Here is a 57,671-nt window from a genome sequence, read left to right on the forward strand (position 1 = left end):
ATTCAAAATAGTAATTAGTTCAAAAGGGAAGTAGCGCTGTGCTAGAAATTTTAATTGTGAAGAAGATTGATCAAACTTCTTATTCTACTAGTATTTACAACTTCATTCTTTATTAATTCTTTGTTTTATAATAACTTTAAAATTAATTGTTTTCGCTTTTCTTAGTCTTTTTTAGTGTGTTAATTAAAACTAATGTTGTTACTAACGCTATAACATTATGTGAGATATTATTTCCTAAAAATACGTTAAGCCAGATAAGTAAGATGAAATTATGTAAATAGCCTTCATAACATATGAGTATTAGAAGTTAGATATAAAAAGCAATGGAGAGATAATTTAATTATTGCCTCCGTTTTTCCTATAGCGACTATTAAACCTTTATAAAATTATAGTTTTACTTTATTAACTATATCTTCTAATACTCTCCCTCCTATTAGATATTGTTCCTTCAATTATATCATTAATTGAAATACTATAATAATTTTAATCAGAATTTTCAAATAATTATAGGTGAAATAATTTTAATTGCCGGGCTAATAATGAACCTTCACCGTCAAGTTGTTACTCATACTAGGCGAACTAAAAATAACCCGCTTTTTCTTTATCTATACAGAAAGAATGCTTTAATTAGAAGATTTTGTTTTAATTTCACTTGATTCTTTTTTAGCATTTTCTTTTAAATCCTTAATCATTTCATTGATTGAACAACTACCATCAAGTTGATACGTGTACACCTATCTCACCTCACTATGTATTTAATCATATTCATATTATAAATTTGCTTTTGTAATTTTTTTAATGTGATCTTCATTATATACACTAAGATTAGAAAGATATTTAGCACATAACTTTCTAACCCCTACATCATTAATATTATCTCTTTTAGTTATAAATTTAATTTGTTCTCTTATAGTTTGGCGACTGCGTTTCCATACTTGCTTTTATAACGTCATCAGCACGTTTTGGACAATAAAAAATAACCTTCACGTTGCAAGGTTAAAAAAGTGTATAAAAATAGCACCGCTTTCTCTTTATTTGTGTAGAAAGGATGCTATTTATCTTGTGATTTTGACTGTTCTTTTTCTAATTGCTTCGTTTTTTTGTATGTTCTTTCTTCTTCAAGACTTTTTTCAATATCTTTAATTAATTCTTTTATGTTACATTCTCCATCTAACTGATATATAGTCATAAAAATTCACTACCTTCTACTAATTATACCAAAATTATATATTTCCTTTAAAAATTTATCAACTATTTTTTTATCTACTTGATTTCCTACATCTATTAGCAATTCTTTATACAAACTTAATGCTGCTTCTTTTGAATAGTTTTCACCTTTTGTCAGATATTTAGTTTTTCCATAATTTGTAACTATTGTCATACTTTTGATAGAATTCAACCTTATAAATAAAGAAATATCATTCAATGAAAAACCTGATTGTCCTGGATGATTATGTAACATAATGATTGAATTAGGTTTACTGTTAAATAATAATTCTGATCCCTTTTCTCCAGGATTAAATTTAACAGTATCTTGATTTCCATATACTTTTGTAACTTTACCATCTTTTAATAAGTATGCTACTTCATTACTATCATTATTTTCTTTGGCATCTTTAAGTAATTTTTTATGTTGTTCTTGTATAAATTGATTTTCTTCTTTGGTATGTGTTGGAATATCAACATATCTGACTTTATCAATTGCTTGATCAGTAATATATATTTTCTTTCCTAATACTTTAGCTTGTTGTAATTCATCTTTGGTTGTGTCATCTTCTACCTGATATTTACCTTCACGCTCTTTAAAGAACTTGTCTCTCCAGTTACCTAGTTTTGGTATAGTAGTACTTCTACACCAAGGATGCATAGGTGGCGCATTCACACCTGGAACCATATCTTTAACTTTAAATGTTTTTCCGTTGAGTGAGTGACATATTTTAGATGTTTTCTTGTCTATTTTAGTCACATATTTATATTCGCCATCTTCACCTAATTCTTTTAGATAAGTTAACTTCTGCGATTCAGCCTGAATACGTGCTGATTCAGTAACTAACAATCTACTAGCATTATAAGTAGTGGAATTTGTCTACTTTTTAAACTCAGGTACGTACTCATTAGGATGTCTCCCTCTAAGTAACACATTGCTTGTTGTTTTCTCCACTTCTTTTTGAACTACAGCCATATCTTGCCATAATCTAGTTGACCAGTTCACACCTTTGAAGTTACTATTCACAACTGCTTTTACTTCAGTATCATCTATTTTTATATGTTCACCAAGTATGTGTGCTTGTCTTTCAACTTCTCTATCAACCGCATCAACTAACTTATTTTCTAGCTTATCTTGAATATCCAAAGTAGAATCTTTGATTATCAAATCTAACTGCTGCTTTAATAGCTTTTCTCTAGATACTTTCATAGACAAGTTGTACAATTTAAGTGCTTTGTTTGCTGCATCGCTAAAATCTCTGCGTTTTACATATTTTTTAGCTTTGTTTCGAAACGCATATACATCGAAATCATCTGCTTTTTTCATAACTTCTTGAATAGTTAATCCAGTATCTGTTGCGTATTTCGCATAAAAGGCGAGTAGCTCTCTCATGATTTCTGCATACATTAACATAATAATTCGTTCTATTTCTGATGTAGCTTGCGCATCAGTTAATGTTTCCGCTTCTATAACATTTTGAGCTCTCTCTAACCAATAATCTTGACTATCTGTCATAACTATCAGTCATTTCTTTTTTGACAATACTAGGTAATTCAAATGATGAACGGTCATTTTCTTCTCTTAATTTATTTCTTTCATCCTCCATTTTTTTAATTTCATCATTAGGATTATCAATAATAGGTAAGAGTTTCAATCTAGTTTGTTCTGAAACTCCACCATTAAGTGCATTAAATGCTTCAATAGATTCAGATAAAGATTTAGGCAAATTAGGTGTAAAAGTAATTTCAATTTTTGTATAGTCATAGTTATAAACGCCTGTTAGATTGAGATTATTAAATAGAATTTTATAACGTTTCATTAAGCCTTTTTTTAAATAATCTTTCCTTTATTGATCGCACTTGTTCTAAACCAAAAAGTTTATATTTCATTGATTCACCAGATTGTACACCGCTAAAATTTTCATCAGTTAAATCAGGTGTATTTGTATATTTGTGAATGTCTCGTTGCAATCTCGTTTTATATGCTTCTGCACCATTAACATCATATTGTTTATAAATATACTTTACTTCAGCATTGCTATCAGAACCATTTGAATTAACATTCGGTTTAATATGTACCATGTTAGCTTGTCTAAATTTATGAGCGTCGTCTCCATCTATCTCAACATTCCCTACAATTGCTAACATTGCATCATTAATATCTGTCATATAATTAGCAGTATCAGATTGTGCGCTATCGTATAAGTCAATTAAAGAAATTACATTTTCAAAATCGCCTTGCTTAAATTGGTCATTTAAATACTCTATGATAGGAACATCATTATAATAATGATTTATAGAATCAATAGATGAAATCTTTCCACTTTTAGTGGTAATATAAAAGACCCTATCAGTTGTGTATACTTCTATCTTCTGTACTGGTAAGTTGTCATTATCTTTAACTATATAATATCTAATACCTGCAATAATCTTTTTTTCCAACGTGTTATCATACACTACAAATGTGTTTTTAGAATCAAGTACTTTAAATTTATCTATATCGTTTTTGTCTCTATAAACAATTTCATATGCTCTACCATATATTGATAAATTAAGTGCTAAATCACTATTAGTTGCATCTGCATCATTAGTGACATTTAAATTTGCAATAGCTTCATTTGTCTTTTCATCTTTATGAGTAACACTAATAGGGTTTCCAGTTAAATATCCTACAATAAAACGCGTTACATATTTAGCAAAGTTGTGTATTGCTCTATGGTCTGATTTTTCACTTAAATCTGTAACTCTTCGTTTATCGGTTAATATATCTGTATTTCTATTAAGATAATAATCTTCTAACATACTCAATCTAGGTAACTGTTCAGTTTTATGTTTATTTATTAAACCGAGTAATACCTCTTCTTTGAATAGCTGCTCTACATTTGATATTAAAAAGTCATCATTAGCTACTTTAGAGAACTTTATGCTGTTAATATCTTGGTTGTATATTGTCATTAGTTCACTTCCTTAAAACATTTTTCTCATTTGTCTTAAACTTTTAATATCTGATTTATCTCCTTTACTTTTGAATATTAATTTACTCGCTGCATACCTTAATGCGTCTATACAATGATTGTATGAATCAACTGGCTCATTATAATACTCGCCCGTCTTTTTATCTTTTTTCCAAGTATAATTATCTAGCTCTTCTACAGTAATGTACCTATGAAAGTAATTCAAGAACGTTTAGGCCATAAATCCGAAGCTATCACTAGTGAAGTATATAGTCATGTAACTAAGAAAATGAATGATGATGCTAAAGAAAACTTTGAGAAGTATATTAAGAATGTATTTTAAATTTAGTTGCCCAAAAGTTGCCCATTTTAATGAAATCAGTTTAATTTTAATAACTTAGTTGCCCAATTTTATGAAAAAAAGAAGCTAAGGCGATAAGCCTTAACTCCTTGTATCTCTAAGCTTTAACTCACTTGTCTTAAAGATTAATATTGTTTCATATATTGATCGCGTTCCCATTCAGACACTTGGGTACGATAATAATCCCATTCAATTGATTTAGAGTTAATAAATTGATTGTAAATGTGATTACCTAACGCTTTTTTGACTGTAGGGTTTTCACGCATAGCTTTTAATGCAGTGTAAAGTGTAGATGGTAAATCTTGGATACCTACTGCTTCACGTTCTTCACGGTTCATTTCATAAATATTTTGGTTAACTGGTTCTGGTACTTTGTCTTTATTTTTAATTCCGTCTAAACCAGCTTGTAAGATAGTAGCTAAAGCCATGTAAGGGTTAGCTGCTGGGTCAACTGAACGAACTTCAATACGAGTTGATAATCCTCTTGATGAAGGCACACGTACTAACGGTGAACGGTTTTTACCACTCCATGCGATGTAACATGGTGCTTCGTAACCAGGTACTAAACGTTTGTATGAGTTAACAAGTGGGTTACATACTGCAGTAAATCCACGTGCGTTGTTTAAGATACCTGCTGTGAAGTGGAATGCATCTTCTGTTAATTGCATTTCACCATTTGGATCGAAGAATGCATTTTCTTTACCTTTGAATAATGATACGTTAAAGTGCATTCCGCTTCCGTTTACACCAAATAATGGTTTTGGCATAAATGTAGCATGTAAGTTATGTTTACGTGCGATTGTTTTTACAACTAATTTAAATGTTTGGATATTATCACAAGCTGAAATTGCATCTGCATATTTGAAGTCAATTTCGTGTTGACCAGGTGCAACTTCATGGTGACTTGCTTCGATATCGAAGCCCATATCTTCAAGTTCTAATACGATGTCACGACGACAATTTTCACCTAAATCTGTTGGTGCTAAGTCGAAGTAACCGCCGTCATCATTTAATTCTAACGTTGGTTCGCCTTTTTCATCTAATTTGAATAAGAAGAATTCAGGTTCAGGCCCTAAGTTGAAGTCTGTATAGCCCATATCTTCCATTTCTTTTAATACGCGTTTTAAGTTGGCACGTGGGTCACCAGCAAATGGTTCGCCGTCAGTTGTGTAGACGTCACAGATTAAACGTGCTACTTTACCTTGACCAGCAGTCCATGGGAAGATTACCCAAGTATCTAAATCTGGGTGTAAGTACATATCTGATTCTTCAATACGTACGAATCCTTCGATTGAAGAGCCATCAAACATCATTTCGTTATCTAATACTTTTTCTAATTGGCTAACTGGCACTTCAACGTTTTTGATGATACCTAAGATATCAGTGAATTGTAATCTTAAATATCTTACGTTTTCTTCTTTTGCAAATTTACGAATGTCATCTTTACTAAATGTACGTTTAGGCATGTAGAGATCCTCCAAATATTTATTTAATAAACCGTGATAAATCGCCACGATTTATTGGCAAAGCTTCATCAGTTGGTTTTTGCGTTGCTTCTACAATCATTCTTTTTCTAATCTCTTGTTCATCTTCTGTTAAATGCCCTTGGTCACCTGTGATGATTTGTTTAATACCTTTTAAGTTAAATCCTTTTTCAATTAAAGATTTAATTTCTAAAAGTCTTTCCAAATCATTCATTGAAAATAATCGCTTATTTCCTTCAGTACGCTCGGGCTTTATAAGTTCATGTGTTTCGTAATAGCGGATTTGTCTTGCTGTCAGTTCTGTTAATTTACATACAACACTCATAGAGAATACGGCCATATTACGTCTGAGCTTATCGTTAGACACCTATAACCTCACTCCTATTTTTGAACTTGATTATAATTTAGCACAGTTTATTTAAGATTACAAAAATATGTTAGGTTTTCTGACATGTAATTCTGATACTATTTATTAGATTAAATTCTGTTCTTTTAAATTAACTACTGCACGAGTCACTGCAAGTTTTACATGTTCATATGTTAAACCGCCTTGGACATAAGCTTCATAAGGTGGTCGTATTGGACCATCGGCTGATAATTCGATTGAAGACCCTTGTACAAACGTGCCGGCAGCCATAATGACGTCATCTTCATAACCTGGCATATAACTTGGTTCAGGACTAAAATGTGCATTTATTGGAGAAGCGTGTTGAATGCTTTGGCAGAATGCAATCATTTGCTCTTTCGTCTCAAATTGAACGGTTTGAATTAAATCTGTACGTTTCGAATTGTATTTAGGTACTGTTTTCATGTTCATCTTTTCAAGAAATAAACTTGTAAATAATGCACCTTTTAAACTTTGGCTAACTACATGTGGCGCAAGGAAAAATCCCTGATACATTTCTTGTAAAGCATAGAGTGACGCGCCTGCTTCTTTACCAATACCTGGAGCCGTTAATCGATAACCACAACGCTCTATTAAATCTTTCTTACCAGCAATATAGCCTCCGATTTTAGCGAGGCCTCCACCTGGATTTTTAATAAGAGAGCCTGCAATTAAGTCAGCTCCAATTTCAATAGGTTCACGTCGTTCTACAAATTCGCCATAACAATTATCTACGAAAATAATGATATCAGGGTATTGTTGTTTGATTTTAGTAATAGCCTGTTCCATTTCATCAAGGGTAATAGAAGGACGTTGATCATACCCTTTAGAACGTTGTATCGCAACGACTTTTGTTTGACTAGATATCGTTGTTAGAACTTTTCCTATATCGATTTGTCCATTCTTCAAAGCAACTTCATTATAAGTCACACCATGTTCTTTTAAGCTTTCAATACCGTTGCCATTCACACCTATTACTTCAAGTAAAGTATCATAAGGACTGCCAGTAATATAAAGCAATTCATCACCATATTTAAGCATACTTTGAAGCGCTAACGTAATTGCATGCGTACCTGAAATAATCTGAGGTCTCACTATAGCATCTTCAGCTTTAAACGTATGGGCATATATCTCTTCTAAATGGTCCCGTCCAAAGTCATCATAACCATAGCCTGTTGTCCCCGTTAAATCACTTTCAGTCGCCTTTACGTGATGAAAAGCGTCTAACACTTTTTCTTGATTAACATATGCTGTTTCTTCAATTTCTTTAAAATATGGAATTAACGTTTCTTCCACCTGAGCAATGACATTCTTAATTTCTGACATTCTATTTTACTTCCTTTTATTGTTTTTTAAATCCTTTAATCATGTAGCTTTCATTATCTTCATCAAAGTCCATACGCTCAATCAATGTATGTTGTTTTAAGAAATATAATCTATCCGCGTTAGTACTTGGCACCGCTTCTTCATAATATGTTAATGCCTCTTTAATCTGATTAATCATTAAATCTTTCACTTTAGATTTGTCATTATCATCGCGACTTGATACAAAGACTGAAGGTACTTCTGACACTGGTTCATCATCGTTATCGTCACACTGATCTTTTTTATTGAAAATGACTGCCTGAGGTATTTGATCCATATCTAAATCTTTAACTAGGCGATTAACCGTATCATATTGTGAACGGTACTCAGGATGACTAGCATCAACCACATGTAACAATAGGTCCGCACCTTTTGCTTCTTCTAATGTAGATTTAAATGCCGCGATTAATGTTGTAGGTAATTTCTGAATAAATCCAACTGTATCAGAAATAATTAAGTTAAACCCTTCATTAATTTGAATTTGACGTGTCTTCGGATCAAGCGTAGCGAAGAGCAAGTCCTTTTCAAACGTTGTTTCATCAGATAAAACGTTAAACCATGAAGATTTACCTGCATTGGTATAACCGATAAGCGCAATTTGAAAGACTTGATTCTTTTCACGTTGATTGCGATAACGTTCACGATGTTCAACGACCGTTTGCAATTGATGTTTAATTTCATTCATTCGCGTTCTTATATGACGACGATCCATTTCTAGTTTCGTTTCACCAGGACCACGTGTTCCTATACCACCGCCAAGACGTGATAAGCTCTTACCATGTCCTTGTAGGCGCGGTAGTAAATAATCTAATTGTGCAAGTTCGACTTGTAATTTACCTTCTCTACTTTTGGCGCGTAAGGCAAATATTTCTAAGATTAATTGTGTTCTATCAATAATTTTTATGCCCAAGTTATCATTTAATGTTTTTGATTGCGCGGTAGTTAATTCATCATTGGTAACCGCCACGTCGATATCGTGAAACTCTATAAAAGCTTTTATTTCGTCGATTTTACCTTTACCTACGTAATATTTATGATCGATTTGTTCTCTGTTTTGAGTCACTTGTCCTTTGACGTTTAGTTGACAAGTAAGAGATAAAGCTTCTAGTTCTTCCATTGTTGAATCAAAATTAAATTGATTATCATTTTGAGCATGTACACCGATTAAAACAGCAGTTTCTAATCTTTTCTTCGTATCATGTGTAGTTTGCTGAGCCACGTTATACATCTCCTCTTTTTTATGTTTCTCAAACATTTTATCATAGAGCATTTTCAAAGACTAACATAGTAATTTGTGTTAAGTTAAAATTAAATTGAAAGGGTGATAATATGGAAAATATTTATGATTTCGTAGTCCAAAAATCTAATGGTGAAGATTATAAATTAGAAGAATATAAAGGCGATGTTATGTTAATCGTCAACACTGCCAGTGAATGTGGCTTTACACCACAATTTGATGGTTTACAAAAATTATATGATAAATACAAAGATCAAGGATTTGTTGTGTTAGGTTTCCCTTGTAACCAGTTTGGTAATCAAGAACCTGGTTCTGGAGCTGAAGCAAACCAAAATTGTAAAATCAATTATGGTGTTACATTCCCTATTCATGAAAAAATAGATGTAAAAGGCGAAAACCAACATCCATTATTCCGTTATTTAACAGATGCTGCTAAAGGCATGTTAAATGAAAAAATTAAATGGAACTTCACTAAATTCTTAGTAGACCGTGAAGGTAACGTAGTAAGTCGTTTCTCACCTCAGAAAAAACCAGCTCAAATCGAAAAAGATATCGAAAAATTATTATAACTTTTCAATCACATAAAATTAAAAGCTTCATGCTAGAGATGAAAATCTATACAGATTTCTCTCTAGCATGAAGCTTCTTTATTACAAACATTTCCTTCATTTGTCTAAAAGTGCTAAAAAATTGGATGAGTGTATTGTAAGAGATATAAACTTGAAGACCGTTGTCTACGCTCTCAAGAACTTACAATAGTGCACTTTAATTACAACTTATTCTTCACTCGCTACTGTTTCTTCTGCATCCGCAGATTCAGTATCAACAGTAAACGTGCTGATCGCATGTTTGTAAATCAAATGTTGTTTGCCTTGAGATACTAAGCTAATAACGTATTTATCAAAGTCTTCAATAACACCTTTCATTTGAAAACCGTTTAAAAAGAATACTGTGATTTCTACTTTTTCAGCTTTAAAATTCTCAAGTGCTTGGTCTTGGATGTTGTGGTTTGCAATCATGTCTAGAACTCCTTTTATTTATTTGGGTTGTAATCTCATCTAACATCATTTGAAGTGTCATTCTCTCTCTATCAAACCATTGAACATTTAATTTATTCTTGAACCATGTCAATTGTCGCTTAGCATATTGCCTAGAATGTTGTTTTAAAGTTTCAACTGCTTGGTCTAAAGTTAACTCACCCTTTACAACGGGAACAAGCTCTTTATAACCTATCGCTTGCATACTCTGAGTCGATTCAAAACCTTGTTCAATCAGCAACTTCACTTCATCAAATAACCCGTGGCTCAACATAATATCTACACGTTTATTTATTCTTGAATATAATGTTTTGCGCGACATTTCAATCCCTATTAATAATGTATCATAATTTTCTGTAAATTGTTGAACTTTCTTTCGAGAACTTAAAAGTTTTTTTGTTTTTAAGAAATATTCAATAGCTCTAAGCACTCTTTTTCTATTATTTGGATGAATATCATGCGCTGATTCTTTATCAAACGTCGCTAAATAATTATGTAATGCCTCATTATCAAGAGCTTCAAGTTCCGACATTTTCTGTTGTGTAAGTTCTTCAGTTTCTTTTGAAACAGTTTCATCGTCAAAGGGATAATCATAAATTAATGATTGAATATATAATCCAGTACCTCCAGCAATGATAGGAATCTTCCCTCTTGATGTTATATCGTCTATTAATACTTCAGCTCTTTTTTTAAAATCATATGCTGAAAAGTTAGCATCAGGATTTAAAATATCTATCATATAATGAGGTATTCCATCCATTTCACGTTGTGTTACTTTAGCAGTACCAATATCCATTTGTTTATATACTTGCATGGAATCGCCACTTATAATTTCACCATTTATCCGCTTCGCTAATTCGATACTTAATTCTGTTTTTCCTGAAGCGGTGGGCCCTACTATCACCACTAAAAATGGTTTTACTGCTTCATTCAACATTTATCCCTCACCTTGATTGTTTTTTAAAACTTGTTTCTGAATCCAATCGAACATATGATTCCAAATCATTTGTTCATCTTCTTCAAATAAAATTTCATGTCTTCTATGTGCATATAATTGAACAGTAATATGTTTAATACCAGCGTGTTTAAATTTTTTACCTAGGTTTTTAATCCCTTTACCATAATCTCCAAACGGATCATCTTTACCAGATATTAGGAGTATAGGTAATAATGGGTTCATTTTTTTAAGTTGTCTTAAGCTTGCCGTTTTAGTCATATATTTTACAGTCTGGTAGATTAACTGATTTGAAACTAAAAATCCTGAATATTCATCCTTAACATATTTATCTACTTCATCGTGTTTGGAAGAAAGCCAATCACTTGATGTTCCCGGTTGTTTAATTTTCTTGTTGAATGATTTATATACAAGTTGATTAACCCATTTTAATCTACTACGTTTTCCAGCAAATAAAGTGATTAATTTTAGTCCAACCATTGCGGGTATTCCTTTCCATCTATGATATTGCCCCGTGCCAGTTAGAATAAGACCTTGTGCGATATTCGGATACTTTTCAACAAATAAACGAGCAATGATTGACCCCATTGAGTGCCCTAATACAATATAAGGTACATCTTTATTAACGTCGTGTAATGTCTGTGCTATTTCATATGCATCTTGCGCAATCGTATTCATATCATCATAGTGGCCGCGCTCATTTTCATCAATGTCTCTCCCATGGCCTCTATGATTATGTCTAATAACATCATACCCTTGTTGCGTTAAAGATTGAACGAGTGCTTCGTAACGATCCATATGCTCAGCCATTCCGTGAAATATGTGAACGACACCAAATGTAGCTATTTTGGCCTTATCAATTTTAACTTCTATCATCGTGCCGTCTTCAACGGTTATTTTATAAGAATTTTGACTCACGCATATGCCTCCTATCGAAAATTAGTGCTAATACTTCATTTAAAATTTATATTCATCTTAATATACCTGTACTTTTTAATGTTATCAAATTGTAAGTAATTATGTAACATCAATAAACTGTTTTCCGCTATTTATAAATAACTATGTTCTCTAACTTAAAGCATTATGTATACTAAAAAAACTACTAACAATATTAGCATAATTGCTAACTTGTTAGTAGTTTTACTAGGCTTTTCTATAAACTTATCTATATTATTATTTTTTTACTGCTAATTGGTCATTGCCGTGTGTAGCTTCTTGAATAGCTAAGTTAAGTTCTTTTGTGAATTCATTTTTTTGGCTTTGAGTATAGTTTAATAATTTTCCTAACTCATCAATAACTAAATCTTTATATTGTTTAACTTCATTAATATTGAAATATAATTTACCAGTTCTGCGTACTAAGAAGTCAGTAGGTTTATAAACCATTTCATGTTGAACACTGTAAACTAATTGTACATAAAGTTCTAATGGTAATTTCAAGTCTTGGTCTTTAGCAATTTGGGCAATGTTAAATAATAGGTCTACGTTAGAACCATATTTTGAAGCTAAGCGATAAGCTGCATCTTCATCAAGTCCAATTGCTTTACCTTCATCTACTTTACGTGCGACGAAATTATCAAAGTTATCGCTACCGCCAACGTCACCGCCAGAAATTGGTGTTTCTTTCGTTGCACATTCAGCGAATTTTAAACTATATTCTTGTTTTAAACGTTTTGCTAATAAATCGACAATTTCTAACGCCATATGACGGTATCCTGTTAATTTACCACCTGCGATAGTTAGAAGTCCTGATTCACCTTCCCAAATTTCGTCTTTACGAGAAATTTCTGAAGGATCTTTGCCATCTTCTAAAATAAGCGGACGTACGCCAGCCCAAGTTGATTCAATATCTTCATCTTTAACGTTTACGTCTGGGAACATATAATTAATCGCATCGATTAAATAGTCTCTATCTTCTTGTGTAGTTAATGGTTTTGCTTTTTCATTATCATAAAATGTGTCTGTTGTACCGACATATGCTTTACCTTCACGTGGGATAGCGAAAATCATACGGCCGTCTTTTTCAGTATCGAAATAAACAGCTTGTCTTAAAGGGAATTTAGATTGATCGATAACCACGTGTACGCCTTTAGTTAAACGTAACTGTTTGTTATTACGTGTATAGTCTTTTTTACGTACTTCATCTACCCAAGGTCCCGCAGCATTAATGACTTTTTTAGCTTTAATTTGATATGTTTCACCTGTTAAAAGGTCTTGAACTTCGATACCGTTTACCTTAGATTTTGAATCATAGATGAAGTTAGTAGATTTAGTGTGATTGATAACTTCAGCGCCTTTTTCTTCAGCACGTTTCATAACTTCGATAGTTAAGCGTGCGTCATCAGTACGGTATTCTACATAATAACCGCCACCTTTAAGGCCATCTTTTTTAACTAACGGTTCTTTATTTAATGTATCTTTTTTAGATAACATTTTTTTACGTTCATATCGTTTAACACCTGCTAAACGGTCATACATTGTTAGTCCTAAGTTAGTTGTAAACTTACCAAATGTACCGCCTTTATGCATTGGTAATAACATCCATTCTGGAGTCGTTACGTGTGGTCCATTTTCATAAACAATCGCACGTTCTTTACCAGTTTCAGCTACAACTTTAATTTGCGCTTGTTTTAAGTAACGTAAGCCACCGTGCACAAGTTTAGTAGAACGTGAGCTTGTTCCTTGCGCAAAGTCTTGCATTTCAACTAATGCGACTTTCATACCACGTTGTGATGCATCTAATGCGATACCTGCACCTGTAATACCCCCACCAATAATAACTACATCATAATCTTCGTTACTTAAGTTCTTTTTAATTACTTCTCTATTTAAAGTAGATAAAGCCATAAATATACCCCTCCAATAATTTATTATGAAAAAAGAGAGACCTGTCCATACAGAATCATGCTGTATGTAAACAGGTCTCTCAAATCTCGACTAATATATTAACTTGACTATATAGTAACACACTTCTATAAACTAAGCCATTAATAGTGATTAATCTTCTAATTTAAAGACCTGCGTTGCTTCTACCGCTTTCTTCCAACCTTTATATAACTTAGTTCTGTCTTCTTCAGAAATTTGTGGTTTAAATTCAGTTTCTAATCGCCATCTATCAGCGATTTCATCTTTGCTACTCCAGAAACCTACAGCTAATCCAGCTAAGTAAGCAGCCCCTAATGCTGTAGTTTCTTGGATTTCAGGACGTTCTACAGGGATATTAACGATATCTGCTTGGAACTGCATGATAAAGTTATTCTTAACTGCGCCACCATCTACACGTAAATTATTTACATCAATATCAGAATCTTTAGCCATTGCTTCCATAACATCACGTGTTTGGTAACATAATGATTCTAATGTTGCACGAATGAAGTGTTCTTTCTCAGTACCACGGCTTAAACCAAATACAGCACCTCTTGCTTCTGAATCCCAATAAGGTGTTCCTAATCCGACAAACGCTGGCACTACGTATACATTATCCGTAGAGTCTACACGCGTTGCATAGTTCTCTGATTGAGGTGCTGAATTAATAATTCTTAATCCGTCACGTAACCATTGAATTGCTGAACCAGATACAAAGATAGATCCTTCAAGTGCGTAATTTACCTTGCCATCTAAGCCATAGGCAATGGTAGTCAATAAGCCACTGTCAGATTTAACTGGCTCTTCACCAGTATTCATTAACATAAATCCACCAGTACCATACGTATTCTTGACATCTCCACGTTCAAAACAAGCTTGTCCAAATAACGCAGCTTGTTGGTCACCTGCAATACCAGCAATTGGTATTTCTTGGCCGAAGAAATGATAGTCTTTCGTATGAGCGTAAATTTCACTTGAAGCTTTAACTTCAGGTAATAGATTTTTTGGAACGTCTAATATTTCTAATAATTCATCGTCCCATTTTAAATCGTAGATATTATACATTAGTGTACGACTAGCATTGGAATAATCAGTAATGTGAGCTTGTTTACCAGATAATTTCCATACCAACCATGTATCAATCGTACCAAATAATAGGTCTCCATTTTCTGCTTTCTCTCTAGCGCCGTCAACGTTATCTAATATCCACTTCACTTTAGTTCCAGCGAAATAAGGATCTAATAGTAAACCTGTTTTGTTTCTAAAAGTCTCTTCATAACCTTGTTCTTTCAATTCTTGACAGATAGATTGTGTCTGACGAGATTGCCATACAATTGCATGGTAAATAGGTCGTCCAGTGTTTTTATCCCAAACAACGGTTGTTTCACGTTGGTTTGTAATCCCAATACCTTCAATTTGATCAGCATTAACTTCATTATCATTAAGTACTTCTGCCATTACTGCTAATACTGACGTCCAAATTTCGTTAGCATCGTGTTCTACCCAACCTGATTTTGGAAAGTATTGTTTAAATTCTCTTTGGGCAACACTTTTAATTTCTCCGTCTTTATCAAATAAGATTGCTCTTGAACTTGTCGTACCTTGGTCAATCGACATGATGTATTTTTCCATAAATATTTCTCCCTTTCAGAATGTAGTTCCAACGTCTATAGGAATAGTAGTATGGAAGTGTACTACTGTTATAGCACTTTTCCAAAAAAATTAATCATAAAACTACTATAAATCACTAAAAATTAATAAATAGTTTCAATATCCTTAGATTTATTTGATTTATTTAATGCTAGTCCTAATAATAACGTAGCGATCACAACTACGATACCAACTGCACAAATTAAATCAAATTGTCCTTTATAAAATACTTTAAAAATCACTGCGCCTAGCATACCACCAGCGATAGGGCCTAATACTGGCACGATGGCATAACCCCAATTTGAACTTCCTTTGCCAGCGATTGGTAAGATAGCATGAGCGATTCTTGGTCCTAAATCTCGAGCTGGGTTAATGGCATAGCCTGTAGGACCGCCTAGACTTAAACCGATAGCTATAATTAAACTACCAACGATGAGTGGATTTAATCCGTCGGCAATTTTATTAACGCCAATGAATAAAATACCTAATGTTAAAATTGTTGTACCAATAATTTCACTTAAAAAGTTAGCAAAATAATTCTTAATTGCAGGTGCTGTAGAGAATACGCCTAATTTAGCACCCTGATCGTCAGTAGCTTTCCAATGTGCTAAATACATTAACCATACAAGCATACCGCCTACAATACCACCTAGCATTTGACAAATTATGTATCCTGGAACTTGAGCCCAACTAAATCCGCCATCCATCGCAAGTGCAATCGTCACTGCTGGGTTTAAATGTGCACCTGAGAATTTTCCAACTGCGTAAACTCCCATAGTTACTGCTAATCCCCAACCAGCTGCAATGACTATCCAATCCGAATCATGACCCGCACTACGTTTTAAATTTACATTAGCACATACGCCACCACCGAATAGTATTAAAATAGCAGTACCTAAGAATTCCGCTATATAAACATTCATGAATAAACCTCCTATAAGACAAAAAAATTCCTACAAAAGCGCTAATAAGGCATTGCAGAAATCTCGTCATCTCTTAATCAAATATTAACTTGTTTAAATAATACATAAATTGTGTAAGCGTTGTCAATAGTTTTATGTCTAAAAGCTGTCACAATTAACATGCGTAACAACGTAAATTGCAATCTATTTTAATTTAGAATTTAAAAATCGAGACTTATACTTTATTTCATTTTAAGAAATAGTATAAATCTCGATTTGATGTGATGTTACGTTTTACCAAAGGGCTCGGTTACTAGTAGTTACATAACTTGCCCCACTGTTAATGGCTTCATCAATTTCTTTTTCCTCGTCAATTAATCCACCTGCTATGATTTTAGAAGATGTTTCTTGATCTACAATTTTAACGATTTTATGCGCAATCCCCGGAAGCACTTCTACATAATCCGGCTCTACCTTTTTAATAAGATGAATACTTCTGTTTAATGCTTGACTATCTATAATAAAAACGCGGAAAATAGTTAATTTATTTAATGATTTAGCCTTTTGTATTACTTTAGTTTTTGTAGAAACAATACCTTTTGGATGATAAGTTTGAATAATGTATTCACATGCATACTCATCGTGTGCCATACCTTTAATAAGGTCGATATGAATAAAAGCTTCAATATTATGTTGCTTAAGTAGATCCATAATACTTTTTAAATGTCCCACATGCATATCTAATAACACACAAATTTTATAATCTGTTTTGGTAAGTTTCTCTAAATCTTTCATGTTGCGAATTGCTGGTAATACATGGTTTTTCATCTATTAAATTCCTCTCTACATTACTCGTTTAAATAATTTTTCCAGTTCATAATTTGAAAAATTAATAATTATTGGTCTACCGTGAGGACATGTAAATGGATCTTCCGCTTCACGTAACTGATCAATCAAATCGGCCATTTCATTATTCTTTAGATAGTGATTGGCTTTAATTGATTTTTTACAACTCATCATGATTGCAGCGTCTTCTCTCATTTTCTTAACATCCACTTTTTTATGATTTAAGACGAGTTCAACCATATCTTGTATAATTTCTTGAGCTTCTGCTTTAGGGAACCATACTGGATAACTACTTACAATATAATCATGGCCACCAAAGTGTTCTAAATGCACGCCCACCTTGTCTAACTCTTCTTGATATTGGTCTATAATCATCTGTTCATCTTTTGAAAAGTGGAATGTCAAAGGAATAAGTAAGTCCTGAACTTCATTTGTTACTTCACCAATTTTTTCTCTAAAATACTCATACTTAATACGCTCTTGCGCAGCATGCTGGTCAATCATAAACATACCATTTTCATTTTGCGCGATAATATACGTTCCATGCACTTGGCCAACTACTTCCATATATGGAACTCTGCGTGTAGGTGTAGAACTGACTTTCCCTTTTATATCGTCCTGCTGAATATTATTTGTAGCTTCATTTAAGTCATCTTTAGAAGTCTCTGTATCGTTCGTCTCTGTATTTGCGTCTTCAATTTCAGCTCTATCGATACTATTTAAAATTTCTTTTTGAATTTGGAAGTAATCGATGTCTTCATTACGTTTATTATTATGAAGGGCTGATTCATCATTATTTTTATCGATTGCTAAATCATTATTGTCAGATTGATAGTCGTTATATGTGTCTTCATTTAGCTTTTCCGTAAAGCTATCCTCAGTTGGTTGATAACCTGGTTGAGTATCATTTGTCGCTTGATTACGCATTCTCTGTTTTTTCTCAAAGTCTAATTTTTGTTGTTCAAAAGTATGTAATACTTTATTCTTCTTAGGTGTTTTATCTAAATCATTTTGCGGAATTAAGATTCTATCTTTAAAAGCTTCACGTATTTTTTTAACAATTAAATCATACAATTGTTCTTCTTTAGATAATCTTACTTCAAGCTTAGTAGGATGCACGTTAACGTCTACAAGTATTGGGTCCATTTCAATATTAATGTAACAAATAGGATACCTACCGATAGTTAAGAGTGTATGATAGCCTTCAATAATAGCTTTATTTAAAACGAAATTTTTAATATAACGTCCATTAATAAAAATAGAAATATAATGTTTATTACTACGTGAATGTTCTGGTTTAGCGACATATCCATCTAAGTGATAATCACTTGTATCTCTTTCGATGTGTACTAGATCTTTAGCTACCTTAATACCATAAATCTCAGCCATCACTTCATTTGTTTTACCTGAACCATTTGTTTTAAGTAACGTTTTATTATCAGAAACTAATGAAATTCGTATGTCAGGATGACTCATTGCCATACGATTCACAATGTCTGTAATTTTACCTAATTCGGTATACAAACTCTTAATATATTTCAAACGCGCAGGAGTATTATAAAATAATGATTTTACTGTAATATCTGTTCCTTTTTTAGCTTTTGCTGGCTTTTCGCTAATTATTTCACCATTTTCAGCATATATTTCATGTCCATTTTCACTATCTGTGCACGTTTTTAAAGTTACTTTTGCGACTGATGAAATACTAGCTAAAGCTTCACCTCGAAATCCTAATGTTCTAATATGGAAAAGATCATCGTCGGCGTCTAATTTACTTGTGGCATGTCTATGAAAAACAAGTTTCAAATCATCTTGTTCAATTCCAATTCCATTATCTACCACTCGGATTGAAGCTATACCGGATTGTTCAACCTCAATATTAATTTCAGTTGATTGGGCATCAATTGCATTTTCAAGAAGTTCTTTGACAACAGAACTTGGACGCTCTACGACTTCACCGGCTGCAATTTTATTTGCTAGGGAGGTTTGTAACTCTTTTATTTTCCCCATGAATCAACACCTCTATCTCAATTGATTTTGTAATTCACTTAATTTTAATAACGCTTCAATAGGGGTCATATTAGATATGTTTAAGTTTTTAATTTGTTCTTCTAGAGCACTCATTTTTTCTTCAGATTCAAATAAATCAAAGCTTGTTTGTTCGAATGCATTTTGTGTTTTATCACTGGTCTCTTCATTCGCTTGAATATCTGTACTTGGTAACTCTTCCACGTTAGAGTTCACATCACTATGTTGTGATGCTTGAATAGTACTATTTAAACTAGGTTTATTTATATTATTGAAATCCTCATTGTGAGTAGTTGTTTGTTCAAATGCATTTAGTATCACTTGAGCTCTGTTTATCACTTCTTCAGGTAAATCAGCTAATTTAGCCACTTGTATACCATAGCTATCGTCAACTGCGCCGTCTTTAACTTTGTGTAAGAAGATTAATTCTCCTTGATATTCGTCCGCCGCTACGTGAACGTTCTTCAAGCTTGAAAGTTCTTGGTCTAATGTTGTTAATTCATGATAGTGTGTTGAGAATAATGTTTTAGCATGTGAGGTTTGTGCAACATATTCAATCATAGCTTGTGCTAATGCTAAGCCATCATATGTTGATGTCCCTCTACCGATTTCATCAAAGATAATTAAGCTGTCCTCAGTCGCGTAGGTTAACGCTTTTTGCGCTTCTAACATCTCTACCATAAATGTACTTTTACCTGAAACTAAATCATCAGCTGCTCCTATTCTTGTGAAAATTTGATCAAAAATAGGTAATATTGCTGAATCACAAGGAACGTAAGCGCCCATTTGAGCCATAATACTAATAATAGCTATTTGGCGCATATACGTTGATTTACCAGACATATTCGGCCCAGTAATTAAATAAATAAAGTTATCCTTATCTAACGTACAATCATTTGGAACATAATCATTATAATCCATTACCCGTTCCACTACTGGATGACGAGAATTCTCAAGTTCTAACTTTTTATCATCACTAAATTGTGGCTTAACGTAATTATATTTTTGTGCAATTTCTGCAAAGCTCTGTAAACAATCTAATTCAGATATAATTTTTGCTTGTTTCTGTAGACGTTCAGTATATGTTTTAATATGTTCCCTTAGTCTAACAAACAATTGGTATTCAAGCTCAATCGCTTTATCTTCTGCACCTAAAATAATATCTTCTTTTTCTTTAAGTTCATCTGTAATAAATCTTTCAGCATTTGATAACGTTTGTTTACGATGATAACCGAAATTAGTAGGTTCAAACCCCTGAAGATTTGCGCGAGTAATTTCAATAAAATATCCAAATACTTTATTAAAACTTATTTTTAGAGACTTAATACCTGTACGTTCTCGTTCTTTAGCTTGTAATTGCGCTAACCAGTCTTTTCCATTTTTAGATGCTTCTAAGTATTCATCTAATTGTTTACTAAATCCTTGTTTGAATATGCCGCCATCTTTTACCGAAATTGGAGGTTCTTCTACTAAACTGTCTTCTAACACTTGTAATAAATCTTCTAGTGGTTCTAACGCATCAAATTGCTGAGTAGTTTTTTCGCCCATCTCATTCAGTAACGATTTAATATTAGGAATTTCAGAAATGGAATGTTTTAGTTGAATTAGATCCCTTGCATTCACGTTACCATAACTTACACGTCCGACTAATCTTTCAATATCATACACTTGATTTAAATAGCCTCGTAACGTATCTCGTTCAATAAAGTTGTTAATAAATAACTCTACCATATCTAAGCGTTTTTCAATTTTATCCTTATGAATTAATGGTCTATCAATCCATTGTTTTAATCGGCGCGCGCCCATTGGTGTCTTAGTTTCATCCATTAACCACAATAATGTGCCTTTTTTAGATTTAAGCCTAATGCTTTCGGTTAATTCTAAGTTTCTTTTGGCATAATAATCCATTTTCATAAAATCAATAGCCGCATAGGTGATTACATCTTCGATATGTGATAAATCTCTTTTTTGTGTGTGATAAATATAATCTAATAATAATTGAGTAGACAGATATGTTTCTCCATTATCTAGTCCATTAACTTCATAATTTGCATCAGAAATCTCGTCTCTTATTGTAATAGTTTCCGTAGTTAAATTAATTTGTTTTTTTAGCTCTTCGTCTATTTCTTCATTAACAACAATTTCATTAGGATTTATAGTAATAATTTCATTAATCAGTGTGCTTTCATCTTCAAAATGAGTTGTTTTGAGCTCGCCCGTTGATATATCACAATAGCTTAAAGCGTAACTATTTTCATTTTTAATGAAACTAAGTATGAAGTTGTTTTGATTTTCATCCATTCCACCTTGTTCCATAACCGTACCAGGTGTAACCACTCGCACAACTTCTCTTTTAACCATACCTTTAGTCTGCTTTGGATCTTCCATTTGTTCACATATAGCTACTTTATAGCCATTATTAATAAGTGTTTCAATATAGCTATTCGCCGAATGATATGGAACGCCACACATTGGGATTGGATTTTCTTTTTTGGCATCTCTTTTAGTTAACGTAATCTCTAAAACTCTTGAAGCTTCTTTGGCATCTTCATTAAACATTTCATAAAAATCGCCTAATCTAAAAAATAAGAGACAATCTTTATATTGCGCTTTGATTTTTAAATATTGTTGCATCATCGGTGTCGGAGTAGACATATTTTCACAACCTTACTAAAGTATTACTTTTTATTTATGTACTTTTAACTCATATATTTTAACATAACAAACGCGTTATCGCTCGTTAGTCATATTACTAAGAATTTAAAATGAAAGTACGTTATAACTTTCTTTTCTCATTAAATAAAACAAAAGGGATTACCATTTTAAGTTGTAGATAAAAGAATCTCTATTCTTATTATTACTATCCCAAAATGATAATCCCTTAGAATCTTCTATTTAATTAGTCTATATATCTATTATTTCATAAATCTATCTAGTAACCCACGTCTCTTTAACATGATTAATAAGATGTAACTTATTACAGCTCCTACAAAACTTGAAATTATAAATGCGAGCATTAACGGTTTAACAACAAAGTTTTGCATGCCTAATACCCATGATAAAGGGATGCACATTAAACTACCTATAATGCCTGTACCTATAACTTCGCCAACTGCAGCCATAAAAATATGTTTACGGTACATGTAAACACCGCTCGCTAATAGAACACCAATCATACTACCAGGAAAAGCGAAAAAACTTCCTGTTCCAAAAGTTATTCTAATTATTGATGAAATTAAAGCTTGCGCTAATCCATACCAAGGTCCTACAAAAACAGCACATAATACATTTACAAAGTGTTGAACTGGCGCTGCTTTAATTGGCCCTAAAGGTATAACAATAAAGCTACTAAAGATAACATTAAAAGCTATTAGTAAAGCAGTAAGTGTTAGTTTTCTAGTATTCATGGTGTTATTCCTTTCTTAATGATCCTCATCATGTTCTTGTTTATTATAATCATTTAATCTATTTTCCATAGTACTTATCATCATTTGTAATAAATCATTCGCTTCATATTGAGCAGAACGAAATTCCTCTACAATAGGTAAATTATTAATTTCATTCTCAAGTGTATGAATTTCGCCTTCAGATTGTTCATATGCATGTTTCTTACCATAATTTTGAAGATTCACAGATTGCTTTTGTTGTTTCTTTAAAAGCTTCATTTTCTCTTCAATAGTTTGGTTATCATGAATCTGTTTTTCAATATTTTGATAGGATTTAATACTTTCGAGCCCTTTAATTTTATGGGAAAGTTGGTCAGCCTGTTTTAATATTTCGTCTTTAGTATACATTCTAATTTGTCACCAATGCATCATCATGAAATCGAACAAAAGTTCCGTTCAATGAATATTGTTTGGCTTCATCAATTTTCACATCTACTAATTTGCCTATTGCTTCACGTGGGCCATTAAAATTAACTAATTTATTTTTTTCAGTATAGCCTGCTAAAACTGAAGCGTCTTTTTTACTTCCACCTTCACATAAGACTGTCACTGTTTTACCATTATACTGTTGCATTGCTTCTTCAGAATATTGCCCAACTTTTTTGTTTAAGCGTTGTAAACGTTCTTTCTTAACATCCTCTGGCACATTGTCTTTCATTTTCGCTGCTGGTGTGCCGTCTCTTTGAGAATATAAATAAGTATAGGCATGTTCGAATTGTACTTCATCATATAATGAAAGTGTTTCTTCAAACTGTTCCTCAGTTTCATTTGGATAACCGACTATAATATCAGTAGTCAATGCTACATTTGGAATTGCTTGTTTAATTCTAGCTACTAATTCTAAGTAACTTTCTCTAGTATATTTACGTCCCATAATTTTTAATACTGCATTATTACCTGATTGAACTGGTAAATGTATATGAGGTACTATATTGCCACCTTTTGCGATAACTTCAATCATACGATCAGTAAAGTCCCAAGGATGACTTGTTGTAAATCGAACACGTGGAATATCAATATGAGAAATATCTTCAAGTAAATCTCCTAATCCATATTCCAAGTCTTTAATATCTTTACCATAGGAATTGACATTTTGGCCTAATAAAGTAATTTCCTTATAGCCATCGCGTGCCAAACCTCTAACTTCTTCAATGATATCTTCGGGTCTACGACTACGTTCTTTACCTCTAGTAAACGGTACAATACAATAAGTACAAAACTTATCGCAACCGTACATGATATTTACCCAAGCCTTAGTACTACCTTCACGGACTTTAGGTAAGTTTTCAATTACATCACCTTCTTTAGACCAAACTTCGACTACCATTGCTTTTGATAGATATGCTTCTTCAAGTATTTCAGGTAACTTATGAATATTATGTGTACCAAAAATCATATCGACATTTTGATATGATTTAAGAATTTTATTAACAACAGATTCTTCTTGAGACATACAACCACATACACCAATTAAGGCTTCTGGTCTATTTTTCTTAAGATGTTTTAAGTTACCAATTTCACTAAATACTTTATTTTCCGCATTTTCACGGATAGCACAAGTGTTAATAAGAATAACATCCGCTTCGTTGATATCATCAGTCGCAGTATATTCTAATGCCTGTAGAATTCCTGCCATTACTTCAGTATCATGCGCATTCATTTGGCAACCATATGTTTTAATTAAGAATGTACGTCCTTTGCCCATTCCTTTAAATTTATCATCTATATGAAAATCTCTATTATAATTGATAGCTTGTTTACCACGTTTACGTGCCTCTTTAAGACTAGGCGGTTGATAAACACTTTCAAAATATTTACTATAATCTTTCTCTACGTTCTTATCACGTTCATTTAAAATATTTATCGTACCAGCTTTTCTTTGCTCTTCATTCACTTTTAAAAATCCTTTCTATATGCCCTAATACCATTATTACATTATATTAAAATTAGTCTTAAAGTGCAAAAAGAGTTTAAAGCAAATTGATTAAATACAAATAATTAAAAAAGCCTCAAACATTTTACAATTAATGTTCTAGGCTAATCAATGTAGTTGTGTTCTGTCTTATTAAATTAAGCTTCGTCGTATTTACCTGTTAAAGTTTCAATTGTAATACCTTCTGGCACATGATAAAACTTAACTTGGCTAATTATACTTGGGCATTCTAATTCAACCATGCGTTCGTTCAATTTTTGAATTAAAATTAAGCATTCACTCATTTCGCCTTGTACCGTTGTTTCAAGTGGTCCTACTCTAAAATGCAAACCAGATTCATCAATAATCTTAATAGCTTCATCGACATATGGTATAACATTCTCATTATTTGACGTTCTTGGAACGATTTGAATACTCATTAATGTATCTTGCATTGATAATCACCTCATTAAATATTCTTTATTACTATTCTACCATTCTTATACATAAAAATCTGAGTTAAGTTGTTTTATCAATGGCCTCTTTTACAGCGTCCGCTAACTTATACATCATGTCATCCCAATTCGATTGATCACGTCTACTTTTATAATTAAATTGATTGTTTTTAAATAATGAGCGTCTTAATGCGGAGGTTAATTCAAGTTGTACTCCCGCGTTTTTAGCCGTTTTATTGACGATATTTTGATCGTTGAGACCTGCCATTTTTTTCGATGCTTCTTGTACATTTATACCTATTTCTTTTAATTCATGTATGATAGCACTTTTTAAGTGTAAATTTTTGCCCCCAATATAAACGACACTTTCTTCACCTAAACATCCGTGTATCGCTATAGCATTATCACTTGCACTTATCATATTTAGAGCAATTTCATTATCATATTTAGTAGAAGTCACATGTAACTCATTATTTCCTTTAGTTCGTATTCCATTGAATGAAAAATAATTATAGTTACCTTTCTCAGCTATAATATACGCCAATTCTGTAGATGCTGGTTCTATGCCTCCACCGTGTATAGCTAATACTGTTATTTCACTTTCTCTATCTTGTGCAATAATCTCCCAATCTTTATTTTTAGTAGTTTTACTTTCTAATTCTTGCATAGATTTATATTTATCCATATCCGCCCTCACTTCAACATGTATTTTATTATGTAAAAGAAGCGGGACAGCTACTTTATAAAATTTCAAAGTTCTCGCTATCCCGCTTCCAATCTCACGTGTCATTATTGATTTTTATACAAATTGTGCAGTTAAATTGTCGAAGTCTTGTTCTGAGATATGAATATCTCTTTTAGCTAATGCACCTTCGTCTAATTCTTCGATTTGAGATTCATATGAAGGTGTTTCAGTATCTTGATAGACGATACCTTTCACTAAAGATTCATAATCTAACACAGTTTTCATAGCTAATTGTTTATCAGTAGAATCATAACCTTCAATATCATCTAAACTTACTAAATGTTCTTTAAACCAATCATACGTATTTACTTTATTATATGTTACGCAGGGTGAGAATACATTTACAAATGAGAAACCGTCATGGTTAATAGCATCTTCAATTAGTTTTGTTAGTCCTTTGATATCACTAGAAAAACCTTGTGCAACAAATGTCGCACCTGATGATAATGCAAGTTCTAAAGGAGCCACGTTTTTCTCAATATTACCTTTTGGCGTTGATTTAGTTACAAATCCAACCGCAGAAGATGGAGAAGTTTGTCCTTTTGTTAAACCGTAAATTTGATTATCCATAACGATATAAGTCATGTTCATGTTACGACGTAATGCATGGACAGTATGACCCATGCCGATAGCGTATCCATCTCCGTCACCGCCAGATGCAATCACTGTTAAATCTTTGTTGGCCATTTTCACACCTTGAGCTAATGGTAATGCACGACCGTGAATACCATGAACACCGTATGAATTAATATAGCCAGATAGTCTTCCTGAACAACCTATACCTGTAATGATTGCAACTTCTTCTGGTTCTAATCCAACATTCGCTGCTGCTTTTTGAATCGCTGCTTGAACAGAGAAATCTCCACAACCAGGACACCAGTTTGGCTTCACATTATTACGAAAGTCTTTAAATGTAGCCAATTAAACCAACTCCTTAATTTCTTTTACTACTTCTAACCCTTTTTCTTCTATTTCATGTGGTAAGAAAGGCGTACCATCATATTTAGTTTGATTAATTAATTTGTCTTGTATATTAGTATTCATTTTAAGAATATTTGATAATTGTCCTTGGTAGTTATGTTCTACTACTACTACTTTTGAAGCTTTATTTACTGCTTCTTGAATAATATCTTTTGGTAATGGGTGTAATTGACGAATTTGCATAGTGTTCACTTTTACACCTTGTGCATCTAATCTTGCAGTACCTTCTTGAATGGCACCTTTACTTGAGATAAATCCGATAAACAAGATATCCGCTTCTTCATGTTGCTCGTTAAGTTCGACAGGCTTTTCAATTAATAGGTTAGCTGTTTTACGCATACGTTTTTCCATTTGTTGACGTCTGTTTTCTGCAGCTTCACTTGTTTTACCTTCTTCATTATGTTCTACACCAGTCACATGATGAATACCGCCTTTAACACCTGGAATTGGTCTAGGTGATACACCATTTCCAGTTAAAGCGTAACGTCTAAAGTATTGTTTATCGTCTTCTTCTCGTTCGATGTCAGATTGTAGTAATTCGCCACGACTGATATTGATTTTACTATAATCTAAACGTTTCACTGTTTGTTTACCTAATGAAAGTTGTAAATCGCTTAATACAATGACTGGACATTGATACTCTTCAGCTAAATTAAAAGCCTCCATAGTTAGATAAAATGCATCTTCTGCATCAGTAGGCGCTACCACAATTTTAGGAATATCGCCATGTGTACCATAAATCATTTGCATTAAGTCAGACTGTTCTTGTTTAGTAGGTAATCCTGTAGATGGACCACCACGTTGCGTATTAATAATTACTAGAGGTGTTTCTGTCATACCAGAAAGTCCGATAGCTTCCATCATTAGTGATAAACCTGGACCTGCACTAGCTGTAAATGCTCTGACGCCTGCATAGTTCGCACCAATTGCCATATTAGCTGCCGCAATTTCATCTTCAGTTTGAACTACTGTACCACCGACTTTAGGAACATTAGCGATCATATACTCCATAATTTCTGAAGCTGGAGTAATTGGGTATGCTGCCATAAATCTTGAACCAGCTGAGATAGCACCTAATCCAATAGCATCGTTACCAATCATGTATAAATGCGGCTCTTCATTATTTGCTTCTAGTTCAAAATCACCTTCTACAGTGTTCAATTGTTCTTTCATTAGTTGGTAACCTTGGTTTAATGCTTCTATATTCATTTCAACAACTTTTTCGCCTTTTTTGGAGAACATATTAGTGATGAGTTCTTCAAATGTAGTTGTATTTAAATCCATAATTGCACATGTAGCTCCGACTGCTACCATGTTTTTCATTAATGCTGTACCTAACTCTTTTGCAGTGCTAGTAAACGGTAATTCTATTAACTGAGCTCGACAATCTTCTGGTTTATTAGGTTTTGCTTTAGCATCGGCAATAATAATACTGTCTTCACGCATCTCATGATGATTGAGTTCTATTGTTTCTTGGTCAAATGCGACTAAAATATCTAAATCATCACTAATTGCATGAACTGGTGAAGTAGATACTCTAATTTTATTGTTCGTATGTCCGCCTTTTATACGGCTAGAAAAGTGTCTATAGCCGTATAAATAATATCCTTTACGGTTCATTGCTGTCGCAAAAATTTCACCCATTGACTCGATACCTTCACCTTGTTGGCCGCCCACTTTCCACGATATTTGTGATTTCATACCATATGCCTCCTATGGAAATAATTCATATTAAATAATAACAAAAATAACCACCGTCTTACTATGTCAACAGTGGCATTTAATTAAATTCATACTAATGGACTATGATGTACATAGCCTTTTCAATATATTTATATTAAAAGTTATTTATTAAATGGATGATCATCATTAATTAAAATTCTTTCGATATGCTTTGTCTTTCCTTCTTTGTCTAAATCAATAATAACACCTGATAGCACACTTCTACCATCATTTGGTATTACATGACGTTGAGGCAAGCTTGTAATAAACCTTTCAATAACCTCATCACGATTAATACCTAGTATCCCATCATAGTATCCTGTCATACCAACATCAGTTATATACCCAGTACCATTTGGCAAGACGCGTTCATCTGACGTTTGGATATGGGTATGTGTTCCTACCATGACACTAGCTCTTCCATCTAAATACCAACCCATAGCATTTTTTTCTGATGTCGTTTCCGCATGAAAGTCTACAAAGATATAATCCGTTTCTTTTTGAGCTTCTTCAATCAATTGGTCAGCTTTTTTAAATGGATCATCAATATCTTGCATAAATGAACGACCTTGTAAATTGATAATAGCTAATTTGATATCATTAATTTGAATAAAGCGCATGCCTACCCCAGGCGCTTCACTTGGAAAATTAGCAGGACGCACCATTCTTTTAGCATCATCGATAAATTCATAGATTTCACGTTGGCCATAAGTATGATTACCCATCGTCATAAAGTCGACGCCATCTCTTAATAATTGTTTATAAATCTTTTCAGTTAATCCTTTACCATGAGCTGCATTTTCAGCATTTACTATGCTTACTGTTGGCTTATAGGCCTGTTTTATTTTAGGTAAATATTCAGCAATGGCTTCCCTGCCAATCTTGCCCACAATATCACCGATAAATAGTATTCTCATTTAATGTTCATCCTCTCATAAAATCAGTTTAATTCATAAGTCACTAGAATAAAAGAGATGATTTATACTCTTTTGAAAATTCTATTTCACTTTACTTTAGCATGTTTACAACATATGTTAAGATAAACCTATCAAATTAATAGGAGTTGTAAAAATCTAATGTCAATTAATATTGAACCAGAAAAATTTGCAGAATTAGTAGTAAAATCTAATCCTTCTAAGTCAGAAGACGCAGAAGATATTGCTAAAGAAAGCTTAGAATTATATATCAATGCTTATCGTTTAGCAGAAAGATATTCAAATATTGCTACAAGTTGTTATGATACGGCAGAAATTATTTCTGAATTAAGAAAAACTGATTTACAACTCAAATAATTTAACAACGTTTAAAGAGGTTGGAACTATTAATGTTCTAGTCTCTTTTTTTATTTCATTTTCACTTCAATATAGTCATTTATTCAATTAAATAGTACTTAGTGGTTTTCACAATTATAAGCTACTAACAAATTAAAGAGCCTGGACAATTAGTTAAATGTCCAGGCTTAAAATTATTTCGCATACTCTACTGCTCTTGTCTCTCTAACAACTGTCACTTTAATGTGACCAGGATATTGTAATTCTTCTTCGATTTGGTTCTTAATGTCTCTCGCCATTCTATAAGATTTCAAGTCGTCAATTTCCTCTGGAGAAACAATGACTCTAATTTCTCTTCCCGCTTGAATAGCAAATGCTTTTTCAACACCCTCATAACTTTCAGAAAGTGTTTCAAGTTTTTCTAATCTGCGTATATAATTCTCAAGCGTTTCTTTACGAGCACCAGGTCTAGCTGCAGATAATGCATCTGCTGCAGCTACCAATATAGAAATAATAGAGGTAGGTTCAACGTCGCCATGATGTGAATGAATAGTTTTAATAACAGTGTCATTTTCAGCATATTTTTTAGCTAATTCGACACCAATTTCCACATGACTTCCTTCTACTTCATGGTCGATAGCCTTACCAACATCATGAAGTAATCCAGCACGTTTAGCTAAACTTACATCTTCACCTAATTCAGCTGCTAACATTCCAGATAAATGTGCAACTTCAATAGAATGTTTAAGGACGTTTTGACCATAACTAGTTCGATAATTAAGACGACCTAAGACTTTAACTAAGTCCGGATGCATGTTGTGAACATTAATTTCAAATGTCGCTTGTTCACCAGCATCTCTAATAATATCGTCAACTTCTTTTCTAGCTTTATCTACCATTTCTTCGATACGACCAGGGTGAATACGACCATCAGACACTAAATTAACCAAAGCAGTTCTTGCGATTTCACGTCTGATTGGATCAAAACCAGATAAAATAACCGCTTCTGGTGTATCATCAATGATTAAGTCGATACCTGTTAATGTTTCTAAAGTACGAATATTTCTACCTTCTCTACCAATAATTCGACCTTTCATCTCATCATTTGGTAAGTTGACTACTGATACAGTTGATTCTGTTGTATGATCAGCAGCTAATCTTTGAACTGTGGTAGCTAATAATTCTTTTGCTGTTTTATCAACTTTCTCTTTTGCCTCTTTTTCTTTCTCTTTAACAAGTACTGCAATATCTTGTGACAGTTCTTCTTCAACCCTCTGAAGTTGTTCATTGACAGCTTCTCCTTGAGTGAGACCGGAGATGCGTTCTAATTCTTGTTCATGCTTCATTATTAATGATTGAACACTACTCTCTTTTGCATCTACTTGTTGTTGTCTTTCTTCAAGTTTAGATTCTTTTTGTTCTAAAATCTCATCTTTTTTATCTAAAAGATCAGATTTTCGATCTAAGTTTTCCTCTTTTTGAAGAAGTCGGGCTTCTTGTCTTTGAAGCTCGCCACGTCTTTCGCGTAGCTCTGATTCAGCTTGTTCTCTTATTGTTTGGTTTTCTTCTTTTGCCTCTAATAATTTTTCTTTTTTGATATTTTCAGCTTCTTTTTGACCTTGCTTAATAATATCATCAGCAGTTTGTCTAGCTTGTAGTTGCTTTTGATGTAATATATTTCGGGCTACAATATACCCTACAACAACCCCTAGAATAATCCCCAGCAAAATGAGTAGGAGGTTTAATAAATTCACATAAACACCTCCTTTTTCTAGGTATTTGCTTTGTATATCAAAATCTATTTGATTTTATAAATTGTATAATAATTATACATATCAATTGTACGTTTATTATCTCGGTAGTGTCAAGATATGAAATTCCACTGCAAATTCGAATTACATACATTATGAAAGCTAGATTTCAATATAAAATAAAGTGGATGAAATAATACATACTTCATCCACTTCAATATATTAAAATAGCAAGTCCTTCAATAAAATCTACTAAAAGTGAAGGTTATAAACCTACAACTCTAATTAATAGGCTATTAAGCTCTTTAAAAGTTATTTATCATCAAATAAAGTTTCAGCTGGTTCTTCTTCTTTTTCTTTTTCTTCAATGTCACCATCAAAAATCCCGAGTTTTTCACGTAATTTACGATCAATTTCATCTTTAATTTGAGGATTTTCTTTTAGGTATGATTTAACATTTTCTTTACCTTGACCCATTCGTTCACCATTATATGAGTACCATGCACCTGATTTATCTACAATTTCATGTTCAACACCTAAATCAATTAATTCGCCTTCTTTAGATATACCTTGACCATACATAATGTCGACTTCGGCTACTCTAAATGGTGGGGCAACTTTATTTTTAACGACTTTAATTTTAGTTCTATTACCCACAATATCTTGTCCTTGTTTTAATTGTTCAGCACGACGAACTTCTAAACGGACAGAACTGTAGAATTTTAACGCTCTACCACCCGGAGTAGTTTCAGGATTACCGAACATAACGCCAACTTTTTCACGAATTTGGTTAATAAAGACAGCAGTTGTGTTTGATTTTGAAATAGCACCTGAAAGTTTACGTAATGCTTGTGACATTAAACGGGCTTGTAAACCAACATGTGTGTCACCCATTTCACCTTCAATTTCTGCTTTAGGAGTTAATGCAGCAACTGAGTCTACTACTACGATATCAACAGCACCACTTCTTACAAATGCTTCTGCGATTTCTAAGCCTTGTTCACCATGGTCAGGTTGAGATAAGTATAGATTATTAATATCTACTCCTAATGCTTCTGCGTATTCTGGGTCTAACGCATGTTCGGCATCAATAAATGCGGCTACTCCGCCATTTTTTTGAACCTCTGCAATAGCATGTAATGCTACTGTTGTTTTACCAGAACTTTCTGGTCCATATATTTCAATGATTCTTCCTTTAGGGTAGCCACCTACTCCAAGTGCGTTATCTAAAGTAACTGAACCACTTGATACACTTGATACACGGCGTCCTTTATTATCACCGAGTTTCATTACGGCACCTTTACCGAAAGATTTTTCCATATTTTTTATAACTGTATCTAAAGCTTTTTGACGATCATTATCCAAAGCGAAACCTCCTAATGAGATAGTTATCATTATTATCTTAGTTAATACTATACATTTATTTTAACCTAATTACAAGTATTTTGCGAATATTTGTTCGCTTATATAACCTTTAAATCTTAAAAATCGAACAAACGTACTAAAATTCAAACAATATATCAAATTTAAAATTTATTTTACCCAATTAAGTAATCTAATCAATGCATAATTTTGACTTCTGTTTTGTAACATATTTCTGTTTAACGGCATTTTAAATGAATCTACTTTAAATTCATCATGGCTTACCATTCTTAAATACACTTGTTCTTCATCGTGTATTAAAGCTATACCCATATCTGTTTTATATAAATCTTTTACATAGTTCGCTGCCTTTTTAACTTTTTCTTCATTATTAGGCATATCGCTAATAAAGATGTCAGAATCTGGTAGCTGGCCTTTAAGTAATTCGTCTTCATCATGCGTTTTCAGGCGTGTATATAGTGCTCCGTTTGTCACGCCATCATAGACGCTAAATGTCTTATTTATTACATTCATTACTGATTGTTCAATAACTATGTCGTCTGAACCATAATAGTAAGTGCCAATTCTATCTAAAACCTTCTCTTTAATAGGTTGAATTAATGATTTACATTCATCAACGGAATCAGCATTGGCTGTTAATCTAATATATACTTCGTGTGCACCAGCTAAAGGCGCAATTGTTGGATTGGTTTGATTATCAATTAAATCCATTAATTCGGTTTCAACTTTGGATTCTCCAATTCCAGCAAATCTTAACTGTTCTGAAAAGATAACTTTATCATCATCCATTAAATATGGTAATAATTCATTTTTAGCCATTGGTTGCATTTCACGAGGAGGTCCAGGCAATAAAATTATTTTTTTATCATCTTGTTCATACAACATACCTGGAGCCATACCATTGTTATTTTTTAAAACTTTAGCGTTTTCAATTACTAGAGCTTGTTGTTTATTATTAGGTGTCATTTCTTGCCCTTGTTCTTTAAAATAATTTTCAATATATTTCAAAGCATCATTATCAGTAACAAGTTGTTTACCTAATACGTTAGCCACTGTATGTTTAGTTAAATCGTCTTTAGTTGGACCTAATCCACCAGTTAAAACTAATGTATCAAAACGTTTTAAGCCTTCTTTAATAACGTATTCTAACCTGTCGGGATTATCTCCAATAACAGTATGTTCAACTACACTTTTCCCTATACTATTAAATAATTTAGATAAATATTGTCCGTTAGTATTAGCAATTTGACCCAATAATAATTCTGAGCCTACTGCAATAATTGAAATATTCATGACTGCTTCTCTCCTAAAATTTTTCTTAATATATTATAAATTAAAGCTTAAAAAAACCAAGAATTGAAGAGACTGAGTTAACAATAATTTGTACTCAAGGACATCGCCCAATCTCATTCATTCTTGGTTATTTCACTAAATTAATGTTTAAAAACATTTCTACCTTTATAGAAGTATTCAATACCAGATAAAATTGTAAAGAAAACACCAATATAAAGTAATACTTGTCCTAATGGGAAACCAATCCAACTAGCAAATAAGTCACCTAGTAAAATCCAAATAATTGCAACCATAGTTACAGCTGTTTTAATTTTACCAAGTTGGCCAGCAGCACTTACAAATCCTTGTTCAATTTGTAATAAACGTAAACCAGTAACCGCAAATTCACGCGCTATAATAATAATAACTACTACTGAGTTAGTTAGATTCAATTGAACCATAACAATTAATGCGCTTGAAACAAGCAGTTTGTCAGCTAACGGATCTAAAAATTTACCCATATTTGTAACTAATTGCCATTTTCTAGCTAAGTATCCATCTACAAAGTCGCTTAAAGATGCAACGATAAATATAATTGCAGCGATAAGTTGTTCGATGCGTATTTCATAGCCACCTAAAATCGATACACTGCCAAATCCAAAGTTTACTAGAGCAAATAAAATAAAAACTGGAATAAGAATTACCCTAAAAACTGTAATCTGATTTGGAATATTCATGTTAAAGCCTCATTTCTAAATTTATCTTTACAAATTATAATATTAACATAGCTAAGAGCCAAAGAATAAAAGTAATTACAATTATCCCGCCAATTAATACGACTAATTGTAGAGGTTCTTTATTCTTAGTACGGTATGTAGGGGCATCATTATTTTGATAACGCGTTAAAAGCGTGTCTAATTGATTTTGACTATTTGGAATTTCTTCGCCATGCACATTGATTAATTGTTCAGCGTTCATATTTACAACGCTTGCGTAACGTCTAATAAACCCCTCTGCATAATCAACCTTAGCTAATTCATTGAATCGATTTTCTTCGATTTTTTTTAGCGTTGCTCGTTTGATTTGAGTTCGTTCTTCCAACTCGGCCAACGTCATTCCAAGTCTCTCTCTTCTTCCTTTTAAAGTCTCACCAATAGTTCTCACTTTTAAAAGCCTCCACAATTACTATTCGAAAAATCCAAATCCTCCGCCAAATGTATCTTCACCGAAGTTTAAATTATTTTTACTTTTAACTGTCTGTTGTTTCATTTGATCATATTCAATTTTTTGATCTTCATTTTCACGTAATTCAATAATATAATCAAAGTCATCCATGCTATAGTCACCAGACTCAACAAATAAATCAGGATGTTCTACCACCTTAATTGAAGGTAATGTCATCACTTCTCTTACCAACTCTTGATGTTTATGATTTGCTTCTCTAGCTGTGACGGCGCCGTCAATGATATAAACATGATTTGAATCGTATTCACCCTTAATAAGTGAACTACGTACCGTTTGCTTAATCAAGGTCGAACTAATAAAGAGCCAACGTTTATGAGCACAGACGCTCCCTGCTACTATGGATTCTGTCTTGCCAACACGTGGCATGCCTCTAATTCCAATAAGTTTATGCCCTTCTTCTTTGAAAAGTTCTGCAAGAAAGTCTACTAATAAGCCTAAATCTTCACGTTCAAAACGGAATGTCTTTTTATCATCAGCATCTTGTTCTATATAACGCCCATGACGTACGGCCAGTCGATCACGTAATTCAGGCACTCTTAATTTAGTAATTTCAATCTCATTAAGTTCTTTTATGATATTTTCAAAGCGATTTACTTTTTCAAGGCTATCAGTTTTAATCAATAAGCCACGACGTCCTTGATCTACACCATTAATCGTTACAATACTTATTCCTAACATACCAAGTAAACTTGAAATATCGCCTAATAAACCTGCACGATTAACTGTTATTTCATATTCAAGATACCATTCTTTCTTTTCAGCAACAGTCATTTACATCCGCCCCTTGTTTAAATGCCAACTGTAACAACAGTATTTTAAAATAATAATCATATTATATCATTTATTTTTGAAATACTAATCATAAATTTAAGAATCTAACTATAGCGCTATTAAAATTTTAAAGATACCAAGCTCCGTTGACTTTTTGGACCGTGCCCGTAATACTCTTGGCTAGTGGATGCCATAAATATGCACAAGTATGAGCAACTTCATCAGGAGTAATCATACGCTGTTGTGGAAGCTCGTTTAAAATTGCTTGTTGTTCTTCTTCATTAAATTCACTAGCCATTTTCCCAGAAACGAAGCCAGGTGCCACTGCGTTAACCGTTACACTCGTCATCGCTAATTCTTGACTAAGCGCTTTAACAAAGCCAATTTGGGCGCTTTTCATCGTAGAGTAGATGGTTTCCATACTAGCTCCAGTTTCACCCCAAATCGATGAAATAACGATAATGCGACCTTCTGCACTTTGTCTTAATGTGTCAATGAAATACCGACTACATCTAATCAATTGCTTTACATGTATATTATAGCTTCTATCAATATCATTATCTGACATATCTTGTAACATACCGTATAAAGCTGTCCCACTACTATAAACAAGGCAATCGAGATTTTTAATATGACCAAATGCTTCATCTAAATCTATATTTTTTGTTAAATCTAGTTGGATAAAGTGAACCGCTTCATTTTTATACTGTTCTTTCAATTTGTTTATATCTGATTGATAATATTGAATTATAACTTCAAAATCATCTTGTAAAAGGCGTTCTACAATAGCTGAACCGATACTTCCTGACCCACCTAATACTAATGCTTTCATTATTTTTTAATCTCCAAACGACTGTCTACTACATTATCTAAATTTAAATATTGCTTTGTCGTTTCATTTATACTTTCTAAAGTAATGTTTTCAATAATATCTAACATCTCGAAGACGCTTACACCTTCGAAATATAATTTAGCATATTGATTCGCAATGTATTCTGGTGAATTTAAACTCGAGATAAATTCGCCGATAAATTGTTTTTTCAATAAGTTAAAAGCCTCTTCGTCTTGTAAGTTACCTCTATATTTTTGAAGTTCACTTAATAAGACCTCTTTTAATTTATCAGGCTGTTGTGTTGCACTTGTAATTATTGAAAAACTATATGTAGGCTCGAGCACAAATTGATAGCCAAACGATTCATCAATTAAATCTTCAGTTAATAACATTTGATAAAAATCAGTTTCTTCTCCAAAGACTAATTCATAAAATAGTGTCATCTCTAAATCACGTTGCACATATCGTTGTGGTGTTTCGACATATGGCTGATTCTTAAACCCGAGCATTAACCTCGGTGACTGCAATTTCATTTCTTCTGTTACAACTGGTGTTACGACTTCAAGTGGTTCATCCACTGTACCTCTTTGAATATTTGGTTGATTTGTTTTATCACGTTGCGCTTCGTGAGTTTCTACAAGACTACAAATATGTTCAGGATCAACATCTCCTACTACGAAAAGAACCATATTTGAAGGATGATAAAATGTTTCATAACATGCGTATAAATCATCTTTAGTTATGTCATAAATGCTTTCTACACTTCCAGCTATATCCACTTTAATTGGATGATTGTGATACATTGCGCGTAGTGTATTAAACATAATTTTGTAGCCTGGTTGTTCTTGATACATCTTAATTTCTTCAGCTATAATACCTTTTTCTTTATCTACAGTTTCTTTTGAAAAGTAAGGCGTCTCAACCATATTTAGCAAGCGAATAATATTACTATCGACATTATCAGTTGCACTAAATAAATAGCTTGTACGATCAAAACTTGTAAAGGCATTGACTTGCGCATTATCATTGGCAAATGCTGTAAATAAGTCTTCTTCTCCATCTTTTTCAAATAATTTATGCTCTAAAAAATGTGCTACTCCGTCAGGTACAGTAATCAATTGGTCTTCATTATGAGGCTTGAATGTACTATCAAGTGAACCAAATTGAGTGGTATAAGTGACGAAAGTTTTTTGGAACCCTTTCTTAGGAATAATGAATAGACGTAAGCCATTTGAAAGTTCATGTTCGAATACTTTCTCATCAATTAATTCATAAACGTGCGTTTTCATTCAACTTGGCCTCCTTTCGTTAATACATAAATTGTATCGAGTCGAGCTTTATTAGCCATTGCGATTACATCTTCTCTAGTTACATTTCGAATCGCGTTAATATAGTCTTCATCGGCTTGCGCTTTGTCTAAAAGTAATTGATTTTGCATCACTTCAATTATACTTTTTGGACGATCAGCAATTTCTTGTCGTTGAGAGATAATAATCTTTTTCGCTAGTTCTAACTTACTATCCTCAAATTCTCCCTGTTTAAACTTATCAAATTCTTGTAAGATAGTTTCTTTCGCGACTTCATATTTATCAGATGATACCCCGCTTAATACAAATAAATAACCATTTTTACCATCTAATTGTGAATGAATAGAATAAGCTAAGCTTTGTTTTTCACGTACTTCATTAAATAACACTGAAGATGGATCTCCACCAAACATAGTATTGAGTACCACTAAGGCATAATAATCATCGGCACCGAAACGTGTTGGGAAACGGTATCCTAAATTTAATTTAGCTTGATCTACTTCATCTTCTTCAACAATAAACTGTGGTTCAGTTTGATCTTCATCTAGTTTAGGCATATCAGTACGTTGAAGTTCAAACGGTTGAATATCAAATTTAGATTCAATTAACTGTTTAACTTCTTCTTCATCTACATTACCTACCACGTATACTGAACAATTATCATTAGTTAACATTGATTTATATGTATCATACAAGTTTTCAGGTGTAACTTGAGGTATGTTTTCAATTTGGCCTGTTGCTAAATAACGATAAGGTTCATCTTTAAACATATATTTAAGTAAGTTTAAAAATGAATATTGTGCTTTATTATCTATCATGGCTTCGATTTTTTTTGTTAATAATGATTTTTCTTGATTCACAAATGTAGCATTGAATGCTTTATTGTCTACGAGTGGATTAGTAATGACTTCATGTAGTAGATTTAAGCCTTTTTCAAATAAAGGTGAAGAATCTTTGAGATATCGTTCATTGACTATTTCAAGTGAAATCGTTATAACGTGTTGATCCTTGAATTTCGAAACAAAGCTATTGATATAAGCGCCATACAATTCAGATAGTTGTTTACTCAACGCTTTATCTGTAGGCCACTGTTTTGTTCCGCGGATTAATAATTTACTTAGTAATGAGCGTGCTGTAATAGTTTCATAATTTAAAGGTGCCATAAATTTAAATGTAATCATTGTTGTTTTGAATTTCTCAGTTGGTAGTATATCGATATGTATTTGTCTATTATTTTGTGTCACGATTCTTACTCACTCCTTATTAAGTTGTTAGATTTTAGTACGGGTTAATTTAAATTTAACCAGACTACTTTTTACATAATTTAAAGAATATAAAATAGGTTTACCCGTTTCATCAAAATGTACAACCTTTAATAACATTAATCCTTCATGTGGAGAAGCATTCAAAATATCAGAAATGTGAGGTTCGTAGCTAATAGCTTCTACTTCAGTTTCTGCCGAAGCAACTTTGTGTCCGGTATTAAGTTCGATAGCATTAAGCATAGACCCATCACTAGTCTGATAATCTGTACATGTTAAATTTTCTTCAGCAATCTTATCTAAACAGTACATTACTGGTTGATGATTCGCTGTACGCAATCTTTCGATAATCGTAATAGGTTGTTTATCTTTTATACCCAATCTTTTGGCATCTAAAATAGAAGCTGGTTGTTGTTCTAAACTTAAATATTCAGTTCCGGAGTGATAACCAGCTTGTTTTATCATATCGCTAATACTAAATAATTTATTTAATGGATAGAAGAAAGGGTGTAGTGTCTTTACGCTTGGCCCTTCTTCAAAGTTATCAGTTAGCACTTGTTCAGTAATAAGCTGACCAATCGCATCATAGACATCGTCTGTTTTCACATTAACTTCCCTAGCAATCGCTAAATTGCTAGGAAGTTTGTCTCCAGGTTTTAAAGAGTTATCTTTTATTTGATTGAAAATATACTCTTTTACTTTAAAAACTGAGTTTAATTCTGTCATTTTTACACCTCTTCATCTTCTAAATCTATTAAAACTTGTCTTGGTTTACTTCCTTTTTGTGGGCCTATGACTTGGTTACGTTCTAAATCATCCATCAATCTTGATGCTCTATTATAACCGATTCTAAATTGTCTTTGTAAAAGTGATGTACTTGCTTTTTGTTGTTCCAAAACAAATAAGTAGACTTCTTCATATAGCGCATCTTCACTTTTCATTTCAGACTTATCAGTAGGTGCATCAGGTTCCATTTCTTTAATATAATTTGCTTTTTGTTGCTCAACGACGTAGTTCACAATGTCTTGAACTTCTTGATCGCTTAAGAAAGCACCTTGTACACGTATTTGAGATGAATCCCCATTTCCAACATACAACATGTCACCTTTTCCTAATAGTTTTTCCGCTCCTGCAGAACCTATAATTGTTCTAGAGTCAGTTTGTGAACTCACTGCAAAGGCAATACGTGATGGAATATTATTTTTAATAATACCTGTAATAACGTCCACTGATGGTCTTTGTGTCGCTACGATTAAATGTATACCAGCAGCACGTGCCATTTGTGTAATACGTTGAATAGCATTCTCTACTTCTTTACCCGCTACCATCATTAAATCAGCTAATTCATCCACGATAACTACAATGTAAGGTAGTTCAGCTTGTTTTTCATCAAGTTCTTCATTCTGACGACGTAAGAATTGATTATAACCTTCAATATTTCTAGTAGATGAATGTTGGAATAAATCATAACGTCGCTCCATTTCTGCGACGACCTTCTCTAAAGCTTGGGAAGCCTTATGAGGGTTTGTGACTACAGGAATCAATAAATGAGGTACGCCGTTATAAACATTAAGTTCTACCATTTTAGGGTCAATTAACATAAGTTTAACTTCATGTGGCTTAGCATTTAAAAGTATACTTGTAATAATACCGTTGATACATACTGATTTACCACTACCCGTTGAACCAGCTACTAATAAATGGGGCATTTCATTTAATTGAATCGTCATCGGTTCACCAGAAATATCGCGTCCTAATCCAACTTCTAGCTTGTTTTTAGCTGGAAATTTAGTTTCTAATACTTCTTTCAATGTTACTAATGAAATTTTATCATTAGGAACTTCAATACCTACTGCCGAACGACCTGGTATAGGCGCTTCGATACGAACATCTTTGGCTGCTAAGGCAAGCGCAATATCATTATGCAAGTTAACAATCTTACTTACTTTTACCCCTTGCGCCGGTTGAATCTCATACTGCGTTACAGCAGGACCTATTTTAATTTGCGTTACTTTAGCATTAACGCCAAAGTTTTTCATTGTTGATTCTAAAATTTGCCCTTTACGTTGAACTTCAGTACGAGAAGTCGTTTGTTGCTTACTAGGTTGTTTTAGCAATGATAATGGCGGAATATGATAAGAGACATTGGCTACTTCTCCGACTTCAGAAATTGAGCCATTAGTTTGATTATCATCTATTTCGCTTATTTCTTCATCATCATTTGCAGGTTGATTATTCTCTGTAGTTGACTCGACTGAAGCCAGATGTTCTTCTTTATCCTCAATTCCAAAGCGACGTTTTTTACGTTTATTCGTTTTAGGTTGAGTTTGCGTCTCTTTTTCAGCTTCATCGTGGCCATATATAGGAATAGAGTCATCTTTCGTTTCGATTTCTGGAAAGTCACTTACATCTTTAACTTCATTTTCACGTGCTTCAAGACGTTCTGCCTCTTCACGTTCTTTTAGAAGTTGTCGTTCGCGTTCTTTTTCTTCTTTCTCGCGACGTCGTTCTTCTTTTTTCACTTTATTTTGTGCTCTTTTTTCTTTAAAAGTGTTCGATGCACTTTGACTAGAATTTTTCATTTTATCTAGTGATATTTTAGCCACATCTCTATGACGTAATTTCAATAATAAAATCACACTTGAAACTAATAAAAGTAACGTGATGATAATAACACCAGCAATTGAAATAAGTGGCACAAATAATTTTAAGGCATAAAAGCCAATTACACCCCCACCAAAATTTGGAAAATGGGTATGGTCATACGATTTATAAACATATGATAAAACAGGTACTCTTTCTGCTACTACACCCTTATTAAAATGATAAATAATTTGAGTAGCAATTAATAAAACTACCTGTAATAAAATTAAACCAATGGTACGTCTTGATTTAGGAAATTTTCGTTGCATGGCTATATAAATAGTTATTAAACTAACTAAAATATATGTTAGGTACCGGCTATTACCAAATAAATAATTGAAAAAGCTATCAATCATGCGGCCAACAATACCTAATTGAAACATACCTAATATAGATATCACTACAACTACTACGGCTATTATGTATCTTAGTGAACTATCATTTTTTTGAGTTCTTTTCTTTTTAGAATTTCTAGCCGTCGTCCCTTTTTTTCTAGTAGTTGTTTTTTTCTTAGTTTGTGGCAAAATTGAACACCTTCTTTTATTTCTTACGTTATGTATGTCATGCTTTAGCTTATTTTATAATACCTTAAAAACTCTTTTTTTAACTAATTTAAAAAGTAGGAAAGAGGTTGAGACAATATCATACACATTTAGACTGTAGAGTCCTTAATAAAGTGAATGAGACATTAATATTTTGTCCCAACCTCAATTGTGATGTTGTCCCGACCTCTTTTTATTGTTTATATCTTATATCTCAGAAATGACTGGTATAATCATTGGACGACGTTTAGTGCTTTCAAATAAAAGTTTACTAATTTGGTCGCGCATATTTTGCTTAATTTCTGACCATTCAATACGTTTCTCTTGAAGACCCGCTTCAACGATTTCTCGTACTTTTTCTTCAGCTTCGTTCATTAACTCTTCACTTTCACGCACATACACAAAGCCACGTGACTGGATCTCTGGTCCGGCAGCAATACGTCTGTTTTTAGGATCTAGCGTAACCACTGCAATAAAGATACCGTCTTCTGCTAATAGATGACGATCTCTTAATACGATGTTACCTACATCTCCAACACCAATACCATCAATTAATACATTACCTGAATGTACTTTTTCATTTAATACCATATCTTTACCGTCATAGTGAATCACATCGCCTTTTTCGACAAGGAAGATTTTTTCAGGAGCTACTCCAGCTTCATTTGCCAATTTAGCATGTGCAATTTGCATTTTAAATTCACCTTGTACAGGAATAAAGTATTCAGGTTTCATAATATTAATCATCATTTTTAACTCTTCCATGCAACCATGACTTGATGCATGAATTTTTTTATTATTAGGAATCACATAAGCACCGGCACGTACTAATTCATTTAACGTATTGGCAATGATAACTTCCATATTTGCTGAAGCAGTGATGGCTAGATATACAGAATCGCCTTCTTCAATGTTCATGATTTTATGTTTGTTTTGTGCCATTTGCCCCAATGCTTCAATAGGCTCGCCTTCCATACCTGTAGCAATGATGACAACTTCATTTTTAGGATAATTTTCAACTTCATTAATTGGAATCAATAAGTCTTTAGGAATATCAAAATATCCCATCTTACGTGCGATATTAAATGAACTTTCTAGTGAACGTCCTAAGAATGAAACTTTACGATTTAATTTACTCGCCGTATTTAAAACTTGTTGAATTCTGATAAAGTTTGAAGCGTAGCAAGATACAATTAAGCGTCCTTTAACTTTTGCAAATGCATCATAAATATGTGATTCAATAACATTTTCTGGTGTATTGTATCCAGGTTTCTCAGCTTCAGTAGAATCACTAATTAAAGCAAATACACCTTCTTCTCCAATTTCAGCCATGCGTTTCATATCTGGTGCATAATGACCTTGTAAACTTTGATCAAATTTAAATTCTCCAGTATACACAATTGCACCATACGATGTATGAATACAAATTCCTAAACTTCCTGGGATACTATGTGTAGTATTGAAAAATGTAATATTTACATTCTTAAATCTCATTACTGATTCGTTATTTACAGTGTAATAACGAACTTTTTTCTTCACATTACGTGCTTTCATGTTTTCTTTAACAAGCGCTAATGTCAATTTCGAACCATAAACAGGTGCATCAATTTGTTCTAAAATATAACTTACTGCACCAATAGCATGTTCGTGACCATGACTTAAAAAGATACCTTTTAATTTTTCTTTATTCTCAATAACATATTGGATATCAGGAATAACGATATCTACACCTAACATTTCGTCTTCTGGAAACATTAATCCAGCATCCAACATAAACATTTCATCGTCTACTTCAACGATATACATATTTTTAGCGATTTCGCCTACGCCACCTAGTGGGATAATGCGAATATCGTCATTTTTTTTCTTTACTAAACTCAAAATGTTACCTCCTATATAAAAATCCCCGTCCATATAAACTCATAATTTATTATAGTTTAATTTATGTTGGATGTACACTATTAAAGTATTTCCTCATATGCCTTAAATAATATTACTAGTAGCCTATATTATTAGTTTTATTAATTACTTCATATTTAAAAATCGAGTGAGCTAGACTGCCATATTCAATTTGATTTAATGAACAAAATCATTCTTCAAATTTTGTCGATTCACAATAGTCTCTACCGAGAATCTCACTTTTAGTACACCGTTTACCGGTTTCCTAGAGTATGGATTATTAATGTCTTAGTTTCATCCCAGTCAATTATTGCCAAAAATAACGAGACTAAGTCATTTATATCTATGACTTAGCCTCGCTCTATTCTTCTACTATAGTCGACCGACACATATTTGTGTTAAACCATTTCTAGTCAACTTTTCCAAAAAGAAACATCTAAAGATTTCAAATCACATTAGATGTCCTTTCACTAGAAAATTTTAATTATTCAACTAAGGCTTTGTGAGAAGCATTCACGCGACCTTGTTTATCTATTTCAGTAATTTTAACTTCAATAGTATCTCCAATATTTAATACGTCTTCTACTTTGTTGATACGTTCTTTTGAAATTTGAGAAATGTGTAATAGAGCATCTTTGCCGGCAAATAATTCTACGAAAGCACCGTATTTTTCAATACGTTTTACTTTTGCATTATAAACTTGGCCAACTTCAGCTTCACGTGTAATTTCTTCAATAATTTCACGTGCACGATTAATCATGTCTTGATCAACTGCACCGATAAAGATAGTACCATCTTGTTCAATATCTAACTTCACGCCTGTTTCATCAATGATTTCATTGATTTTCTTACCACCAGGTCCAATAACGTCTCTGATTTTTTCTGGTTTAATAGTCATAATTTCAACTTTAGGCGCATATGCACTTAATTCTTTACGTGGTTGATCAATTGTTTGTAACATATGGTCCATAATCGCTAAACGTCCTTGACGTGCTTGTTCAAGTGCTTCCTCGATGACTTCACGAGTTAAGCCGTCAATTTTGATATCCATTTGGATGGCTGTAATACCTTCTTTAGTACCGGCAACTTTGAAGTCCATATCTCCAAGAGCATCTTCCATACCTTGAATGTCTGTTAAAATTGTGTAACTATCTTCACGAGTAACAAGACCCATTGCGATACCAGCAACTGGAGCTTTAATTGGCACACCAGCGTCCATAAGCGCTAAAGTAGAACCACAAATTGAAGCTTGAGATGAAGAACCATTAGATTCTAATACTTCACTTACAATTCGGATAGTGTATGGGAATTCCGTTGTATCTGGAATAATATATCTTAATGCTCTTTCACCTAAGGCACCATGTCCAATTTCACGACGTCCTGGCGCTCTTACTGGGCCTGTTTCACCGACTGAGAAGTTCGGGAAATTATAATGATGCATAAAACGTTTTTCAACTTCAGGTCCTAAACCATCAATTAATTGATAGTCGCCTAATGCACCTAATGTTAAGACTGATAACGCTTGCGTTTGACCACGTGTAAATAATCCTGAACCGTGCGCACGAGGTAATAATCCAACCTCTGAATCAAGCGGACGGATTTCATCCGGTTTACGTCCATCTGGTCTGATTTTTTCATCAGCAATTAAACGACGTACCTCTTCTTTAACTAAATCATTTAAAATTGCATAGACTTCATCGATTAATAAGTCATTTTCAGGGTCTGCTTCATCTACAAACTCTGTCGCAATTTCTGCTTTTAGAGCGTCTAAGTTTTCATCACGCTTTTGTTTATCAAAAGTAAGTACTGTTTCTTTTAGCCCTTTTTCTTCAGTAAGTGCTTTAACTCTATTTACTAGCTCTTCATCACGTTCAACTGGTACGAATTCTTTTTTCGTTGGTTGAATATGTTCTACCACTTCTTCTTGGAAAGCTACTAAGCGTTTGATTTCTTCATGACCAAAGAAAATAGCTTCTAACATTTCTTGTTCTGTAATTTCGCTAGCTCCCGCTTCTACCATGTTTACTGCGTCTTTATGACCAGCAACTTCTAAATCTAAGCGAGATACTTCTTTCTCTTCAACCGTTGGATTGATGACATATTTACCATCAATAAAGCCTACATTTACGCCAGCAATTGGGCCTTGGAATGGGATGTCTGAAACACTTAATGCCATTGAAGAACCAATCATAGCCGCCATTTCTGGTGAACAATCTGAATCAGCACTTAATACCGTATTCATAATTTGGACATCATGGCGGTAGCCTTTAGGGAATAACGGTCTAATAGGTCTATCAATTAAACGAGCTGTTAAAGTAGCTTCATCTGCTGGGCGACCTTCTCTTTTTTTGAAACCGCCTGGAATTTTACCAGCCGCATACATTTTTTCTTCATAGTTTACTGTTAATGGGAAAAAGTCACCATCTCGTGGTTCTTTTGAAGCCACAGCAGTTGATAATACTACTGTATCTCCATAACGTACTAAAACTGCACCATTAGCTTGTTTCGCTAATTGACCTGTCTCAATCGTTAACGATCTTCCAGCCCACTCAGTTTTGAAAACTTTCTTTTCTTGAGACATTATGAATCTCCTCTCTGAATTCTAATAACTACATCATATCATTTATTTTTAAAATTTTATATTAGTGAATTATCTAAAACTACAAAAAAAGGAAAGTACCAAACCAACTGGTGCTTTCCTTTAATATATTAATATTAACGACGGATACCTAATGATTTAATTAATTCACGGTAACGTTGAATATCTTTACCACGTAAGTAGTTTAATAAGTGTCTACGACGACCAACCATTTTTAATAATCCACGACGAGAATGGTGGTCTTTTTTGTGTTCACGTAAGTGTTCGTTTAATGCAGCGATTTCTGCAGTTAAAACAGCGATTTGCACTTCTGGTGAACCAGTGTCTGTTTCGTGTACACGATATTCTTTAATAATTTCATTTTTACGTTCTTGAGTAATTGCCATAATTAATTTCCTCCTAAATTTTATATACACCTAAATCTGAGCAAGGCGTCGGAGTCTCAACCCGCCAAGATAAAGGATTAATATTATGAAATCTATATTTTTAGAACTCAACTTTGAATATTATACGATACATCGTCTCCAAAATCAACAGATAGTAGATACTTTGCCTTTTCTTTATCCTCATTCATCTGTTCAACTAACGGATCAATTCCATCAAATTTAACTTCTGGTCTTAAATAATGATGCCAATAAACGTTAACACGTTCCCCATATATATTATCTTCGAAATCAAAAATATTAACTTCTATAACAACTTCAGCTTTTGATGGATCATGAAATGTAGGTTTAACCCCAACATTAGCTACGCCTCGATAGATTTTATTTTCAGCGCCAATAGCAATACTTACGGCATAAACGCCTTTCTTAGGTAATACGTAGTCATCACTAGATTGTACGTTCGCTGTCGGGAAACCAATTGTACGACCGCGTTTTTCCCCTTGTACTACGGTACCTTTAATGCGATATAAGTAGCCTAATTGGTCGTTCGCCTTTTTCAAATCTCCTTCTTGTAGCGCATCTCTAATAGCAGTAGTTGAGATTTTTTCTGACTCCATCTCTTGTCTACCAACAATTGTCGTATTAAATTCGTCTATTTCATTTAACACTGACATATTACCTTTTCCGAATTTACCAAAAGTAAAATCAAATCCAGCAATGACTTCTTTAATATGGTTCTTAATAATATAATCTTGAATAAATTCTTCAGCAGTCACACTCGCAAAACGAGATGAAAAATTAATAACAATACAATAGTCAATATTATGTTGTTCAATCATTTCAAGTTTATCAGAAAGTGGTGTTAAATAATCAGTACGTTTACGCTCTGGATTCAACACAACAGAAGGGTGAGGGTCAAAAGTTGTAACTGCTTTTTTTAAATTCTTTTCTTTAGCACGCTCATCCAATGCTTCAAATACTTTCTTATGACCACGATGCATACCATCAAAAAAACCAAATGCCATAGCAACATCTTCTTGAATTAATTGGTCTTGTTGAATGGGATGGGTTACTTCTATCACTTTCATAACTCTAAACTCCTTTAATTAAATACTTTTTTAGGTTTAATTTCATATGCTTTTTCAGGATGTTGAACATAGATTGCCATTGCTTTATCGGTTGCAGAATCTATAAAGACTAATTGCGCTTCTACAGTATGATCAAAATAATTTTTATTAAACTTTTGACCATTTAGAATTTTTTGTTTCGTTGTTTCATCTGAAATGTAGACTTTTGGCAAACTTTTCAATCCATATTCTATAGGAAATAAATGTGAATGTAATGTGGCTTGCTCATGTAAGTCTGAAATTTGTTCTAATGACAAGCTATCATCGATATCAAAACCACCTGATTGAGTTCGAGTGAGTAATGACATATGTGCTGGGTAGCCAAAACTTTTACCGATATCTGTTGCTAATGATCTAATATATGTCCCTTTTCCACATGTAACTTGAATCTCAAATGTACATGTACCATTGTCGAAAGATAACTCAGATGTACGTTGAATGTGATTGATTGTAATTTTACGTGTTGGTCTTTCAACAGTTTCGCCCTTTCGAGCATATTCATATAATTTCTTGCCATTTACTTTAACAGATGAGTACATAGGTGGCGTTTGATTTATTACACCGTGAAATTTTTCCAATGTCTCATCAACAACTTCTTCAGTAACTTCGTTGTTCGAAATGAGAACTTTGTCAATAACTTCTCCGGTTTGATCTTCAGTAGTTGTACTTTCTCCAAGTCTAACTGTAGCTTGATATGTTTTACCCATATCCATCACATAGTCACTCACTCTAGTAGCCGAGCCTAAGCATATTGGTAACACACCTGCAACTTCTGGATCTAATGTACCAGTATGTCCAATCTTTTTCATTTTTAAAATCTTTCTTAATTTAAATACCACGTCATGACTTGTTAGTCCTCGTTCTTTATATACGGGTAAAATGCCGTTATACATTAATTCACACCCTTGCTATCACTATATTTATGTATTAATTCAAGGATACATCTTTAGCCCTTAAATTTTAATTATTAAAAGGTCAAGATAATTAACGCTTACATCAATCAATATAATAGGATTTGTTAAAAGATAAATATTCAACGTACTGTTTTAAAAATGGACCATTTATTCCAACAATATCATCAATTTATTCTTTTATTTTATCCTACTTGAATGATGAGCGTGTTATCTTGACCTCATTATTTTACTATTTATCTTGTTTGTGTAAGTCTTGAATCATTCTTTCGATTTTATTACCATACTCAATTGATTCATCGTATTCAAAGAACAATTCTGGCACAATACGTAGTCTCATTCTTGATCCTAATTCAGATTTAATAAATCCTTTAGCTTTATCTAACGCTTTAAACGTATCATTAACTTCTTTCTCGCTACCAAGTACTGTTAAAAATACTTTAGCTTGCGATAAGTCATTAGTAAGTTCCACATCCGTAATGGTAATAAAACCAATTCTTGGATCTTTCACTTTATTATTAACGATATCCATAATTTCTTTCTTCATTTGTTCTCCAACACGTTCTGCTCTCATGTTACTCATGGATATTTCACCTCTTAAAAATTTTTGCTTTATTATTTTACCCTAAAATACTGATTGATAAATATACTTATATAACGATAATTATCAACAGGTTTGGGGTCTAATTTTCATAACTTACATACTAATTATGATTATGAAATAAATACTATTTATAAATTTAGGCAAAGATCACAAAAAATAAGTATAATTTTAGCGTATACATATTTTAGTTAAGCCTTGCCATATGAGAGGCTGGGACATTTTATATAAACATCCCAGCCTCTTATCTTTCATTCATGTCTATGACTATCTTGCAACTTCTACCATTTCGAATGCTTCAATGATGTCGCCTTCTTTAATATCATTGAATTTTTCGATAGTAATACCACATTCGTAACCTTGTGCTACTTCTTTAGCATCATCTTTGAAACGTTTTAATGTGTCTAATTCACCTTCGAATAATACAATTCCGTCTCTAATAATACGCACGCCAGCGTTACGTGTGATTTTACCTTCAGTTACATAACTACCCGCGATTGTACCTACTTTAGATACTTTAAATGTTTGACGAACTTCAGCTTGGCCAATAACTTGTTCCTCGAATTCAGGGTCTAATAAGCCTTTCATAGCTGATTCGATTTCTTCGATAACGTTATAGATAACACGGTGAAGACGCATGTCTACATTTTCAGCTTCAGCAGCACGTTTAGCACCAGCATCTGGGCGAACATTAAATCCGATAATAATACCGTTAGAAGCGTTAGCTAATGTGACGTCTGATTCATTAATTGCACCTACTGCAGTATGAATAATACGTACATTTACGCCTTCAACATCAATCTTCATTAATGATGCAGCTAATGCTTCAACTGAACCTTGAACATCACCTTTGATAATAACGTTAAGGTCTTTCATCTCGCCTTGTTTCATTTGTTCAAACAAGTTGTCTAAAGTAACATTTTTACTTTCTTGACGTTGTTGGATAACACTAGCTTCATGACGTGCTTCACCTACACGACGTGCTTGTTTTTCATCTTTGAAAATTACGAAACGGTCGCCTGCTAGAGGTACATCATTAATACCAGTGATTTCTACTGGAGTAGAAGGGCCGGCTGATTTAATTCTTTGACCAAGGTCATTAACCATGGCACGAACACGACCATACGTGTTACCTACTACAATAGAATCTCCAACATGTAGTGTACCATTTTGAACTAATAATGAAGCTGCTGGGCCACGTGATTTATCTAGTTCGGCTTCAATAACAGTACCTACAGCTTGTTTATCAGGATTTGCTTTTAATTCTTGAACTTCTGCTACTAATCCAATCATTTCAAGTAAATCATCAATACCGTCACCACTTAATGCTGAAAGTGGTACAAAGATAGTTTCGCCACCCCAGTCTTCTGGGATTAATCCATATTCAGTTAATTCTTGCATTACACGATCAGGATTAGCTGTCGGTTTATCGATTTTATTAACCGCTACTATTGTAGGAACGTTAGCTTCTTTAGCATGGTTAATGGCTTCAATTGTTTGTGGCATAACACCATCGTCGGCAGCAACAACTAGGATAGTAATGTCAGTGACTTGTGCTCCACGTGCACGCATTGTTGTAAAGGCTGCGTGTCCTGGTGTGTCTAAGAATGTGATTTTTTTGCCGGCATTTTCAATTTGGTAAGCACCGATATGTTGTGTGATACCGCCAGCTTCTCCAGCTGTAACTTTAGTATGACGAATTGAATCAAGCAATGTTGTTTTACCATGGTCTACGTGTCCCATGATTGTTACAACTGCTGGTCTTTCAATTGCATCTGAATCATTCTCTTCATCGTCAAAGTAAATTGATAAGTCTTCTTCGTTAACTACAACTTCTTTTTCGATTTCTACACCGTAATCGTCGGCAATTAATTCTAACGTTTCTTCATCTAACGCTTGGTTAATATTAGCGACAATACCTAGTAAGAATAATTTTTTAATAACGCCTGAAGATTCAATGTTTAATTTATCAGCTAATTCGCCAACAGTGATACCTTCTTCGTAAGTAATTTTAGCTGGCATTTCTTTTGGTTCTGCAGCTTGTTTATTATTGTTCTTACCTTTTTTGTTATTTTTGTTGTTTTTATTATTGCTATTGTTCTTATTGTTTTTGTTGTTTTTATTACCGTTATTATTTTTAATATTAGAATTTCCTTTATTGTTTTGTTTATTGTTGTTGTTATTTTTATTATTGTTATTGTTGTTATTACTTTGTTGTTTTTGGTGATTATTTTGAGTATTTTGTTTAGCGTTATTGTTACCACTTTGTTGTGGTTTGAATTTTTTATCAAGCACTTTTATTTGGTCGTCCTCTAGTGCTTGCATGTGATTGGAAACTTCTACGTCCATTTTTTTCAACTCATCGATAATCTCTTTACTTTTAACATTTAATTCTTTCGCATATTCGTAAATTCTTTTTTTACTCATATAATCACTCCTTACTATATTCATCAATCATAGACACAAGCTTGGACGCAAATCCACTATCTATTACGCCAACATTTACACGCTCTGCTTTGCCTAAAGATTGTCCTAATTCTGCTCTCGTGCCAAAAATTCTAAATGGAACATTATACGTTTCACATTTATTTTTTATATTTTTTAAAGAGTTCTCAGAAGCATCAGACGCTAAAATCACAAGTTTAACTTGTTGTTTTTTAATTTCAGTTAACAACACTGCTTCTCCTGATTTTACTTTTCTAGCTCTCATTGCTAATCCTAAAAAATTAAATATTTGTTGCTTGGTCATTTTGGAATCTCTTCTCTATAGATTAATCTTATAACCTCTTTATATACGGGGTCTAATTTTTCAGGACTTTCATTAAAGTATCTTTCAAGTACGCCTTTTTGTTGTGCTTCTTTTACGCTTTTTACATCTTTAGAAACATAAGCGCCTCTTCCTTGTTGTTTACCCGTTCCATCGGCAAATATTTCGCCTTCTTTATTGATAACAACACGAATCATTTCCTTTTTTGGACGCATTTCGTTAGTAATAATACATTTACGCATTGGAATTTTTTTCTTCTTCATTCATTACTCACCCCAATTTCAGCTTAAATGTCTTTATTTTGTTCATCATTTTCAGAAGTAGTTTCTTCACTGTCCTCAGATGGAGTGTCGATATCAGCTGCTAGTTCTGCAGTAGTTAAGTTTGATTCTTCTAAATTAACATCATCAAATTCAACATCTTCATCACCAGTCATTACAATTTCATCAGCTTGTTCTTCTGATTCAATCACTGGGTAAATGCCAGCTTCACGTGCATCTGTTTCTGATTTAATGTCAATTTTCCAACCAGTAAGCTTAGCAGCTAAACGTGCATTTTGTCCTCTTTTACCAATAGCAAGTGATAATTGATAATCTGGTACAACCACAATAGTTGATTGATTTTCTTCGTCAACGATAACTTCAAGTACTTGTGATGGGCTTAAAGCATTACGTACGAATACTTTTGGATCTTCATTCCATTGAACAATATCAATTTTTTCTCCACCTAGTTCTTCTACGACCGCTTCTACACGTGCACCTTTAGCACCTACACAAGCGCCGACAGCATCTATATCTGGATTGTCAGAGTATACGCTGATTTTTGAACGATCGCCAGCTTCGCGGGCTACTGATTTTACAATCACAGTACCATCGTAAATTTCTGGAACTTCTTGTTCAAATAAACGTTTAAGTAAACCTGGATGGCTTCTTGAAACATAAATTTGAGGGCCTTTAGTTGTTTGTTCCACTTTATTGACATAAACTCTGATACGTTCATTCGGAATATAACTTTCATTAGGGCTTCTTTCAGCTTCAGAAAGTACCGCTTCAATGCGACCTAAGTTTACATACACATAACGATGATCAACACGGTCAATAACACCTGTTAAAATATCATCTTCTTTATCAATAAATTCAGTGTATAGAATTTCTCTTTCAGCATCTCTTAAACGTTGCATTACAGCTTGTTTAGCAGCTTGCGCGCCTACACGGCCGAAGTCTTTAGGAGTAACATCTTCTTCATAAATATCGCCTACTTCGTAAGCTGGATTTTTAACAAGAGCTGTACTTAAATCTACTTCCTCACGGTCGTCAAATACTTCTTCCACAACCTCTTTACGCGCGATAACTTTAAATGTACCTTCGTCCATATTTAATTCTACGCGTACATTTCTTGCGCTATCATAGTTCTTTTTATAAGCAGTGATTAATGCTGCTTCAATCGCATCAATTAACACTTCTCTTGGAATTTTCTTTTCTTTTTCTAAATATTCAGTTGCTAATAATAATTCATTACTTGCCACAATTATTCCTCCTCACACGTTAAATCATTACAGCGTGACGTGCTTTTGCTATTTTATTTCTTGGTATTTCAATTTGTTTAGTTTTAGCTTTTTCTTTAACTTCCATAGTTATTGTTTCGTCATCAACTGCTTTTAAAATACCTAACCATTCTTTGTCACCTTCAATTGGCGCATATAATGATACAAACACTGGTTTCTCAATCGCATTTTGATAATCTTTTTCTTTTTTTATTGGACGTTCTGCGCCCGGTGATGCTACATCTAAGTAATACATTTCTGGAATTGGGTCATTTTCATCCATTACTTCGCTAATCTTTTCAGATGCAAGCGTGCAATCATTTAAATCAATGCCGCCTTCTTTATCAATAGAAATTCTCAAAAAATGGTCTTTACCTTCTTTAGTGTATTCAACGTCAACTAATTCAAAATGTAAGTCATCTAAAATAGGAGTAATGATAGTTTCTACTTCTTCAGTTATCTTACTCATACAGGCCTCCTTTTTTGGCAAATAGAAAAGAGCGGGTATATGCCCACTCTTTCTGCCTGAGTCTAATTTTTTACGCATTATAAGTATATCACACTTTAATTTGTTAAACAAATTAAGGCCTTTCACTTATGTGAACTGATGCGCTTAGATATAAATTATTTCAAATTTTAATTACATATCAAAAATTGAAAGTTGTGCTTTATCTGGTAAATCAGGTAAAGAACCTAAATCATCTAGATACTCGATTATTTTCTGTGATAAGCCCGCTTTTTTATTTAAATCTTCTTTTGATAAGAATGGACCGTCTTCACGTGCTTCAACAATACGTTTCGCTACGTTTTCACCAAGACCTGGTACTGCAATAAATGGTGGAATAAGCGTATCATCTTCAATAATAAAGTCGAATGCTTGACTCTTTTCAAGACTGATTGGTTGCATACGGAAACCTCTATGCGCCATTTCATTCATAATTTCCAATACAGTTAAAACGTCTTTTTCCTTTTTACCTAACTCCATATAACGAGAATACATATCTTTAATTGTATTTTTAATGCTTTCCTTATCTTTAATCATAGTAATCAAATCGAAATCTGATGCACGAACTGTGAAATAAGACGCATAATAATATAAAGGATGATGTACTTTAAAGTAAGCTATACGTACTGCCATTAAGACATAAGCAGCCGCATGGGCTTTAGGGAACATGTATTTAATTTTAAGACATGAATCTAAATACCAATCCGGTACATTATTTTCCTTCATTGTTTCAATCATTTCATCTGTTAGCCCTTTACCTTTACGTACTGATTCCATTATTTTGAAGGCCATTGAAGGTTCTAATCCAGCATACATTAAGTAAACCATAATATCATCACGACAACCGATTACTCCTGATAGATCACATATTCCAGAACGAACTAACTCTTGAGCATTACCTAACCATACGTCTGTACCGTGAGATAAACCTGAAATTTGAACAAGTTCAGAGAACGTAGTAGGTTTCGTATCTTCTAACATTTGACGAACGAATCCTGTGCCAAATTCAGGCACTCCAAACGTTCCAGTTTTACATAGAATATCTTCTTCAGTGACACCTAATGTTTCAGGACTACTAAAGATTTGCATTGTTTCTTTATCATCAACAGGTATCGTCTTTGGATCAATACCAGATAAATCTTGTAACATACGTATCATCGTAGGATCATCGTGCCCTAGTATATCAAGTTTTAATACATTGTCATGGATGGAATGGAAATCGAAGTGCGTTGTCATCCATGAAGCACTTTGATCGTCCGCTGGGTACTGAATTGGTGTGAAGTCATAAATATCCATATAATCTGGAACAACTATAATACCACCAGGGTGCTGACCTGTTGTACGTTTAACACCAGTACATCCTTTAACTAAACGATCAATTTCGGCGCCACGCTTATGAATACCTTGATCATTAAGGTATCCTTTTACATAACCGAATGCAGTCTTTTCAGCAACGGTACCGATTGTACCAGCACGGAAAACTTTATCTTCTCCGAATAATACTTTCGTATAGTTATGTGCGTTAGGTTGATATTCCCCACTAAAGTTCAAATCGATATCGGGAACTTTATCTCCTTTAAATCCTAAGAAGGTTTCGAACGGGATATCTTGTCCTTCTTTAATTAAATCAGCGCCACATGTGCTACATTGTTTATCCGGTAAATCAAATCCTGAGCCTACAGAACCGTCATCGAAGAATTCACTTGTTTTACAATTAGGACAAATATAATGTGGTGGAAGCGGATTAACTTCGGTAATTTCTGTCATCGTCGCTACAAAACTTGAACCTACAGAACCACGTGATCCTACGAGGTAACCATCATCTAATGATTTTTTAACAAGTCGTTGTGAAATTAAATAAATAACAGAGAATCCATTTCCGATAATACTTGCTAGTTCTTTTTCTAAACGATCAATAACAATTTGTGGTAAATCTTCACCATATAATTTCTTCGCATTAGAATAGCTTAATTCACGTATTTCTTCGTTTGCTCCATCCATACGTGGCGTATATAGTTGATCTTTTATCGGTATGACTTTATCAATACGATCAGCTAACTCATTCGTATTTTTTACTACAATTTCGTACGCTTTCTCTTCACCAAGAAAATGGAATTCATCTAACATTTCATCAGTCGTTCTGAAATGTGCTTCTGGTAAAGTTGAACGGTTAAGTGGATTACCAGGTTGAGAGGCAATCAATATCTTACGAGCTATAGCGTCATGTTCATATAGATAATGAGCATTACCTGTGGCTAGAACTGGGATGCCTGTACTCTCTCCAGCTTTCAAGATACGGTCATATATTTCATATAACGTTTGGGTATCTCGAATTAACTCACGGTCGATTAAATCTTGATAAAGTTTAGGCGGTTGAACTTCAATAAAGTCATAGTATTTAGCAATTTTTTCAACTTCTGATTGGTCACGTTGCATCACAGCTGTAAAGAGTTCACCTTCATCACAAGCTGTACCGACTAAAATGCCTTCACGATATTCATTTAGCAATGAACGCGGAATT

At 33.3% G+C, this 57,671-nt stretch carries 48 protein-coding genes and 4 pseudogenes (1 of these 52 running past the window's edge); 3 read left to right on the plus strand and 49 right to left on the minus strand.

Features of this window, described 5'->3' with window-relative positions:
• Positions 1-903 precede the first annotated feature (903 nt).
• The 5 genes and pseudogenes from FH144_RS01815 to FH144_RS01835 all read right to left on the minus strand — a co-directional run.
• Positions 904-987, minus strand: a pseudogene (locus FH144_RS01815) (hypothetical protein); the annotation flags it as partial.
• A 64-nt stretch (positions 988-1,051) separates the two neighbouring features.
• Positions 1,052-1,189, minus strand: a complete 138-nt coding sequence (locus FH144_RS01820) for a hypothetical protein (protein ID WP_242313443.1) — start codon at positions 1,187-1,189, stop codon at positions 1,052-1,054.
• A gap of 9 nt (positions 1,190-1,198) precedes the next feature.
• Positions 1,199-2,722 (minus strand): annotated as a pseudogene (locus FH144_RS01825) (minor capsid protein).
• A pseudogene (locus tag FH144_RS01830) lies at positions 2,712-4,161 on the minus strand (phage portal protein). The pseudogenes FH144_RS01825 and FH144_RS01830 overlap by 11 nt, the downstream one beginning before the upstream one ends.
• A 12-nt stretch (positions 4,162-4,173) precedes the next feature.
• Positions 4,174-4,362: pseudogene (locus tag FH144_RS01835) on the minus strand (terminase large subunit); the annotation flags it as partial.
• Positions 4,363-4,371: 9 nt separating this feature from the next.
• Between FH144_RS01835 and FH144_RS12030 the strand changes: the two are divergent.
• Positions 4,372-4,503, plus strand: coding sequence for a hypothetical protein (locus FH144_RS12030; protein WP_277953112.1), 132 nt, complete (start codon positions 4,372-4,374; stop codon positions 4,501-4,503).
• A gap of 143 nt (positions 4,504-4,646) precedes the next feature.
• Here the strand turns inward: FH144_RS12030 and glnA are convergent, their stop codons facing one another.
• From glnA to hflX, 4 genes are all read right to left on the minus strand, one after another.
• Positions 4,647-5,987 carry a type I glutamate--ammonia ligase gene (gene glnA / locus FH144_RS01840; protein WP_107508430.1) on the minus strand — a complete coding sequence of 447 codons (1,341 nt, stop codon included), beginning with the start codon at positions 5,985-5,987 and terminating at the stop codon, positions 4,647-4,649.
• Between the two features lie 19 nt (positions 5,988-6,006).
• Positions 6,007-6,345: a MerR family transcriptional regulator gene (locus FH144_RS01845; protein WP_242313670.1), complete on the minus strand. Its 339-nt coding sequence runs from the start codon at positions 6,343-6,345 to the stop codon at positions 6,007-6,009.
• Between the two features lie 132 nt (positions 6,346-6,477).
• On the minus strand, positions 6,478-7,716 hold the full coding sequence (locus tag FH144_RS01850; protein ID WP_242313444.1) for a methionine gamma-lyase family protein: 1,239 nt from the start codon (positions 7,714-7,716) through the stop codon (positions 6,478-6,480).
• 16 nt (positions 7,717-7,732) lie between these two features.
• Entirely contained in the window at positions 7,733-8,974 is a 1,242-nt protein-coding gene (gene hflX / locus FH144_RS01855; RefSeq protein WP_242313445.1) for a GTPase HflX, read from the minus strand.
• Between the two features lie 110 nt (positions 8,975-9,084).
• Between hflX and FH144_RS01860 the strand changes: the two genes are divergently transcribed.
• On the plus strand, positions 9,085-9,561 hold the full coding sequence (locus tag FH144_RS01860) for a glutathione peroxidase (protein WP_107508426.1): 477 nt from the start codon (positions 9,085-9,087) through the stop codon (positions 9,559-9,561).
• Between the two features lie 207 nt (positions 9,562-9,768).
• Here the strand turns inward: FH144_RS01860 and hfq are convergent, their stop codons facing one another.
• From hfq to FH144_RS01945, 17 genes are all read right to left on the minus strand, one after another.
• A complete protein-coding gene (gene hfq, locus FH144_RS01865) occupies positions 9,769-10,011 on the minus strand; it encodes an RNA chaperone Hfq (protein WP_107508425.1) in 243 nt (80 codons plus the stop codon).
• Entirely contained in the window at positions 9,974-10,966 is a 993-nt protein-coding gene (gene miaA, locus FH144_RS01870) for a tRNA (adenosine(37)-N6)-dimethylallyltransferase MiaA (RefSeq protein ID WP_481914031.1), read from the minus strand. The genes hfq and miaA overlap by 38 nt, the downstream gene beginning before the upstream one ends.
• Positions 10,967-11,902: an alpha/beta fold hydrolase gene (locus FH144_RS01875; RefSeq protein ID WP_242313446.1), complete on the minus strand. Its 936-nt coding sequence runs from the start codon at positions 11,900-11,902 to the stop codon at positions 10,967-10,969.
• Between the two features lie 255 nt (positions 11,903-12,157).
• A complete protein-coding gene (locus FH144_RS01880; protein WP_242313447.1) occupies positions 12,158-13,831 on the minus strand; it encodes a glycerol-3-phosphate dehydrogenase/oxidase in 1,674 nt (557 codons plus the stop codon).
• 150 nt (positions 13,832-13,981) lie between these two features.
• Positions 13,982-15,481, minus strand: a complete 1,500-nt coding sequence (glpK, locus tag FH144_RS01885) for a glycerol kinase GlpK (protein ID WP_242313448.1) — start codon at positions 15,479-15,481, stop codon at positions 13,982-13,984.
• Between the two features lie 122 nt (positions 15,482-15,603).
• On the minus strand, positions 15,604-16,422 hold the full coding sequence (locus FH144_RS01890; protein ID WP_198611342.1) for an MIP/aquaporin family protein: 819 nt from the start codon (positions 16,420-16,422) through the stop codon (positions 15,604-15,606).
• A gap of 273 nt (positions 16,423-16,695) precedes the next feature.
• Positions 16,696-17,229 carry a glycerol-3-phosphate responsive antiterminator gene (locus FH144_RS01895; RefSeq protein ID WP_242313449.1) on the minus strand — a complete coding sequence of 178 codons (534 nt, stop codon included), beginning with the start codon at positions 17,227-17,229 and terminating at the stop codon, positions 16,696-16,698.
• A gap of 15 nt (positions 17,230-17,244) precedes the next feature.
• Positions 17,245-19,257: a DNA mismatch repair endonuclease MutL gene (gene mutL / locus FH144_RS01900; RefSeq protein ID WP_242313450.1), complete on the minus strand. Its 2,013-nt coding sequence runs from the start codon at positions 19,255-19,257 to the stop codon at positions 17,245-17,247.
• Between the two features lie 12 nt (positions 19,258-19,269).
• Positions 19,270-21,930: a DNA mismatch repair protein MutS gene (mutS, locus tag FH144_RS01905; protein WP_242313451.1), complete on the minus strand. Its 2,661-nt coding sequence runs from the start codon at positions 21,928-21,930 to the stop codon at positions 19,270-19,272.
• 260 nt (positions 21,931-22,190) lie between these two features.
• The gene (gene thiW / locus FH144_RS01910; RefSeq protein ID WP_242313452.1) at positions 22,191-22,682 is read right to left on the minus strand and encodes an energy coupling factor transporter S component ThiW; all 492 of its coding nucleotides are present in this window, start codon (positions 22,680-22,682) and stop codon (positions 22,191-22,193) included.
• A 15-nt stretch (positions 22,683-22,697) separates the two neighbouring features.
• A complete protein-coding gene (locus tag FH144_RS01915) occupies positions 22,698-23,069 on the minus strand; it encodes a YlbF/YmcA family competence regulator (protein ID WP_198611337.1) in 372 nt (123 codons plus the stop codon).
• A 1-nt stretch (position 23,070) separates the two neighbouring features.
• Positions 23,071-24,615, minus strand: coding sequence for a tRNA (N6-isopentenyl adenosine(37)-C2)-methylthiotransferase MiaB (miaB, locus tag FH144_RS01920; protein WP_242313453.1), 1,545 nt, complete (start codon positions 24,613-24,615; stop codon positions 23,071-23,073).
• A gap of 176 nt (positions 24,616-24,791) precedes the next feature.
• Positions 24,792-25,088 carry a thiamine-binding protein gene (locus tag FH144_RS01925; RefSeq protein WP_242313454.1) on the minus strand — a complete coding sequence of 99 codons (297 nt, stop codon included), beginning with the start codon at positions 25,086-25,088 and terminating at the stop codon, positions 24,792-24,794.
• A gap of 64 nt (positions 25,089-25,152) precedes the next feature.
• Positions 25,153-25,773, minus strand: coding sequence for a poly-gamma-glutamate hydrolase family protein (locus FH144_RS01930; protein ID WP_242313455.1), 621 nt, complete (start codon positions 25,771-25,773; stop codon positions 25,153-25,155).
• Positions 25,774-25,887: 114 nt separating this feature from the next.
• On the minus strand, positions 25,888-26,754 hold the full coding sequence (locus FH144_RS01935; RefSeq protein ID WP_107508412.1) for a 2-oxoacid:ferredoxin oxidoreductase subunit beta: 867 nt from the start codon (positions 26,752-26,754) through the stop codon (positions 25,888-25,890).
• Complete coding sequence (locus tag FH144_RS01940) at positions 26,755-28,515, minus strand: 2-oxoacid:acceptor oxidoreductase subunit alpha (RefSeq protein WP_242313456.1); 1,761 nt, start codon at positions 28,513-28,515, stop codon at positions 26,755-26,757.
• Positions 28,516-28,658: 143 nt separating this feature from the next.
• Complete coding sequence (locus FH144_RS01945; protein ID WP_103166294.1) at positions 28,659-29,453, minus strand: TIGR00282 family metallophosphoesterase; 795 nt, start codon at positions 29,451-29,453, stop codon at positions 28,659-28,661.
• A gap of 159 nt (positions 29,454-29,612) precedes the next feature.
• On the opposite strand from FH144_RS01945, the gene FH144_RS01950 reads away from it, so the two are divergent.
• The gene (locus FH144_RS01950; RefSeq protein WP_103166293.1) at positions 29,613-29,828 is read left to right on the plus strand and encodes a hypothetical protein; all 216 of its coding nucleotides are present in this window, start codon (positions 29,613-29,615) and stop codon (positions 29,826-29,828) included.
• A gap of 173 nt (positions 29,829-30,001) precedes the next feature.
• On the opposite strand, the gene rny is transcribed toward FH144_RS01950, so the two are convergent.
• The 23 genes from rny to FH144_RS02065 form a co-directional block, all read right to left on the minus strand.
• Positions 30,002-31,561, minus strand: coding sequence for a ribonuclease Y (gene rny / locus FH144_RS01955; protein WP_242313457.1), 1,560 nt, complete (start codon positions 31,559-31,561; stop codon positions 30,002-30,004).
• A gap of 309 nt (positions 31,562-31,870) precedes the next feature.
• Positions 31,871-32,923, minus strand: a complete 1,053-nt coding sequence (gene recA / locus FH144_RS01960) for a recombinase RecA (protein ID WP_242313458.1) — start codon at positions 32,921-32,923, stop codon at positions 31,871-31,873.
• A 168-nt stretch (positions 32,924-33,091) separates the two neighbouring features.
• A complete protein-coding gene (locus FH144_RS01965; protein ID WP_242313459.1) occupies positions 33,092-34,234 on the minus strand; it encodes a CinA family nicotinamide mononucleotide deamidase-related protein in 1,143 nt (380 codons plus the stop codon).
• Positions 34,235-34,374: 140 nt separating this feature from the next.
• A complete protein-coding gene (gene pgsA / locus FH144_RS01970; protein ID WP_242313460.1) occupies positions 34,375-34,950 on the minus strand; it encodes a CDP-diacylglycerol--glycerol-3-phosphate 3-phosphatidyltransferase in 576 nt (191 codons plus the stop codon).
• A gap of 34 nt (positions 34,951-34,984) precedes the next feature.
• Positions 34,985-35,377 carry a helix-turn-helix domain-containing protein gene (locus FH144_RS01975; protein ID WP_242313461.1) on the minus strand — a complete coding sequence of 131 codons (393 nt, stop codon included), beginning with the start codon at positions 35,375-35,377 and terminating at the stop codon, positions 34,985-34,987.
• A 21-nt stretch (positions 35,378-35,398) separates the two neighbouring features.
• Positions 35,399-36,229 (minus strand): YmfK family protein, encoded by an 831-nt coding sequence (locus FH144_RS01980; protein ID WP_107507595.1) that lies wholly within the window; start codon positions 36,227-36,229, stop codon positions 35,399-35,401.
• Positions 36,230-36,356: 127 nt separating this feature from the next.
• On the minus strand, positions 36,357-37,061 hold the full coding sequence (gene ymfI / locus FH144_RS01985; protein ID WP_107507596.1) for an elongation factor P 5-aminopentanone reductase: 705 nt from the start codon (positions 37,059-37,061) through the stop codon (positions 36,357-36,359).
• Positions 37,061-38,350 carry an EF-P 5-aminopentanol modification-associated protein YfmH gene (gene yfmH, locus FH144_RS01990; RefSeq protein ID WP_198611328.1) on the minus strand — a complete coding sequence of 430 codons (1,290 nt, stop codon included), beginning with the start codon at positions 38,348-38,350 and terminating at the stop codon, positions 37,061-37,063. The genes ymfI and yfmH overlap by 1 nt, the downstream gene beginning before the upstream one ends.
• Positions 38,347-39,612: an EF-P 5-aminopentanol modification-associated protein YfmF gene (gene yfmF, locus FH144_RS01995; protein WP_242313462.1), complete on the minus strand. Its 1,266-nt coding sequence runs from the start codon at positions 39,610-39,612 to the stop codon at positions 38,347-38,349. Before yfmF ends, yfmH begins: the two co-directional genes overlap by 4 nt.
• A 27-nt stretch (positions 39,613-39,639) precedes the next feature.
• A complete protein-coding gene (locus FH144_RS02000; RefSeq protein WP_198611327.1) occupies positions 39,640-40,356 on the minus strand; it encodes a GntR family transcriptional regulator in 717 nt (238 codons plus the stop codon).
• 2 nt (positions 40,357-40,358) lie between these two features.
• Positions 40,359-42,797 carry a DNA translocase FtsK gene (locus tag FH144_RS02005; RefSeq protein WP_242313463.1) on the minus strand — a complete coding sequence of 813 codons (2,439 nt, stop codon included), beginning with the start codon at positions 42,795-42,797 and terminating at the stop codon, positions 40,359-40,361.
• A 225-nt stretch (positions 42,798-43,022) separates the two neighbouring features.
• Positions 43,023-44,696 carry a ribonuclease J2 gene (gene rnjB, locus FH144_RS02010; protein ID WP_242313464.1) on the minus strand — a complete coding sequence of 558 codons (1,674 nt, stop codon included), beginning with the start codon at positions 44,694-44,696 and terminating at the stop codon, positions 43,023-43,025.
• A 502-nt stretch (positions 44,697-45,198) separates the two neighbouring features.
• On the minus strand, positions 45,199-47,295 hold the full coding sequence (gene pnp / locus FH144_RS02015; RefSeq protein WP_242313465.1) for a polyribonucleotide nucleotidyltransferase: 2,097 nt from the start codon (positions 47,293-47,295) through the stop codon (positions 45,199-45,201).
• Between the two features lie 134 nt (positions 47,296-47,429).
• Positions 47,430-47,699 carry a 30S ribosomal protein S15 gene (gene rpsO, locus FH144_RS02020; protein WP_011275926.1) on the minus strand — a complete coding sequence of 90 codons (270 nt, stop codon included), beginning with the start codon at positions 47,697-47,699 and terminating at the stop codon, positions 47,430-47,432.
• A 107-nt stretch (positions 47,700-47,806) separates the two neighbouring features.
• The gene (locus tag FH144_RS02025) at positions 47,807-48,784 is read right to left on the minus strand and encodes a bifunctional riboflavin kinase/FAD synthetase (RefSeq protein WP_242313466.1); all 978 of its coding nucleotides are present in this window, start codon (positions 48,782-48,784) and stop codon (positions 47,807-47,809) included.
• A 14-nt stretch (positions 48,785-48,798) separates the two neighbouring features.
• Positions 48,799-49,716: a tRNA pseudouridine(55) synthase TruB gene (gene truB, locus FH144_RS02030; protein ID WP_242313467.1), complete on the minus strand. Its 918-nt coding sequence runs from the start codon at positions 49,714-49,716 to the stop codon at positions 48,799-48,801.
• 250 nt (positions 49,717-49,966) lie between these two features.
• Complete coding sequence (gene rbfA, locus FH144_RS02035) at positions 49,967-50,317, minus strand: 30S ribosome-binding factor RbfA (RefSeq protein ID WP_103166278.1); 351 nt, start codon at positions 50,315-50,317, stop codon at positions 49,967-49,969.
• A 285-nt stretch (positions 50,318-50,602) separates the two neighbouring features.
• Positions 50,603-52,762 (minus strand): translation initiation factor IF-2, encoded by a 2,160-nt coding sequence (gene infB, locus FH144_RS02040; RefSeq protein ID WP_242313468.1) that lies wholly within the window; start codon positions 52,760-52,762, stop codon positions 50,603-50,605.
• 4 nt (positions 52,763-52,766) lie between these two features.
• Positions 52,767-53,084: a YlxQ family RNA-binding protein gene (locus tag FH144_RS02045; protein WP_107507605.1), complete on the minus strand. Its 318-nt coding sequence runs from the start codon at positions 53,082-53,084 to the stop codon at positions 52,767-52,769.
• Entirely contained in the window at positions 53,081-53,365 is a 285-nt protein-coding gene (gene rnpM, locus FH144_RS02050; RefSeq protein ID WP_242313469.1) for an RNase P modulator RnpM, read from the minus strand. Before rnpM ends, FH144_RS02045 begins: the two co-directional genes overlap by 4 nt.
• 23 nt (positions 53,366-53,388) lie before the next feature.
• Positions 53,389-54,627 carry a transcription termination factor NusA gene (gene nusA / locus FH144_RS02055; RefSeq protein WP_198611320.1) on the minus strand — a complete coding sequence of 413 codons (1,239 nt, stop codon included), beginning with the start codon at positions 54,625-54,627 and terminating at the stop codon, positions 53,389-53,391.
• A gap of 19 nt (positions 54,628-54,646) precedes the next feature.
• On the minus strand, positions 54,647-55,114 hold the full coding sequence (gene rimP, locus FH144_RS02060) for a ribosome maturation factor RimP (RefSeq protein ID WP_107507608.1): 468 nt from the start codon (positions 55,112-55,114) through the stop codon (positions 54,647-54,649).
• Between the two features lie 171 nt (positions 55,115-55,285).
• On the minus strand, positions 55,286-57,671 hold the 3' portion of the coding sequence (locus tag FH144_RS02065; RefSeq protein WP_242313675.1) for a PolC-type DNA polymerase III. The gene runs 1,925 nt beyond the window's last position; the window shows 2,386 of its 4,311 coding nt (coding positions 1,926-4,311); its start codon lies beyond the right edge, outside the window; it ends in the stop codon at positions 55,286-55,288.

It is taken from the genome of Staphylococcus sp. acrmy, assembly GCF_022690565.1.
In the GTDB taxonomy this organism is placed as follows: domain Bacteria; phylum Bacillota; class Bacilli; order Staphylococcales; family Staphylococcaceae; genus Staphylococcus; species Staphylococcus caledonicus.

Excerpts from the sequence above, each read along its gene's own strand:
- FH144_RS01845 (WP_242313670.1), bottom strand. The coding sequence starts at position 6,345 with ATGGCCGTATTCTCTATGAGTGTTGTATGTAAATTAACAGAACTGACA.
- rpsO (WP_011275926.1), bottom strand. The coding sequence starts at position 47,699 with ATGGCAATTACTCAAGAACGTAAAAATGAAATTATTAAAGAATATCGT.
- FH144_RS01915 (WP_198611337.1), bottom strand. The coding sequence starts at position 23,069 with ATGTATACTAAAGACGAAATATTAAAACAGGCTGACCAACTTTCCCAT.
- FH144_RS01950 (WP_103166293.1), top strand. The coding sequence starts at position 29,613 with ATGTCAATTAATATTGAACCAGAAAAATTTGCAGAATTAGTAGTAAAA.
- rimP (WP_107507608.1), bottom strand. The coding sequence starts at position 55,114 with ATGAGTAAGATAACTGAAGAAGTAGAAACTATCATTACTCCTATTTTA.
- pnp (WP_242313465.1), bottom strand. The coding sequence starts at position 47,295 with ATGTCTCAAGAAAAGAAAGTTTTCAAAACTGAGTGGGCTGGAAGATCG.
- FH144_RS01860 (WP_107508426.1), top strand. The coding sequence starts at position 9,085 with ATGGAAAATATTTATGATTTCGTAGTCCAAAAATCTAATGGTGAAGAT.
- glnA (WP_107508430.1), bottom strand. The coding sequence starts at position 5,987 with ATGCCTAAACGTACATTTAGTAAAGATGACATTCGTAAATTTGCAAAA.
- truB (WP_242313467.1), bottom strand. The coding sequence starts at position 49,716 with ATGTATAACGGCATTTTACCCGTATATAAAGAACGAGGACTAACAAGT.
- FH144_RS01820 (WP_242313443.1), bottom strand. The coding sequence starts at position 1,189 with ATGACTATATATCAGTTAGATGGAGAATGTAACATAAAAGAATTAATT.
- rbfA (WP_103166278.1), bottom strand. The coding sequence starts at position 50,317 with ATGAGTAACATGAGAGCAGAACGTGTTGGAGAACAAATGAAGAAAGAA.
- mutS (WP_242313451.1), bottom strand. The coding sequence starts at position 21,930 with ATGTCTACTCCGACACCGATGATGCAACAATATTTAAAAATCAAAGCG.
- thiW (WP_242313452.1), bottom strand. The coding sequence starts at position 22,682 with ATGAATACTAGAAAACTAACACTTACTGCTTTACTAATAGCTTTTAAT.
- FH144_RS01940 (WP_242313456.1), bottom strand. The coding sequence starts at position 28,515 with ATGAAATCACAAATATCGTGGAAAGTGGGCGGCCAACAAGGTGAAGGT.
- FH144_RS02000 (WP_198611327.1), bottom strand. The coding sequence starts at position 40,356 with ATGACAGAATTAAACTCAGTTTTTAAAGTAAAAGAGTATATTTTCAAT.
- FH144_RS02045 (WP_107507605.1), bottom strand. The coding sequence starts at position 53,084 with ATGACCAAGCAACAAATATTTAATTTTTTAGGATTAGCAATGAGAGCT.
- yfmH (WP_198611328.1), bottom strand. The coding sequence starts at position 38,350 with ATGAAAACGCACGTTTATGAATTAATTGATGAGAAAGTATTCGAACAT.
- miaA (WP_481914031.1), bottom strand. The coding sequence starts at position 10,966 with ATGTTGAATGAAGCAGTAAAACCATTTTTAGTGGTGATAGTAGGGCCC.
- FH144_RS01925 (WP_242313454.1), bottom strand. The coding sequence starts at position 25,088 with ATGCAAGATACATTAATGAGTATTCAAATCGTTCCAAGAACGTCAAAT.
- pgsA (WP_242313460.1), bottom strand. The coding sequence starts at position 34,950 with ATGAATATTCCAAATCAGATTACAGTTTTTAGGGTAATTCTTATTCCA.
- FH144_RS01880 (WP_242313447.1), bottom strand. The coding sequence starts at position 13,831 with ATGGCTTTATCTACTTTAAATAGAGAAGTAATTAAAAAGAACTTAAGT.
- infB (WP_242313468.1), bottom strand. The coding sequence starts at position 52,762 with ATGAGTAAAAAAAGAATTTACGAATATGCGAAAGAATTAAATGTTAAA.
- FH144_RS01850 (WP_242313444.1), bottom strand. The coding sequence starts at position 7,716 with ATGTCAGAAATTAAGAATGTCATTGCTCAGGTGGAAGAAACGTTAATT.
- glpK (WP_242313448.1), bottom strand. The coding sequence starts at position 15,481 with ATGGAAAAATACATCATGTCGATTGACCAAGGTACGACAAGTTCAAGA.
- FH144_RS01895 (WP_242313449.1), bottom strand. The coding sequence starts at position 17,229 with ATGAAAAACCATGTATTACCAGCAATTCGCAACATGAAAGATTTAGAG.
- FH144_RS12030 (WP_277953112.1), top strand. The coding sequence starts at position 4,372 with ATGAAAGTAATTCAAGAACGTTTAGGCCATAAATCCGAAGCTATCACT.
- FH144_RS01965 (WP_242313459.1), bottom strand. The coding sequence starts at position 34,234 with ATGAATATTTCAATTATTGCAGTAGGCTCAGAATTATTATTGGGTCAA.
- FH144_RS01980 (WP_107507595.1), bottom strand. The coding sequence starts at position 36,229 with ATGACTGTTGCTGAAAAGAAAGAATGGTATCTTGAATATGAAATAACA.
- hfq (WP_107508425.1), bottom strand. The coding sequence starts at position 10,011 with ATGATTGCAAACCACAACATCCAAGACCAAGCACTTGAGAATTTTAAA.
- ymfI (WP_107507596.1), bottom strand. The coding sequence starts at position 37,061 with ATGAAAGCATTAGTATTAGGTGGGTCAGGAAGTATCGGTTCAGCTATT.
- rnpM (WP_242313469.1), bottom strand. The coding sequence starts at position 53,365 with ATGAAGAAGAAAAAAATTCCAATGCGTAAATGTATTATTACTAACGAA.
- FH144_RS01945 (WP_103166294.1), bottom strand. The coding sequence starts at position 29,453 with ATGAGAATACTATTTATCGGTGATATTGTGGGCAAGATTGGCAGGGAA.
- FH144_RS01930 (WP_242313455.1), bottom strand. The coding sequence starts at position 25,773 with ATGGATAAATATAAATCTATGCAAGAATTAGAAAGTAAAACTACTAAA.
- FH144_RS02025 (WP_242313466.1), bottom strand. The coding sequence starts at position 48,784 with ATGAAAGTGATAGAAGTAACCCATCCCATTCAACAAGACCAATTAATT.
- mutL (WP_242313450.1), bottom strand. The coding sequence starts at position 19,257 with ATGGGGAAAATAAAAGAGTTACAAACCTCCCTAGCAAATAAAATTGCA.
- FH144_RS01890 (WP_198611342.1), bottom strand. The coding sequence starts at position 16,422 with ATGAATGTTTATATAGCGGAATTCTTAGGTACTGCTATTTTAATACTA.